The sequence below is a fragment of the Mycolicibacterium tusciae genome (assembly GCF_002086795.1).
In the GTDB taxonomy this organism is placed as follows: Bacteria; Actinomycetota; Actinomycetes; order Mycobacteriales; family Mycobacteriaceae; genus Mycobacterium; species Mycobacterium tusciae.
This window is the reverse complement of record NZ_MVIM01000022.1, coordinates 56,981-98,925: the sequence shown is the minus strand read 5'-3', so window position 1 is coordinate 98,925 and position 41,945 is coordinate 56,981. Positions and strand designations below refer to the sequence as shown.

At 65.2% G+C, this 41,945-nt stretch carries 39 protein-coding genes and 1 tRNA gene (1 of these 40 cut by a window edge); 21 read left to right on the top strand and 19 right to left on the bottom strand.

Features of this window, described 5'->3' with window-relative positions:
• Nucleotides 1–75: 75 nt before the first annotated feature.
• The 5 genes from BST47_RS27390 to BST47_RS27370 form a co-directional block, all read right to left on the bottom strand.
• Nucleotides 76–1,566, bottom strand: a complete 1,491-nt coding sequence (locus BST47_RS27390; RefSeq protein WP_083128970.1) for an ATP-binding cassette domain-containing protein — start codon at nt 1,564–1,566, stop codon at nt 76–78.
• Entirely contained in the window at nt 1,559–3,118 is a 1,560-nt protein-coding gene (gene cydD / locus BST47_RS27385) for a thiol reductant ABC exporter subunit CydD (RefSeq protein ID WP_165799854.1), read from the bottom strand. The genes BST47_RS27390 and cydD overlap by 8 nt, the downstream gene beginning before the upstream one ends.
• Nucleotides 3,119–3,159: 41 nt before the next feature.
• Nucleotides 3,160–4,209 carry a cytochrome d ubiquinol oxidase subunit II gene (cydB, locus tag BST47_RS27380; RefSeq protein ID WP_083128968.1) on the bottom strand — a complete coding sequence of 350 codons (1,050 nt, stop codon included), beginning with the start codon at nt 4,207–4,209 and terminating at the stop codon, nt 3,160–3,162.
• Nucleotides 4,210–4,218: 9 nt separating this feature from the next.
• Nucleotides 4,219–5,679 carry a cytochrome ubiquinol oxidase subunit I gene (locus BST47_RS27375; protein WP_083128967.1) on the bottom strand — a complete coding sequence of 487 codons (1,461 nt, stop codon included), beginning with the start codon at nt 5,677–5,679 and terminating at the stop codon, nt 4,219–4,221.
• A gap of 62 nt (nt 5,680–5,741) precedes the next feature.
• Nucleotides 5,742–6,338: an HdeD family acid-resistance protein gene (locus BST47_RS27370; RefSeq protein WP_083128966.1), complete on the bottom strand. Its 597-nt coding sequence runs from the start codon at nt 6,336–6,338 to the stop codon at nt 5,742–5,744.
• A gap of 187 nt (nt 6,339–6,525) precedes the next feature.
• On the opposite strand from BST47_RS27370, the gene BST47_RS27365 reads away from it, so the two are divergent.
• From BST47_RS27365 to BST47_RS27335, 7 genes are read left to right on the top strand one after another with little or no spacing between them, the layout of a single operon-like run.
• Nucleotides 6,526–7,443 (top strand): ABC transporter substrate-binding protein, encoded by a 918-nt coding sequence (locus BST47_RS27365; RefSeq protein ID WP_083128965.1) that lies wholly within the window; start codon nt 6,526–6,528, stop codon nt 7,441–7,443.
• 9 nt (nt 7,444–7,452) lie between these two features.
• Nucleotides 7,453–8,382: an amino acid ABC transporter permease gene (locus BST47_RS27360; protein WP_083128964.1), complete on the top strand. Its 930-nt coding sequence runs from the start codon at nt 7,453–7,455 to the stop codon at nt 8,380–8,382.
• A gap of 4 nt (nt 8,383–8,386) precedes the next feature.
• Complete coding sequence (locus BST47_RS27355; RefSeq protein WP_083128963.1) at nt 8,387–9,148, top strand: amino acid ABC transporter ATP-binding protein; 762 nt, start codon at nt 8,387–8,389, stop codon at nt 9,146–9,148.
• Nucleotides 9,148–10,278 (top strand): MacS family sensor histidine kinase, encoded by a 1,131-nt coding sequence (macS, locus tag BST47_RS27350; protein WP_083128962.1) that lies wholly within the window; start codon nt 9,148–9,150, stop codon nt 10,276–10,278. The genes BST47_RS27355 and macS overlap by 1 nt, the downstream gene beginning before the upstream one ends.
• Entirely contained in the window at nt 10,251–10,907 is a 657-nt protein-coding gene (locus tag BST47_RS27345) for a response regulator (protein WP_083128980.1), read from the top strand. The genes macS and BST47_RS27345 overlap by 28 nt, the downstream gene beginning before the upstream one ends.
• Before the next feature lie 45 nt (nt 10,908–10,952).
• Nucleotides 10,953–12,755, top strand: a complete 1,803-nt coding sequence (locus BST47_RS27340) for a DUF2339 domain-containing protein (protein WP_083128961.1) — start codon at nt 10,953–10,955, stop codon at nt 12,753–12,755.
• A gap of 55 nt (nt 12,756–12,810) precedes the next feature.
• On the top strand, nt 12,811–13,299 hold the full coding sequence (locus BST47_RS27335) for a Dps family protein (protein ID WP_083128960.1): 489 nt from the start codon (nt 12,811–12,813) through the stop codon (nt 13,297–13,299).
• 25 nt (nt 13,300–13,324) lie between these two features.
• Here BST47_RS27335 and BST47_RS27330 read toward each other — a convergent pair whose 3' ends face one another.
• Nucleotides 13,325–14,614 carry an adenylate/guanylate cyclase domain-containing protein gene (locus BST47_RS27330; protein WP_083128979.1) on the bottom strand — a complete coding sequence of 430 codons (1,290 nt, stop codon included), beginning with the start codon at nt 14,612–14,614 and terminating at the stop codon, nt 13,325–13,327.
• Nucleotides 14,615–15,683: 1,069 nt separating this feature from the next.
• Nucleotides 15,684–15,757, bottom strand: a tRNA-Leu gene (locus BST47_RS27325).
• 88 nt (nt 15,758–15,845) lie between these two features.
• Here BST47_RS27325 and BST47_RS27320 point away from each other — a divergent pair.
• The 3 genes from BST47_RS27320 to BST47_RS27310 all read left to right on the top strand — a co-directional run bounded on the left by BST47_RS27320 (nt 15,846) and on the right by BST47_RS27310 (nt 19,023).
• A complete protein-coding gene (locus tag BST47_RS27320) occupies nt 15,846–16,478 on the top strand; it encodes a two-component system response regulator PdtaR (protein ID WP_107529109.1) in 633 nt (210 codons plus the stop codon).
• A 198-nt stretch (nt 16,479–16,676) separates the two neighbouring features.
• Nucleotides 16,677–17,894 carry a branched-chain amino acid ABC transporter substrate-binding protein gene (locus BST47_RS27315; protein ID WP_083128959.1) on the top strand — a complete coding sequence of 406 codons (1,218 nt, stop codon included), beginning with the start codon at nt 16,677–16,679 and terminating at the stop codon, nt 17,892–17,894.
• Nucleotides 17,895–17,976: 82 nt separating this feature from the next.
• On the top strand, nt 17,977–19,023 hold the full coding sequence (locus BST47_RS27310) for a branched-chain amino acid ABC transporter permease (protein ID WP_083128958.1): 1,047 nt from the start codon (nt 17,977–17,979) through the stop codon (nt 19,021–19,023).
• 44 nt (nt 19,024–19,067) lie between these two features.
• Here BST47_RS27310 and BST47_RS27305 read toward each other — a convergent pair whose 3' ends face one another.
• Complete coding sequence (locus BST47_RS27305) at nt 19,068–20,252, bottom strand: RNA-guided endonuclease InsQ/TnpB family protein (RefSeq protein ID WP_083128957.1); 1,185 nt, start codon at nt 20,250–20,252, stop codon at nt 19,068–19,070.
• A 110-nt stretch (nt 20,253–20,362) separates the two neighbouring features.
• Here BST47_RS27305 and BST47_RS27300 point away from each other — a divergent pair, with 110 nt between their 5' ends.
• Genes BST47_RS27300 through BST47_RS27290 form a run of 3 tightly spaced genes read left to right on the top strand, consistent with a single transcriptional unit; the run spans nt 20,363 to nt 23,083 of the window.
• Nucleotides 20,363–21,532: a branched-chain amino acid ABC transporter permease gene (locus tag BST47_RS27300; protein WP_083128956.1), complete on the top strand. Its 1,170-nt coding sequence runs from the start codon at nt 20,363–20,365 to the stop codon at nt 21,530–21,532.
• A complete protein-coding gene (locus BST47_RS27295; protein ID WP_083128955.1) occupies nt 21,529–22,356 on the top strand; it encodes an ABC transporter ATP-binding protein in 828 nt (275 codons plus the stop codon). The genes BST47_RS27300 and BST47_RS27295 overlap by 4 nt, the downstream gene beginning before the upstream one ends.
• Nucleotides 22,340–23,083 (top strand): ABC transporter ATP-binding protein, encoded by a 744-nt coding sequence (locus BST47_RS27290; protein WP_083128954.1) that lies wholly within the window; start codon nt 22,340–22,342, stop codon nt 23,081–23,083. The genes BST47_RS27295 and BST47_RS27290 overlap by 17 nt, the downstream gene beginning before the upstream one ends.
• Here the strand turns inward: BST47_RS27290 and BST47_RS27285 are convergent.
• Genes BST47_RS27285 through BST47_RS27270 form a run of 4 tightly spaced genes read right to left on the bottom strand, consistent with a single transcriptional unit; the run spans nt 23,080 to nt 25,888 of the window.
• A complete protein-coding gene (locus tag BST47_RS27285) occupies nt 23,080–23,394 on the bottom strand; it encodes a hypothetical protein (protein ID WP_083128953.1) in 315 nt (104 codons plus the stop codon). The genes BST47_RS27290 and BST47_RS27285 overlap by 4 nt on opposite strands.
• Nucleotides 23,395–23,396: 2 nt before the next feature.
• Nucleotides 23,397–24,245 (bottom strand): SMP-30/gluconolactonase/LRE family protein, encoded by an 849-nt coding sequence (locus BST47_RS27280; RefSeq protein WP_083128952.1) that lies wholly within the window; start codon nt 24,243–24,245, stop codon nt 23,397–23,399.
• 9 nt (nt 24,246–24,254) lie between these two features.
• A complete protein-coding gene (locus tag BST47_RS27275) occupies nt 24,255–25,454 on the bottom strand; it encodes a lipid-transfer protein (RefSeq protein WP_083128951.1) in 1,200 nt (399 codons plus the stop codon).
• On the bottom strand, nt 25,451–25,888 hold the full coding sequence (locus BST47_RS27270; RefSeq protein WP_083128950.1) for a Zn-ribbon domain-containing OB-fold protein: 438 nt from the start codon (nt 25,886–25,888) through the stop codon (nt 25,451–25,453). Before BST47_RS27270 ends, BST47_RS27275 begins: the two co-directional genes overlap by 4 nt.
• Nucleotides 25,889–26,052: 164 nt before the next feature.
• Here BST47_RS27270 and BST47_RS27265 point away from each other — a divergent pair, with 164 nt between their 5' ends.
• The 3 genes from BST47_RS27265 (at nt 26,053) to polA (ending at nt 29,704) form a co-directional block, all read left to right on the top strand.
• Entirely contained in the window at nt 26,053–26,439 is a 387-nt protein-coding gene (locus tag BST47_RS27265) for a hypothetical protein (protein ID WP_083128949.1), read from the top strand.
• Between the two features lie 15 nt (nt 26,440–26,454).
• A complete protein-coding gene (locus BST47_RS27260; protein WP_083128948.1) occupies nt 26,455–26,949 on the top strand; it encodes a hypothetical protein in 495 nt (164 codons plus the stop codon).
• Nucleotides 26,950–27,043: 94 nt separating this feature from the next.
• On the top strand, nt 27,044–29,704 hold the full coding sequence (gene polA / locus BST47_RS27255; RefSeq protein WP_083128977.1) for a DNA polymerase I: 2,661 nt from the start codon (nt 27,044–27,046) through the stop codon (nt 29,702–29,704).
• On the opposite strand, the gene BST47_RS27250 is transcribed toward polA, so the two are convergent.
• Together BST47_RS27250 and BST47_RS27245 are read right to left on the bottom strand one after the other, a co-directional pair.
• Nucleotides 29,701–30,345, bottom strand: a complete 645-nt coding sequence (locus tag BST47_RS27250) for a LysE family translocator (RefSeq protein WP_083128947.1) — start codon at nt 30,343–30,345, stop codon at nt 29,701–29,703. The genes polA and BST47_RS27250 overlap by 4 nt on opposite strands.
• A gap of 30 nt (nt 30,346–30,375) precedes the next feature.
• Complete coding sequence (locus tag BST47_RS27245) at nt 30,376–31,545, bottom strand: PrsW family intramembrane metalloprotease (protein WP_083128946.1); 1,170 nt, start codon at nt 31,543–31,545, stop codon at nt 30,376–30,378.
• Nucleotides 31,546–31,742: 197 nt separating this feature from the next.
• Between BST47_RS27245 and rpsA the strand changes: the two genes are divergently transcribed.
• Both rpsA and coaE read left to right on the top strand, forming a co-directional pair.
• The gene (rpsA, locus tag BST47_RS27240) at nt 31,743–33,191 is read left to right on the top strand and encodes a 30S ribosomal protein S1 (RefSeq protein WP_083128945.1); all 1,449 of its coding nucleotides are present in this window, start codon (nt 31,743–31,745) and stop codon (nt 33,189–33,191) included.
• A 74-nt stretch (nt 33,192–33,265) separates the two neighbouring features.
• Nucleotides 33,266–34,477, top strand: a complete 1,212-nt coding sequence (gene coaE, locus BST47_RS27235) for a dephospho-CoA kinase (protein WP_083128944.1) — start codon at nt 33,266–33,268, stop codon at nt 34,475–34,477.
• A 3-nt stretch (nt 34,478–34,480) separates the two neighbouring features.
• Here coaE and BST47_RS27230 read toward each other — a convergent pair whose 3' ends face one another.
• Both BST47_RS27230 and BST47_RS27225 read right to left on the bottom strand, forming a co-directional pair.
• A complete protein-coding gene (locus BST47_RS27230) occupies nt 34,481–35,053 on the bottom strand; it encodes a hypothetical protein (protein ID WP_234809890.1) in 573 nt (190 codons plus the stop codon).
• Between the two features lie 81 nt (nt 35,054–35,134).
• Entirely contained in the window at nt 35,135–35,659 is a 525-nt protein-coding gene (locus BST47_RS27225; protein WP_207568711.1) for a ribonuclease FAU-1 family protein, read from the bottom strand.
• A gap of 68 nt (nt 35,660–35,727) precedes the next feature.
• On the opposite strand from BST47_RS27225, the gene uvrB reads away from it, so the two are divergent.
• Nucleotides 35,728–37,878 (top strand): excinuclease ABC subunit UvrB, encoded by a 2,151-nt coding sequence (gene uvrB, locus BST47_RS27220; protein ID WP_083128941.1) that lies wholly within the window; start codon nt 35,728–35,730, stop codon nt 37,876–37,878.
• 61 nt (nt 37,879–37,939) lie between these two features.
• Nucleotides 37,940–39,340: an MFS transporter gene (locus BST47_RS27215; RefSeq protein WP_083128976.1), complete on the top strand. Its 1,401-nt coding sequence runs from the start codon at nt 37,940–37,942 to the stop codon at nt 39,338–39,340.
• Here BST47_RS27215 and BST47_RS27210 read toward each other — a convergent pair.
• From BST47_RS27210 to BST47_RS27200, 3 genes are read right to left on the bottom strand one after another with little or no spacing between them, the layout of a single operon-like run.
• Nucleotides 39,300–40,019 (bottom strand): hypothetical protein, encoded by a 720-nt coding sequence (locus BST47_RS27210; protein WP_083128940.1) that lies wholly within the window; start codon nt 40,017–40,019, stop codon nt 39,300–39,302. The genes BST47_RS27215 and BST47_RS27210 overlap by 41 nt on opposite strands.
• On the bottom strand, nt 40,016–40,732 hold the full coding sequence (locus tag BST47_RS27205; RefSeq protein ID WP_083128939.1) for a 5'-methylthioadenosine/adenosylhomocysteine nucleosidase: 717 nt from the start codon (nt 40,730–40,732) through the stop codon (nt 40,016–40,018). Before BST47_RS27205 ends, BST47_RS27210 begins: the two co-directional genes overlap by 4 nt.
• An 18-nt stretch (nt 40,733–40,750) precedes the next feature.
• Complete coding sequence (locus BST47_RS27200; RefSeq protein ID WP_083128938.1) at nt 40,751–41,485, bottom strand: MgtC/SapB family protein; 735 nt, start codon at nt 41,483–41,485, stop codon at nt 40,751–40,753.
• 132 nt (nt 41,486–41,617) lie between these two features.
• Between BST47_RS27200 and BST47_RS27195 the strand changes: the two genes are divergently transcribed.
• Nucleotides 41,618–41,945, top strand: partial view of a type II toxin-antitoxin system Rv0910 family toxin gene (locus BST47_RS27195; RefSeq protein WP_083128937.1) — the 5' portion only. The gene runs 104 nt beyond the window's last position; 328 of the gene's 432 nt are visible here — the first part of the coding sequence; its start codon is at nt 41,618–41,620; its stop codon lies off the right edge, out of view.

Here is a 41,945-nt window from a genome sequence, read left to right as displayed (position 1 = left end):
CCGACGGCCTGTCCACCGTCCTCGTCGGCGGGGGTGGCGTTTCGGGTTTGTCCGGCTCGCTCATGGTGTCTGAGGTTACTCGCAGGCTCCGAGATTGAGGGCGGGACTTTCAAAGTCGGCCGGCAGGTGATGGGTGGCGACGACGACCGTGCGCTCGGCGGGGAACAGAGCGCCGGGGGTCAGCATTTCGGCGAGTAGCCGTTCGCCATCGGCGGCGTCGAGGTGTTCGGTGGGTTCGTCGAGCAACAGGATCGGCATCTTGGAAACCAGCGCGCGGGCCAGCAGCAGTCTTCTACGCTGCCCCGCCGAAACGGCCGCGGCCCCGCCGACGAGGACGGTGGACAGGCCGTCGGGCAGCGTGTCGAGCCAATTGGCGAGCCCCACACGATGCAGGGCTGCACGGAGTTCGTCGTCGGTCGCATCGCCACGCGCGACAAGGAGGTTGTCGCGAACGGTCGTCGCGAACAGATGTGCATCCTCGGCAAAGAAGGCGGTTTGCGACGGGATCTCCTCGGGCAGCAGACCCGCGAGGTTCATCAGCAGCGTCGTCTTCCCGGAGCCGCTGGGGCCGGTGACCGCCAGTCTGGCACCGGGTTCGAGGTTGATCTCGGGGACCGTCGGACGGCGCGCGTCGTCGCTGTCCGGGTTGATCAGCACGTGCAGGCGGCGTGCGGCGAGGCGTGAACGCAACAGCTGGACACCGGCGGCGGGCAGCGCTGTTGTCGCCTCAAAAGCGGAGAGCGGCAACAGCATCAGTATCGCGACCGTGGTCGGCGCCACGGTCGGCGCCAGGGCGATTCCGCAAATGACAGCACCCAGCACGCTGGCGCCGATGGCCGCGATGGGAGCGGCCGATGCCAAGGCGGCGGGTGCCGCTGCCCGGTCGATGGCGCGGCCCCAGTCGCGTTGCTGCCGGTCGGCGTCGGCCAGCAGCTCGTCGAGCCGACCGCTCACCCGGAGCTCGGGCGCGTGTTCGAGTGCGATCATGGCTGCTGTATCGCGCTGTGAACGATGTTGTGCCGCAAGCTGTTCAGCGGCCGTCGCGGCACAGGCGGTCAGAACGGGTGCGACGACGCCCGCAAGCAGCAAGCACAACATCAGGACAATGGCGGCCGCGGGGGAGATGACGGCGATGACGACGGTGGCGGCGGTACCGAGGATGGCCGCCACCGATATGGGGACCGCCGCGCGCACGAGCACATCGGAGAGCTCGTCGACCGATGCGCCGATGTCGCTGACCAGTTCACCGGTATGCCGCCGCAGCACCGCGTCGGCGGGTCCTGCGGCGAGCTGTGCGTACAGTCGCTCCCGGACGTCGGCGGCGGCGCGCAGGGCGGTGTCGTGCGACGCCAGCCGTTCGCAGTAGCCCAGCACTCCGCGCGAGATACCCAGTGCGCGCACCGCCACGGCCGCCACCGTCAGGTGCAGCACCGGCGGCATCTGCCAGGCCCTGGTGATCAGCCATGCCGCCACACCCGCCAGGGCGAGCGCACTGCCAAGGGACAGCACTCCGAACAGGATGGCGAGCAGCAGCCGGGGAAGCCGCGGGCGCAGCAACTCAAACATCGACGAGGCTCCCGAGCTGCAGGACGCGCTCGCCGGTGGCGAGCACCGGTGCGCGGTGGCCGACCACGATCACCGTCGCACCGGCGGCGGCGCGTGTGGTGATGGCGTTGAGCACTTTGTCTTCGACCTCGGCGTCGAGGTGAGCGGTCGGTTCGTCGAGAAGCAGGACGGGAGCGGCCGATCCGAGCACCCGGGCCAGTCCGAGTCGTTGGCGCTGACCGAGTGAGAGGCCGACGCCGCCGCTGCCCAGCATGGTGTTCAGGCCATCGGGCAAGTCGGCCAGCACCTCATCGAAACAAGCCATCCGGCAGGCCTTCTCGATATCGTCGAGCGGTCCGAAGAGCTCGAGATTCTGCCGAACGGTACCGGGAATGATCGCGGGGCGATGCGCGAGCCAGGCGACCTGTGCCCACCAGGCGGGCAGGTCCAGATCGGCCACGTCGATGGCGTCGACGCGAATCCGGCCGGACTCCTGCTCGGTGAGACCCAGAATGGCGTGCAGCAGCGTGGTCTTGCCCGCTCCGTTGGGCCCGGCGATGACGGTCACCCGGCCGGGCTCGACGGTGGCGTCGAGAGCCGTGATGTCGATGGTGGCACCCGCGGCCGTCACGTGGCGCGTCCCGCCCACCGAGGACGGCAGCGTGTCGACGAGACGGAAAGCGTTGTCGGCGGCTGTCTTTCCGTCCTGTGCGGCGTGATAGGCCGCACCGACGCGGCGCAGTGGCCAGAACACCTCGGGTGCCAGTAGCAGCGCCGTGAGACCCGCAGTCAACGTCACGTCGCCGTAGACCAGCCGCAGCCCCACGCTCACCGCGACGAGCGCCACACCGAGTGTGGCCAGCAATTCGAGCACCAGCGAAGACAGGAAGGCGATGCGCAACGTCGCCATCGTCGAACGGCGATGTGCGGCACCCAATTCGGCGATCCGCGTCGCAGAGCCTCCCACGCGTCGCAGGGCCCGCAGTGTCGGCAGGCCCGCCACCAGATCCAGCAGGCGCGACTGCAGCGTGGCCATCGCGCGTAACGCCGCAGCAGAGCGCTCGGAGGTGGTGAGGCCGATCAGGATCATGAAAATCGGAATGAGTGGCAGGGCGATCGAGACGATCAATGCGGATCGCCAGTCGTACCAAGCGATCACGGCGACGGTCGCCGGTGTCAGAAGCACGGCGGCGAGCAGCGCGGGTAGATATGCCGTGAAGTAACTGCGCAGGCCGTCGAGGCCCCGGGTGACGAGGATGGCGGCGTCGTCACGGCGCTGCGCGAACTGGCGTGGCGGCAAGGCCGTCGTCGCCGCCAGCACCGACCGGCTGAGGTCGGCAATCACCTCGCTCGCCCCGCGCTGTGCGAGCCGGCCCTGCTGCCAGGTCACCACTGTCCGGAATGTCCACAGCAGCACCAGGATCGACAGCGGCACTGCCAGTCGGCTGAGGCTGCGCGCATCCGGATCGGTGATCACGCGGGCCACGATGTCGGCCAGCACTACCGCGGAGGCGATCGTGGCGCCGGCGATCAGCACGCTGCATGCGGTCGACGACACGAGAAAACGGCGCATCGCTGTCGATGCACGCCACAGGCGCGGGTCGACAGGACCGTTCACGTGCGTTGCCGTGACAATCCGATTGAGGCCGGGATGGCTTCGGCGGTGATCCTGCGGCGGAACACCCAGTACGTCCACCCCTGGTATCCGAGCACCAGCGGCAGCAGCGTCAAGGACGCCCACGACATGATCGCCAGCGTGTACGGCGTCGATGAACCGTTGTAGATCGTCACGTTCCAGTCCGGATTCAGTGTGGACGGCAACAGATTCGGATACATGGTGCCGAACAGCAGCACCACGACCGAGGCGACCACCACCATGGTCGAGGCGAACGCCCAGCCCTCACGGCGGCGGGTCAGCATCAGTGCCACCGCCGTCAACAGCGCGATCACGGCGATTCCCAGCGGCAACCATGTCCATGTCTTGCCGTGCGCCAGTTGCGTCCAGAGTCCGAACCCGCCTGCGAACACGATGGCCGGCAGCGACAACACGCGGGCGAAGCGGAATGCGTCGTCGCGCACTGGACCTGCGGTCTTCAATGCCACGAACACCGCACCGTAGAACGCGAACAGCGACGCCGTCGCGAGGCCGCCGAGAACCGTGTAGCCGTTGAGGACATCGCCGATCGACAGGTGAGCCCGGCCGTTGGCATCGATGGGTAGACCCCGCACCAGGATCGCGAACGCGACGCCCCACAGGATGGCGGGCAACCAGGATCCGGCCGCGATACCGGCGTCGGCCCATGTGCGCCAACGCGGATCGTCGATCTTGCCGCGCCATTCGATACCCACGACGCGCACGATCATTCCGACCAGGATGGCCAGCAGGGGCAGATACAGCGCCGAGAACATCGTGGCGTACCAGTTCGGGAACGCTGCGAACATCGCTGCGCCCGCAGTGATCAACCAGACCTCATTGGCATCCCACACCGGACCGATGGTGTTGAGCGCGGCGCGCCTGCGCTGTTCGGGATCCGCGCCGCTGCTCTTGCCCGCCCGTCCGAATGGGGCCATCAGCATGCCGACCCCGAAGTCGAAGCCCTCGAGCAGGACGAAGCCGCCGAACAGGACGGCAATGATGAAGAACCACAGCTCTTGTAGGCCCATCACACACTCCTAGTACGCGAAGGACAGGGGAGCGACGTCCTCGTCGTCCGGCGCGGGCGGCGGCACGGGCTCGGAGTCGTGCTCCAGCGGACCCTCGATCACATACCGGCGTAGCAACCAGAACCAGATCACGCCGAGCACGCCGTACAGCAGGGTGAAGACGGTGAGTGAGAGCACCACCATGCCCGTCGCATGGCCGGATACGCCCTCTTGCACGGTCATTCGCACCAGTTGATCGCCGGTGGGGTTGGGCACCACCACCCAGGGTTGCCTGCCCATCTCGGTGAAGATCCAGCCCGCCGAGTTGGCCAGGAACGGTGTGGGCAACGTGATCAACGCGAACCGGCTGAACCACCGTTGGTCGGGTATTCGGCCGCGACGCGTCAGCCACAGCGCGGCGAGCGCGAACACGACGGGCACGAGAAGCAGTCCGATCATGGCCCGGAACGCCCAGTAGGTCACGAACAGGTTGGGCCGGTAGTCGCCGGGGCCGAACTTCTGCTGGTATTCCTGCTGCAGATCGTTGACGCCTTCAAGGGTGACGCCGCTGAACCTCGACTCCGCAAGGAAGGGCAGCACGTAGGGCACCTCGATGAGGTGGGTGACGCTGTCGCAGTTGTTGTGGGTGCCGACGGTCAGGATCGAGAAGTCAGGATCGGTTTCGGTGTGGCACAACGACTCTGCCGACGCCATCTTCATGGGCTGTTGGACGAACATCAGCTTGCCCTGGAAGTCTCCGGTGAAGAACAAGCCGCCCGCGGCCACCAGCGCGACCAGGCTGGCCGCGATGGTCGCGGGCCGGTACATGGTGCGTGCCTCTTCGGTTTCGTCCGCACGCTTGGCTGACCGCACCATCAGCCAGGCACTCACCGCGGCGACGAAAACGGCTGCGGTGAGGAATGCTCCGGCCACGGCGTGCAGGAACGCCCAGATCGCCGTGTTGTTGGTCAGCAGGGCGCCGAAGTCGACCAGTTCGGCGCGCCCGGTCTCCGGATTGTATTTGGCGCCAACGGGATGCTGCATGAACGAGTTCGCCGCGATGATGAAGTAGGCCGAGGCGTTGACCCCGAACGCGACGATCCAGATACACGCCAGGTGGACCAGACGCGGTAACCGGGTCCAGCCGAAAATCCACAGGCCGATGAACGTCGATTCGAAGAAGAACGCGATCAGCCCCTCGAACGCCAGGGGCGCGCCGAAGATGTCGCCGACGAAGCGCGAGTATTCACTCCAGTTCATGCCGAACTGGAATTCCTGCACGATGCCGGTTGCGACGCCGAGCGCGAAATTGATCAGGAACAGCTTGCCGAAGAACCGGGTCAGCCGGTACCACGCGGGGTTGCCGGTGATGACCCACGCTGTCTGCATGGCGGCGATGAGCGGAGCCAGCCCGATGGTGAGGGGGACGAGTATGAAGTGGTAGACGGTGGTCGTTCCGAACTGCCACCGCGACACATCGAGTGCGTCCATGTGAACCTCTCCCGTGGCTGTTCCATCAGCCTACGACAGAGCGTAGTAGAAATCAGTGTGCGTTAGCTCACCGGCGCTTCTGTCGAAGGTGCGGGCGCGGTGCCGCCGAGGCCCTTGGAGGCTTTGCGGATGGCGAATGCCGTGCCAATCTCGGCTGCGCCGAGGAAAATCAGGATGATGCCGGTGACCTGGGTGACGGCGACCAGCCCTTCCATGGGCCACGCGAACATGATGATGCCCGCGATCACACCCAGCACGCCGATGAAGATTTCCCAGATGCGTCCCGGCAGGGTGGGGTCCGAGACCGCCGACATCAGCGTCGCGACGCCGCGGAAGATGAACCCGATGCCGATCCAGATGGCCAGCAGCTCGATCGAGTTCGAGAAGTTGATGAAACAGAGGACGGCCAGCACCAGTGCCGCCGCGCCGCCGATGAACAACAGGACTCGGCCGCCGAGGGACGACTTCAGGCTGAACGCCATGACGACTTGCGAGATGCCGGTGACGAGAAGATAAGCACCGAAGAAAATGGCGGTGACGAAGATCGCTGCAGCGGGCCGCCACAGGACCAGAACCCCGAGAATCAGCACCAGGATTCCGGTGGCCAGTGCCGACTTCCAAAGGTGCCGCAGCATGGTTGGTTGAGCAGGACTTTCCATGCGCGAAGTTTCGCACAAAGGCCATACCGAGGCCCGAGTATTCCCCGTTCCGTATGCAAACCGTGTCATTGGAGCGCCGCGGAATTCGTCGGCCGTTCGTGTTCCCCTGCCGCTTTCGTAGCTCTCTATTACTGTTCCCCTACCGGCGCTTGGCGCTGGATCCACGAGGCAGAAAGTAGAGAAAACCGTGCTACGTGAATGTCAAGACCGTCGAGGGAAACTTCTGCGTATCGCGGGTGTGTTTGCTGCGACTGGCGCACTGCTCCTCTCGGGGTGCGCGAGCGGTACCAACACCAGCGAAAGTGAGACCGGCAGCCCGACGGCCGCGGCCGACAAGGTCGAGGAGATCGCGAACACCGTTCCAGAGGCGATCAAAGAGTCCGGCAAGCTGATCGTCGGCGTCAACATTCCCTACGCGCCGAACGAATTCAAGGATCCCAGCGGCAAGATCGTCGGCTTCGACGTCGATCTGATGAATGCGATAGCCGGAACTCTGGGGCTGGAAGCCGAGTACCGCGAATCGGACTTCGCCAAGATCATTCCATCGATTCAGGGCGGCACATACAACGTCGGGATGTCGTCATTCACCGACACCAAAGAGCGCGAGGAATCGGTCGACTTCGTAACCTATTTCAGTGCGGGCATTCTCTGGGCGCAACGGCCCGGCTCGCCGATCGATCCGAACAACGCGTGCGGCAAGAAGGTTGCGGTGCAGGCCACCACGACCGAGGAGACCGAAGAGCTGCCGGCCAAGAGCAAGGCATGCGTCGACGCGGGCAAGCCGCCGATCGAGATCGTGTCGTTCGACGGGCAGGACGCCGCAACCAACGCCGTAGTGCTCGGTCAGGTGGACGCCATGTCCGCCGACTCGCCCGTGACGTCGTACGCGATCAAGCAGAGCAACGGAAAGCTGGAAGCTGCGGGCGAGATCTTCGACTCCGCGCCGTACGGTTGGCCGGTTCAGAAGGGTTCGCCGCTGGCGCAATCCCTGCAGCAGGCGCTCGAGCATCTGATCGAGTCGGGCAAATACGAGGAGATCGCCAAGAACTGGGGCGTCGAGAACGGGATGATCGACAAGCCAGTGATCAACGGCGCCATCAACTAGAGGTCCGAAATGACTGATGTCGACACGTCGCCACCTACCGCTCCGGCCGCAATCGATGCAATTCCCCTGCGTCATCCGTGGCGGTGGGTGGCGGCGGTCGTCATCGTCATCCTCGTCGCCCTGTTCCTGTGGGGTGCGGCCACCAATCCCGCATACCGCTGGAGCGTGTTCTCGCAGTACCTCTTCAACGAGCGGGTACTGACAGTCGGCTTGCTCAACACCCTTCAGCTGACCGTCTACTCGATGGTGCTGGCAATAGTCCTCGGTGTGATATTGGCGGTGATGCGGCTCTCGGCCAACCCCATCTTCAAAGCGGTGTCGTGGGTGTATCTGTGGATCTTCCGTGGCACGCCGATCTACGTGCAGCTTGTCTTCTGGGGCCTGGTCCCGACGATCTACCAGAACATCCGGCTCGGGGTGCCGTTCGGGCCGTCGTTATTCGAATTCAACATCCAGGCCCTGTCCATTCCGTTCCTGTTGGCGATCCTCGGGCTGGCGCTCAACGAGGCCGCGTACATGGCCGAGATCATCCGTGCCGGAATCAGTTCCGTGCCGGAGGGACAGCTCGAAGCATCGACAGCGTTGGGCATGTCGTGGGGAATGGCGATGTGGCGCACGGTCTTACCCCAGGCCATGCGGGTGATCATCCCGCCGACCGGCAATGAAGTCATCAGCATGCTGAAGACCACATCGCTGGTGACCGCCGTGCCATTCACGCTCGACTTGTACGGCATCACGTCCCGAGAGATCGCCGCGCGCGAGTTCGAGCCGGTGCCGCTTCTGCTCGTGGCCGCGTTCTGGTATCTAGTCGTCACCAGCATCCTGATGGTCGGGCAGTACTACCTGGAGAGGTACTTCGCGCGCGGCGCGTCGCGGAAGTTGACGACCAAGCAGCTCGAGGCGTTGGCCAAGGCCCAGATTCAGAACCCAGGGATGTGACCTGATGACACCGATGGTCAAGGCCGAATCGGTCTGCAAAAGCTTCGGCGCCCTGGACGTCCTGAAGGGCATCACGCTGGAAATCGGCAAGGGCGAGGTGCTGGTGATGGTTGGCCCGTCCGGCTCGGGCAAATCGACGTTCCTGCGGTGCATCAATCATCTGGAGCAGGTCAATGCCGGCCGGCTCTATGTCGACGGTGAGTTGATCGGCTACCGCGACAAAGGCTCGAAACTGTACGAAATGTCCCCCCGTGACGCCGCAAAGCAGCGCCGCGACATCGGGATGGTGTTCCAGCACTTCAATCTGTTCCCCCACCGCACGGCACTGGAAAACGTCATCGAGGCGCCGATCCACGTCAAGAAGGTCAAGAAGGCCGAGGCGGTGGCACGGGGCAGAGATCTCCTGCACCAGGTGGGGCTGTCGGAGAAGGCCGAGGCCTACCCGGCTCAACTCTCCGGCGGACAGCAGCAGCGGGTCGCGATTGCGCGCGCCCTGGCGATGAGCCCAAAGCTGATGTTGTTCGACGAGCCGACCTCGGCCCTGGATCCGGAACTGGTGGGTGAGGTCCTCGAGGTGATGAAAAAGCTTGCCGCCGAGGGGATGACGATGGTGGTGGTGACCCACGAAATGGGATTCGCCCGCGAGGTCGCCAACCACCTGGTGTTCATGGACGAGGGAGTGGTGGTGGAAAGCGGGCCGCCACGTGAGGTGCTGAGCAACCCGCAACACGAGCGGACGAAGGCGTTTCTGTCAAAGGTGTTGTAGTGCCTGCGGCGAGCCAACCGGATCCGGCCACGCCGCTATGGCGGGCAGCCCAGGTTTTCCGTCTGCTCAGTTGTATTTACGCACTGGGCTTTCAAATCGCCGTCAACGGCGAACTAGACCGTCCGGCGATCGGCTGGGCGCTGTTCGCGGTGCTGCTCGCATGGAGTGCGTTGTGTGCGTTCGCATATCTGCGTGGCTTCGGCAGGCGCGCGTCCTGGGTGGTGACCGAGATCGTCGTCGTCGTCGCGCTGATCCTGTCCACCGAGTTCGTCGCCTCCGAGCAATGGGCGTTCGCCAACCAGTCGTGGCCGACGACACTGTGGGCGACCAACGCCACGATCTCTGCAGCCATCCTGTCCGGACCAATCGTCGGGATGCTGGCCGGGGTCGCGGTGATGATCGCCAGCACCGTCGTGAAGGGCTTCATCAATTACGACCTGGGTCGCAACGCGACCATCGTGATCGAGCTCGCGGTCGGACTCGCCGTCGGCATGGCGGCACAGACGGCACGGCGTGCGCACGCCGAACTCGAGCAGGCCGCGCGGCTGGCCGCCTCGCACCAGGAACGGGAGAGGTTGTCGCGCCAGGTGCACGACGGTGCCATCCAGGTGCTTGCGCTGGTATCCCGTCGCGGTCGCGAAATCGGCGGAGCCACAGCCGAATTAGCTGAGCTCGCGGGCGAGCAGGAGCGCGCCCTGCGCCGACTCGTCAGCTCGGCCGAGACCGAGACGCCGGCCGGGGAGATGACCGACGTCGGCGCACTGTTGCGTAAGCGGGCCTCGGACGTGGTGTCGGTGAGTGTGCCCGCCGAACCGGTGCTGCTGGATACGGCGACGGCGGGTGAGCTGTACGGCGCCGCCGTGAACGCGTTGGATAACGTGACTGCCCACGCCGGTCCCGACGCCCGCGCCTACGTCCTGCTCGAGGACCTCGGCGACTCGGTCACGGTCAGCATCCGCGACGACGGCATCGGAATCGCGAAGGGCAGGCTGGAGCAAGCGGTCGGAGAGGGCCGCGTCGGGGTGGCCAAATCGATTGTCGGACGAATGAATTGGCTGGGTGGAAGCGCGAAGCTCACCACCTCGCCGGGATGTGGGACGGAATGGGAGCTGACAGTACCCCGACGGTGATGGTGGTCGACGACCATCCGATCTGGCGGGACGCGGTGGCCCGCGATCTCGCCGAGGACGGGTTCACCGTCGTCGCCACCGCCGACGGTGTGGCGGCGGCGCGCCGCCGGGCTGCGGTCGTACTGCCGGATGTCGTCGTGATGGACATGCGACTCTCCGACGGCGACGGGGCGCACGCGACCGCGGAGGTGCTTGCGGTCTCGCCGTCTTCGCGAATCCTGGTGCTCTCGGCGTCCGACGAACGGGAAGACGTGCTGGAAGCGGTAAAAGCCGGTGCAACAGGCTATCTCGTGAAGAGTGCCTCGAAGCAGGAACTCGGTGACGCGGTGCGGGCCACCGCGGAGGGCCGCGCCGTCTTCACTCCGAGACTGGCGGGTTTGGTCCTCGGCGAGTACCGGCGTATCGCGGCGAGCCGGGAAGCAGGGCCAGCCACCCCCAGCCTCACCGAACGGGAGACCGAGATCTTGCGGCACGTCGCGAAGGGACTGACCGCGAAGCAGATCGCCGCCCGGCTCTCGTTGAGCCACCGGACTGTCGAGAACCACGTCCAGGCCACGTTCCGCAAGCTCCAGGTCGCGAATCGAGTCGAATTGGCCCGTTACGCGATCGAACACGGCCTGGACGAGTAGTCCTACTCATCCGAAAGCGGTGATCGGGCTGCCACGATGTCAGCCATGACCGAACAACGCGCCCTCATCGCCCGCGTCTCCGCCGATTTCTCGGCGATATCGCAGTACATGGCGAGGGTATCGGCAGACCTCAGCGCACTGGACCGCCTGCTGTCCGAAGACCCGCAACCGGCTGTGGTCGCGCAACCGGTAGCACAACCGGTCGCCCAACCCCAGCCCTATCCGGTGCCGTACGCGCCGCAATACCAGTACCCGCTGCACGTCCAGACGCCTGCCACGCCACCGGCCTACCCGGCGCCTCCGGCGGCGCAGAAGCCGCCGCGCGATGAGGGGTGGATCGGCAAGCTGCTCGCCGTCGCGGGTGTGGCCGTCACGCTGATCGGCGTGGTGCTGCTGGTCGTGCTCGCCGCACAGGCAGGCATTTTGCGTCCCGAGATCCGGATCGCCGGCGGTGCGTTGCTGGCCGGCGCGCTGGTCGGGGTGGGCGCCTGGCTGTACCGGCGGCCCGGTGGCCGGGTTGGCGCCATCGCCCTGGCCGCGACCGGTGTCGCCGCGGCCTACATCGACGTCATCGCGGTGACGACCATCTACGGCTGGGTGTCGGCGCCCGTCGGTCTCGTCACCGCCGCGATCATCGGTGGCGGTGGGCTGACCTTGGCCCGGCGGTGGGACTCACAGCAGCTCGGCGTGCTGGTACTGGTCCCGCTGATCGTGCTGGCACCCGTGGTGACCGACGGTGTCACCCTGCTGCTCGTTGGCTTCATGCTGGCGCTCGCCGCCGCGTCGCTACCGGTGCAGCTGGGCAAGGATTGGATCTGGCTGCACTGTGCGCGCATCGCTGCCAGCACGTTTCCGCTGCTCATCGCGCTACTGGGCCTGCACTTCGACGATCGGCGCGACCTGTGGCTGGTGGGGGCGTGCGCCATCGCGGCGGGGCTGGCGGTGGTCGCCGCACTGATCCTGTTGCCCCGGACCACCAATCGGGTGTTGATGGCGTTGGTGACCGGCGCGGGTGTACTGCCCGCGCTGTGCGTGGCGCTGGTTGCCGACCGGGTGGTCGCCGCTCTGATGGCGGCCGTCGTGGCGGCGACGTTTTTGGCGATCGTGCTCATCGGTAACCGCGTGACCGGTGTCGACGGCGCCGTGCGACCGATCTGGGCGGCACTGTCGGCGATCTCGGCGACGATCGCGGTGCTGGTCGCGTTCGACGGTTACGTCGCAGGTCCGATCCTGCTGGCCATGGCGATCGTCGTGGCCGTCGCCGCGCGTCATGAGGCGACGGCGCGGTGGGTCGCGCTCGGCCTGGCCGGCGTCGGTGCCGCGTTCTATCTCAGCTACGCACCGCCCAGCTCGCTGATCTACGCCACCGAAACCAGTACCGCGGCAGCGGTGTCCACGCTGATCGCCAGCCTGCTGTTGATCGCGTTCGCCGTCGTGATCGTGTGGACGCTCGACGGTCCCGATTCGGCTATGTGGGCGGGGGCGGCCGTGGTCGCCGCGTATGCGATCACCACCTTCACCGTGACAGCAGGTGTGCTGATCGGTGGCGAGGAGCGCGGTTTCTTCGCCGGGCACATGGCCGCGACGATCTGCTGGATCGTGATGGCGGCCGCACTGCTCATCTACGCCGCACGGTTGCCGCGAGCCACTCGATCGTTGCCGATCGGCGGGGGATTGGCGCTGGTCGGGGCGGCGATGGCCAAGCTGTTCCTGTTCGACCTCGGCACCCTGGACGGCATCTTCCGGGTTGCGGTGTTCATCGTCGTCGGCCTGATACTGCTGGGCATGGGTGCCGGCTACGCTCGGCTGCTCGACAAGCAGGACCTGCAACAAGACAAAACGTTGTGAGCGTAGTCACAGCATAATCTGGAGTCATTCCAGATTGTCGGACGTTGAGCAGAACATGGGTACAAAACGACGCACTGACACAGACGTACACGGATTCCAGGCATCGGCGGAGTTGAGCAAGAACCTCCAGCGGGTCCTGGTCGACCTGATCGAGCTGCACCTGCAGGGCAAGCAGGCACATTGGAACGTCGTCGGTACCAACTTCCGCGACCTCCACCTGCAGCTCGACGAGGTCGTTGACTTCGCGCGCGAGGCCAGCGACACCGTGGCCGAGCGGATGCGGGCGCTGTGGGCCGTGCCGGACGGACGGTCGGATACCGTCACCGCCGGCACCACACTGCCGCAGTTCCCGCCCTACGAACACAGCACCGACGAGGTCGTCGACCTGATCACCGATCGCATCTACGCGGCCGTCGACACCCTGCGCGATGTGCATGACGCGGTGGATGCCGAGGATCCCAGCACCGCCGATATCCTGCACCAGCTCATCGATGGTCTGGAGAAGCTGGCCTGGCTGATCAAGTCGGAGAACCGCAAGGTCTAGGACCCACGCGCGCTCCGCGCTCAGCCTAGGAACGACCCGCGGCCGCGCCCTGTTCTACCGCGTTTCGAACGGCATCGTCGTCACGACGCGCGACCAGGTACCAGGTGTGCATGACGCCCTTGCCCTTGATGTCGACCCCACCGCGCTCTTCGAGTACGAATGCGTGGTTCAGGCGTTCGTACACGTCCTGCGGCACCTGGATCCGGCCCTCGACATCCGTGGTTTCCATGCGTGACGCGACGTTCACGGCGTCACCCCAGACGTCGTAGAAGAACTTGCGCGCGCCCACGACACCCGCCACCACCGGCCCCGCCCCCAGGCCGATTCGTAGCGGCACTGCGTGTCCGTTCGGGTCTTTGAGATCGGCGACGGCCTCGGCCATGTCCAATGCCAGGCATGCCAAAGCCTCAATGTGGTCGGGCCGCGGCTCGGGCACTCCGCTGACCACCATGTACGAGTCGCCGCTGGTCTTGACCTTCTCCAGACCGTGCTTGTCGACCAGGAGGTCGAGGTCGGTGTAGAGCCGGTCCAGAAACCGCACGAGGTCGCTCGGCGTGGTGTCGCTTGCACGTTTGGTGTAGTCGGCGATGTCTGCGAACAGGATCGAGGCGTCGTCGTACTTGTCGGCGATGATGTTTCGCGACGGATCCTTCAGCCGCTCGGCGATGGACGCCGGCAGGATGTTGGTCAGCAGTTGCTCGGATCGCTCGTACTCCGCGTCCATGGCCTCTCGGGTGCGGCGGATCTCGCGCAGTGCGAACCAGATGGTCGCGATGACGAGGATCCACGCCGTGATCACTGTCAGCGTGAACGAGACCTTGAACGCCCATGGAGGCTGGGTCCCGGTGTCGTTGGGCACGAAGAACTCGAGCAGGACCACCGTCGCGGCGCCGATAGCGGCCAGTATGGAGGCCAGGACAATGTGGTCGGGCCCGAGAATCACCAACACGATGGCCGCGGCCACGACGAAATAGAACTGCAGCCCCGAACCCGTGCCTAGATAGACGCACAGCACCGTGATGGTGAGGTACGAGATCACGAAAAACACCACGGGAGCGACGAGTTCGCCCATGCCGCACATGCGCGGGATCATCACGAAGACGGCCGCGCTGCCCAGGTTGATGGCGGTGACCCACCAGTCCTGACCGATGAAGAGCCCCTGGATGCCGAAGAACGCGGAGATCGCCGCACTGATCATCGCGGTCACGTCAAGCACGCGCCGGTGCCGGGCTGCGCGCTCGGAGAGGAGGCGGGTGCGCCCGGGGCCGCGGCGTTCCACGGCCACGTCGGGCACGCACACCGGCCGGCCTCTCATCGCCACCACCCGAGCCTAGCTTCGAAGTGGCAGCTACCTGCGGCTTTCGGGGGTGCAGGAGAGGAGTTGAGGGCCGTTCGTTTTGTGGACTCTTGTTGTTGCTTCGCGGATGCGTTCTGCCATTGCGTCCGAGTCAATTTGTTTGCTTGAGCACAAACTGCTTTCCGAAAGCGTCCCGCCGGCGCACCGCAGGATCGGGCTGCGCGCTGTCTACGAGATCCGTTGCCGACTCAGGCGCTCGGCGCTCCTTGGGCCTCGAACACGCACCGTTTACTGCGACCGGAATGCACACCTATAAGTCGGCTTATCGGTACCCGGCGTGCCGAAAAGGCGGTCAGGTTACATTAAGTTGGTTATCTATGTTGCCAACGACTATCAAGATCGTAAGTTGCAGAGTAGTTATCGGAAGCTGTGCTCTGGGCGGTGCCGAAATATGTTGTACAACATGATACTTCAGCCAAGTGGCATTGTTTTGTCAGTTTGGACGATAGCCATTTAAACGGCTAAATTCTTTGCTAAATCTGAACCAGAATGCATAGTTCGCACGTGGCACAACTGGGCCGAACGTCCGCCCGGCGACGTGTATCCAGTACGGCGCAATAGAATTTCGACTCATCTGTCAATATCCGGTACGCGATTCGAAGCGATACGATAAATTCATCCGCACGTCCCGTGAAGTGCTCGATGTGGGACAGGACGAGGAGTGGTCATGAGGCCCGTCGGGGACCGTAGGCTGGCGCGATGTGACGTCACGCGGGAGGTTGCCGTGGACTCTATGACCGTCCGGAATCGGCACGTCCACAATTTGCTCCTGCTAAGGGATGTGGACGTCGCCGAAGACTTTTGGGCGCGAGGAATCAACATGCCGCGCGTGATGGTTCTGCCCGGCGGGGACGGTTTGGCCGACGGCGGTGGCTACGGGGGAAGCCGCAACGTGTCGCCCGTCTCCGAACCCTTCATCGCAGCATAGAACGAGGGGTACCTGCTGCGGATCACATATGTGGTCCGCAGCAGGTCTGCGCAAATATGGCGACTGGCGTGCCATCCCGAGCGGTTGGGATGTGCTGGGTGCCCTCGGTGAGACTCGAACTCACACTGGACGGGTTTTGAATCCGTTTCCTCTGCCAATTGGGATACGAGGGCGTTCGGCGCGTCGGAACGCAGCGGCCTTCCACCATAGAGGATGCCCCCGAGGTCGCTGATCGCGGCGGCTACCGCCACAATGTCTTCCATGGCAGTTCCTCCTGAGTCACCGGCCGGCATCGAGAAACCACGACGCGTTCTCGTCGCCGAAGACGAAGCGCTCATCCGGATGGACCTGGCCGAGATGCTGCGCGAAGAGGGTTACGAAATCGTCGGCGAGGCCGGCGACGGGCAGGAGGCCGTCGACCTGGCCGAGAGCCTGAAGCCCGACCTGGTGATCATGGACGTGAAGATGCCTCGTCGCGACGGTATCGATGCCGCATCGGAGATCGCGGACAAGCGGATCGCTCCGATCGTCATTCTCACCGCGTTCAGTCAGCGCGAGCTCGTCGAGCGGGCCCGCGACGCCGGCGCCATGGCGTATCTGGTCAAGCCTTTCAACATCAACGACCTCATTCCTGCCATCGAGGTGGCGGTGAGTCGATTCAGTGAAATCGCCGCACTGGAGCATGAAGTCGCCGAACTGTCGGATCGGTTGGAGACCCGAAAATTGGTCGAGCGCGCGAAGGGTTTGCTGCAAGCCAACCAGGGGATGACCGAACCTGAGGCGTTCAAGTGGATTCAGCGCGCCGCGATGGATCGCCGTACCACCATGAAGCGCGTCGCTGAGGTCGTGCTGGAGACCCTCGATACGCCCACCGACGCATCCCCGTCGAACTAGCGATTACCCCGGCCAACCGTTAATTGTTCGTTTCCTACGCTGCGGTTTGGCCCGATTGCCGGGCAGATCGACACGGTCCCTTCGTCAACATCACGCACTGCCGCCATGTGTTGGCTATGGTCGTCCCGAAGCATCGCCGACCGCGCCGACCTGGCAGGGCCGATGATGCCGACGAAAACATAAACCCGGAGGTGAAGCGTGCGCGGTCGCGTGGCACGGAAAGCATTTGCTATCGGTAGCGCAAGTTTGGTCGTGCTCGGCATAGCCGGCTGCCAACAACAATCCGAGCCGAGCGAGGACGGCGCGGCACCCAGTGACCTGAAGATCGTCGAGCAGGTCCAGATCGACGAGAACGGCACTGAGGTCAAGCCACCCGAGGGTGTGACGCCGCTTGATCCCGCCGGTGACGGCAACGCACAGTGCCCGCCGGTGTCCCTGGCTATGGCGGGCGCGCTGAACGGACCGGATGCCGCGCTGGGTATCAACATCAAGAACGGCATCCAGCTCGCCGTCGACCAGCACAACGCCGCCAACAAGGGCTGCCAGGTGCAGTTGAAGACGTTCGACACCGAAGGTGATCCGCAGAAGGCCACCCAGGTCGCACCGCAGATCATCAACGACGCCTTCACCATCGGCCTGATCGGACCGGCCTTCTCCGGCGAGACCAACGCCACCGGCGACGTGTTCAACCAAGCCGGCCTGGTTGCCGCCACGGCGTCGGCCACCAACGTCACGCTCTCGGAGAAGGGATGGAAGACATTCTTCCGCGGGCTGGCCAACGACGGCGTGCAGGGGCCGTCGGTTGCCAACTACTTGAAGAACACACTGGGCCACAAGAAGGTGTGCGTGGTGGACGACAGCACTGACTACGGTCTGGGTCTGGCCCAGGCGGTCCGGGAAACGCTCGGCCCGGTTGCCGATTCGGCGTGCAACATCTCGGTGAAGAAGGGTGACAAGGACTTCTCGGCCGCGGTGACGCAGGTGAAGGGCGCCAGCCCAGACTCGGTGTTCTTCGCCGGGTACTACGCCGAGGCGGCTCCGTTCGTCCAGCAGCTCAAGGACGGCGGCTTTGAGGGCACCTTCGTCAGCGCCGACGGCACCAAGGATCCCGAGTTCGTCAAGCAGGCGGGTGAGGCGTCCAGCGGCGCCATCCTGGCCTGCCCCTGCGGCCCCGCCACCGGCACCTTCGCCGAGGACTACAAGAAGGCGTTCAACCAGGAGCCGGGGACCTACAGCGTCGAGGGTTACGATCTGGGCGCGATCATGCTGAAGGGCATCGACTCCGGCAAGATCACGCGGCCAGACCTGCTGGAGTTCGTGCGTACCTACGACGGCCAGGGCGTCGGCCGTAAGTACCAGTGGACCCCGACGGGCGAGCTGACCACGACATTGATCTGGATCTACGAAGTTCAGTAGGAAGCTGCTCGAGACGCGTCCGAGACCAGAGGGCTCGGGCGCGTTCTCGTTCGCACAGTGATTTTGCAAGGAGCCGCCGCCGGTGATTTCCCAGTGCGTGGATCACGGAGCCCAGTACGCCTGTCTGGCCGCGAACATCACCTTCAATCTCGATGGCCTGCGAAATGGCTTCTGGCAGTTGACGATCGACGGCCTGTCCTGGGGCGCGATCTACGCGCTGGTGGCGGTCGGCTACACACTGGTGTTCGGTGTGCTCCGTCTGATCAACTTCGCGCATTCCGAGATCTTCATGCTCGGTATGTTCGGCGCCTATTTCTGCCTCGACATCATCCTGGGTTTCACGCCGAGCGGTAACGACTACGAGAAAGGCGTAGCGCTCACGGTGCTGTATCTCGGCGTCGCAATGCTTTTCGCGATGCTGGTTTCGGGTTCGGCGGCGGTCGGCCTGGAGTTCATCGCGTACCGGCCGCTGCGAAAACGCGGGGCGCGATCCTTGACGTTCTTGATCACGGCGATCGGTATGTCGTTCGTGCTGCAGGAGTTCGTGCACTTCGTGCTGCCCAAGCTGCTCCCGGGTTACGGCGGTAGCAACGCTCAGCAGCCGATCATCTTGATGCAGCCAAAGACTCAGTTCACGATCTTCGGTGCGACCGTCTCCAACGTCACGTTGGTGATCGTCGCCTCCGCGCTGATCTTCGCACTGCTGACCGATATGGCGATCAATCGAACGAAGTTCGGCCGGGGCATCCGCGCCGTCGCCCAGGACCCCACCACGGCGACCCTGATGGGTGTCTCGCGTGAACGCATCATCATGACGACGTTTCTGCTCGGTGGTCTGCTCGCCGGGGCGGCCGCGCTGCTGTACACGTTGAAGGTGCCGCAGGGGATCATTTACTCCGGCGGATTCCTGCTCGGCATCAAGGCCTTCTCCGCCGCCGTCCTCGGTGGTATCGGCAACCTGCGGGGCGCGCTGTTGGGTGGCCTGCTGCTCGGGATCATGGAGAACTACGGGCAGGCGGTGTTCGGTACGCAGTGGCGCGACGTGGTGGCGTTCGTCCTCCTGGTTCTGGTGCTGCTGATCCGGCCGACCGGAATACTCGGTGAAAGCCTCGGGAAGGCAAGAGCTTGACGTCCTCCCAGACTTCCGTCGGGGATTTCAACCCATCCCACTACCTACGGGGCAGGAGTAGCGAGTTGCGGTTCACGGTTCGCAGACCGCCTATCGGCGAGGTCTCCCCGTGCTGTCACCGCCCGTCCGGCGGCGATGTTGCGTGCTGCGTTGACATCGGCGTTGCACCGCCCGGCGTTGCAGGCTTGGCACTCGAAGATCGCTTGGCTCTCACGATTTCCGGGTGCGACGTGCCCGCACGCGGAGCAACGTTGCGACGTGTACGCAGCGGGCACTTGCTCGACCCGGCCGCAAGCCTTCTGCTGCAAGCGGGTGACCAGCAGCCCCCAACCGCTGCGGCTGATCGCACGGTTGAGCCCACGCTTTTGAGCGACGTGCACTCCCGGTTGCTCGATGGTTCCGCGCGCGGAGCGTGTCATCGACCGCACGTCGAGGGCCTCGACCCTGATCACGTCAAAGCGGCGGGCGAGATCCGTGGTCGTCTTCTCTACCCAGTCCTTGCGCCGATCCTTTTCACCGCCTTTCAACTTCGCGATGGCGCGTTTCGTATCGTCACGGCGATTCGAGCCGTGCTTGGTGCGAGCGAGCCGTTGCTGCAACACCCTCAACCGTTTCGACTCACCCTTTGTCAGACCGGGGACGTGCAAGAGTTCACCGGTAGAAAGTGCGGCTGCGACAGCCACGCCGCGGTCAATTCCGACCAGGCTGCCGTCGCCTCGACCGCTGATCGGGTCGGGTATGTGAGCGAACGCGACATGCCACCGGCCAGCCCGATCACGGGTAACCCGATAGGACTTGACTCCTGCTGGGACCGGTCGCGAAAGGCGAAATTGCACCCAACCGACCTTGGGCACCCACACACGACCGATGCGGCGATTCAGCTTCTCGACGTGATGTGCTTTCACCGCTACCTGTCGAAACCCCTCATGCACACCCGCTTTGCGCCATTTCGGACGTCTATGGGTGCCTGCGAAGAAATGCCGCATGGCTTGTGCAAAATCCCGCAGCGCCTGCTGCTGCACCGTCTGACTGCCGGCCCTAAGCCATTCGTACGCGGCGCGCGCATCCGTCAACTGGGCGCATTGCTCCACATATCCGGGCGCCTTGCGGCCCGGTTGCCAGCACTGTTGCTGCTCCACCGCCAGATTCCACACACACCGCGCATCCCGACAATGCGCCAACAACCTCGCCTGCTGCTCAGGGGTCGGCGACAGTCGATACCGCGACATAGCCGCACCCTAATGATCACCACTGACATCCGCCTTCTCGGCATTCCCGCACCCCTCAATACCGGCCTCCTTCCCGCTACCAAGATCCCCGACTTTGAGTGGAGAGGCAGATGAGTCTGTCCGACAGGTTGATGGCGCCCGGCGACGGGCTGCGTCAGTGGTGGGATCGGCTGTCCCGGGTACAGAAATGGGGTTTCGGCGTCATCGGCTTCGGTCTGCTGGCGCTGCTGCCGCTGTTCCCTCCGCCGTTCCTGAACACGCCGAACATCAGCTTCGGCGGCACGATGGCGCAGTTCGCGATGGTGGCGATCATCGCGATCGGCCTCAACGTCGTGGTGGGCCAGACCGGTCTGCTCGACCTCGGATACGTCGGCTTCTACGCTGTCGGCGCCTACACCGTCGCGCTGCTGACCAGTCCGAACAGCCCCTGGAACCAGACCGGTCCGGATGGTTGGTTCAACGAGAGTTGGGCGTGGCTCGCGTGTGTCCCGCTGGCGATGGCGATCACCGCCTTGAGCGGACTGATCCTCGGCTCGCCGACGCTGCGACTCCGCGGTGACTACCTGGCCATCGTCACGCTCGGGTTCGGCGAGATCATCCGGCTGCTGGCCGACAACCTTTCCGACGTCACCAACGGTCCCCGCGGCCTCAACGAGGTGGCCTATCCGCGGGTGGGCCAAACCGACGCGTTGCCCGACGGAGTGTTCTCCAGCGGAAACTCGACGGGCGACGCGAATTACGGCACCTGGTGGTTCTGGCTGGGCATCGTGATGATCGTCATCATTCTTCTGCTCGTCGGAAACCTGGAGCGCAGCCGGGTCGGACGGGCCTGGGTAGCCATCCGCGAAGACGAGGACGCCGCGGAAGTCATGGGCGTCAACGCGTTCAAGTTCAAGTTGTGGGCGTTCGTGATCGGCGCAGCCATCGGCGGGCTGTCCGGAGCGCTCTACGCCGGCCAAGTGCAGTACGTGGCACCGCCGACGTTCAACATCATCAACTCGATGCTGTTTCTGTGTGCGGTGGTGCTCGGCGGGCAGGGCAACAAATTAGGCGTGGTGTTCGGCGCGTTCATCATCGTCTATCTGCCGAACCGCCTACTGGGCGTGGAATTCCTCGGCATCAATCTCGGCGACCTCAAGTACCTGTTCTTCGGGATGGCGCTCGTCGCGCTGATGATCTTCCGGCCTCAGGGCCTGTTCCCGGCGCGTCAGCAACTACTCGCCTACGGCAAGGCTGCGCGTGAGTTCCTGCGGTCGCCGGAGAAGGAGTCGGCGAAATGAGTATCGAGGAACTGGCAGGCGTCCACCGTGAGATCGAGGCGGCCGAGGGCGAAACACTGCTGCAGACAAAGGATTTGACGGTCAAGTTCGGCGGTCTGACCGCGCTGGACTCGGTCACCTTCGATATCCGGCGCGGCGAGATCCTCGGAATGATCGGTCCGAACGGCGCGGGTAAGACGACGTGCTTCAACGCCATCACCGGGGTGTACCGGCCTACGTCCGGCACGGTGACATTCGACGGCGCCCCATTGGGTCGCATCAAACGCCACCAGATCACCCGTCGCGGTATTGCCCGTACCTTCCAGAACATCCGGCTGTGGGGCGAGATGACCGCGCTGGAGAACGTCATGGTCGGCACGGACGCACGGCACTTCACGTCGGTGCCGGGTGCGCTCGTGCGTACTTCGCGCCATCGCCGGGAGGAGCACTCGGCGATCGAGCGTTCGGCGGCCCTGCTGCATTTCGTCGGGATCGCTCATCGCGGCGAGGAGAAGGCGAAGAACCTGCCCTACGGCGATCAACGACGGTTGGAGATCGCCCGCGCGCTGGCCACCGAACCGAAGCTGCTGTGCCTCGACGAGCCTGCCGCGGGATTCAATCCACGCGAGAAGGCCGCGTTGATCGAGCTGATTCAGAAGATCCGAGACGACGGCTACACCGTGCTGCTCATCGAGCACGACATGCGGCTGGTCATGGGCGTGACGGACCGCATCGTCGTACTGGAGTTCGGCCGCAAGATCGCCGACGGCCTGCCGGCCGAGATCCGCGAGGACCCCAAGGTCATCGCGGCGTATTTGGGAGTGCCAGATGACGACATCGAATGACGACAGGCCGATCTTGCTCGAGGTGCGCGACCTGGTCGTGCAGTACGGCCGGATCCGTGCGCTGCACGGCATTTCGCTGCAGGTCCGGGAGGGCGAACTGGTGACCCTGCTCGGCTCCAACGGGGCGGGCAAGACGACGACGATGCGCGCGATCTCCGGCCTGCTGCCGTTGACGTCGGGGTCGGTGTGGTTCGAAGGTGCCGACATCTCCAGGGTAAAAGCTCATCACCGGGCGGTTCGAGGTTTGGTGCAGGCACCGGAGGGCCGCGGAGTGTTTCCGGGTATGACGGTGATCGAGAACCTTGAAATGGGTTGCTACGGAAGAAAGTTCGAGTCCAAAGCCGAGCATCGGGAACGCCTGGACTGGATATTGGAGACGTTTCCCCGGCTGGCGGAACGCCGGAGCCAGGTCGGCGGAACCCTCTCGGGTGGCGAACAGCAGATGCTCGCGATCGGCCGTGCGCTGATGGCCCGGCCAAGAGTGCTGTTACTCGACGAGCCGTCCATGGGCTTGGCGCCGATGGTGATATCGCAGATCTTCAAGATCATCGCCGAAATCAACGCCAGCGGCACCACGGTGCTGCTGGTGGAACAGAACGCCCAGCAGGCGCTGAGCCGATCCGACCGCGCCTATATTCTGGAGACCGGCGAGGTGACCCGCACCGGTGTTGCACGGGAACTGTTGGCGGACGACAGCATTCGCGCCGCCTACCTCGGTGTCGCTTAGCTCGAAACGCGGGTCTCGATGGCGTCGAGGACTACAACCTGACTCGTCGGAACGCAGATGTGCATGACGAGATGGTCGTCGGCGACCTCGAACGTGAATGTGAAGAAGGAGCAGCATTCACTCTCGCGTCCAGCGAGATCGCGCGCAGCCGACTCGATGTCGGACGGCAGCACCAGGTCCAGTCGCGTGGTCTCGGAACGGGTCCAGCGCAGCACATGGCCGAAGAGGTCGCTGAATGCGGCTATCCGCAGTGGGCGCTCAGAAGTCGGCAGCGTGCATGCGTCCGGTGCCCAATCGTCTTGAGTCGTCATATCTAGGGCGATCCCGCACCGGGCACGTCGACCCGTGCTTGCATGATCCATCCCGTCGACTCGCCGGCCATGAGACCTTCCACGGTGGTTTCGTCGATCACCATGTACAGGGTACGGCCGTCAGCGCCGCCGAGTGCTGGCGCGATCGCCCATCCTCGGTCGATCTCGACGCGATGGGTGATGGTGCCGCCTCGGATGATTCGGAGGAACTCGCCGGTGTCGTAGCAGCCGACCCAGATCCCGCCTTCCATGTCGACGCAGAGGCCGTCGGGATGACGTTCGGGTCCGAGGTCGGCGAACACGCTTGGCGCGCCCAGGCTGCCATCGTGTTCGACCGGAAACGCCAGGATTCGCGACCCGTTCGTCTCGGCGACGATGATGGTCGACTCGCCGGGCAGGGAGGCCATGCAGTTCGGGACGTCGAGTCCGCTGGCGACGATGCGCACCACACCGGTGGTGTCGACGAGGCCGATGTGTCCCGTCAGCCCGGAATCGTCCACCTGATACATGTCGACATAGGCGCGCCCGTCGGGGGTGACCAGCAGGTCGTTCGTGGACCAGGCGAAGTCGCTGAGATCGAATGTTGCCACCACGTCGCCGTGTGCACCGACGTGGTGGATGTGCGCGTCCATCAGGCCGGATACCACGAGCGTGCCATCGGGAAGCCAGCCGAGCCCGGAGGCGTGTGGAACCTCGGCCTCGACAGCGAGGTCGCCGGTCTCGCCGACGGAGTACACCTTGCCCGCGGGTCCGTCGCTGAACCATAACCGGCCGTGGTGCCACCGTGGCCCTTCGCCGTAGACGATGCCTTCGATGAAAGGAAGCGGCTCAACGGATTCGATCGTGCTCACCGCGCGAATCTATCGCGCGACGACCACCGACGAGCCGTGTCCGAACAATCCCTGATTCGCGGTGACGCCCACCTTGGCTCCTTCGACCTGACGGCCAGTCGCCTGTCCCTTGAGCTGCCAGGTCAGCTCGCAGACCTGCGCGATCGCCTGGGCCGGAATGGCCTCACCGAAGCAGGCCAGACCACCCGATGCGTTGACCGGGATCTTGCCGCCTATGGTCGTCGCGCCGCTGCGCAGCAGCTTCTCGGCCTCGCCCTTGGGGCACAGACCGAGGTGCTCGTACCAGTCGAGCTCCAGCGCGGTGGACAGGTCGTACACCTCGGCGAGGCTGAGGTCTTCCGGTCCGATGCCTGCCTCGGCATAGGCGGCGTCGAGGATCTGATCTTTGAACACCCGATTGGGCGCGGGCACAGCCGCGGTGGAATCCGTTGCGATGTCCGGCAATTCGGGAAGGTGCTGCGGGTACTGCGGCGTCTGGAGGCTCACCGCACGCACCGAAGGCACACCTTCGAGCGACCCGAGATGCTTCTCGGCGAACGACTTGCTGGCCACGATCAACGCGGCCGCTCCGTCGGAAGTGGCACAAATGTCAAGCAGGCGAAGCGGATCGGAGACCACCGGGCTGGCCAGCACGTCTTCGACCGAGCTTTCCTTGCGGTACCGCGCGTTCGGATTGTCCAGCCCGTGCTTGGCGTTCTTGACCTTCACCTGGGCGAAGTCCTCGAGCGTCGCGCCGTAGAGGTCCATGCGACGGCGCGCCAGCAGCGCGAAGTACACGGTGTTCGTCGCACCGATGAGATGGAAACGCTGCCAGTCGGGGTCGTTCTTGCGTTCACCGCCGACCGGGGCGAAGAAGCCCTTGGGGGTGGTGTCCGCACCGATCACCAGCGCGACGTCGCAGAAGCCCGCCAGGATCTGGGCCCGCGCGCTCTGCAGCGCCTGCGAGCCGCTGGCGCATGCCGCGTAGCTCGAGGTGACAGGAACGCCGTTCCAGCCCAGCTTCTGCGCGAACGTGGCGCCCGCGACGAACCCCGGATATCCGTTGCGAATCGTGTCGGCACCCGCGACGAGCTGGATCTGGCGCCAATCCAGGCCGGCTTCGGCGAGCGCGGCTCGGGCGGCGACGACGCCGTACTCGGTGAAGTCACGGCCCCACTTGCCCCATGGATGCATACCGGCACCCAGGATGTACACCGGTTCTGGACTCATGACGCGATCCTCCAGGCGTGTACGACGCGCTCGACGCCGTCGTCGTCGACAAACAGTGGCATGGTGGTCAGTTCCATCTCGATGCCGACCTTCAGGTCAGCCGCAAGGGTCCCCTCGACAACCTTGCCCAACACGATGATGCCCTCGTCGGCCAGCGCAACGGCGGCCACGGCGAACGGCTCGAACGGATCCGGCGACGGATACGGAGGCGGTGGGGCATAACGGTTTTCGGTGTAGCTCCACAGCGTCCCCCGCCGGGACAGCGGGACCTGGGCCAACTCGTCGCCGTCACAGCCCGGATTGGGACAATTGTTGGCACGCGGGGGGAACACGAACGTCCCGCACAGATGGCACTTGCTGCCGATCAGATACGCGGCGCCCGATTCGTCGGTGGCGAACCACCCGTCGACCGCGGGCTGAGTAGATGCTGACACGCGGTCAGCCTAACGAACCGGCCCCTGGAACTGAAACGTGTTCCAGTTTGGCCGGCTCTTCAGGGAAGGATCTGTGGAATTGGGATCGGTAGCCGCGGCGACCATCTCTACTGAGTGCACCGGCGTCGCCAACGAGGCGCGCCCACGGAGATTGGAAGACACCAATGGGATTCTTCGACAAGGCGAAGCAGGCGGCGCAGCAGGCCAGTCAGGCATTCGCGCAGCAGGCCGGCCAGCAACAGGGCGGCATGGTGCACGTGCAGGGCGCCGGACCCATCGATCCGGCCATCATGGGCGGCCCGTCGACCCGCTCGGTGTCAGCCGACGATCCGATCTGGCAGCCCATCAACGGCATCTCGCTGCAGGACTACGCCGAGCTGGCTCGCGACGCGCAGGCCCGTGGCATCAACGACGAGGCGGGCATGATCACTCTCGCCCAGGAGCGCGGCTGGGATCCGGCGGACACGAAGGCCGCGCTCGACGGCTGGGTGCAGCGGATGGGCCAGTCGATGGCCGTCGGCCAGCAGTTCCGCAAGTTCCTCGGCTACTGATCGGGGTTGGTCAACATGCCCAACCCGTTCAAGGACTGGGCGCGAATGTACGGCGCCAACAAGCAGTACCTGGAATCACAGGGTCGCCCGTCGTCGTTCTTCGGCCAGATCGGGGACGTCCCCAACCGCATTCACGAGGCCGCCGATGCCACCGAGATCGGCGTGAAGATGATGCGTCATTCGCAGCTGATGAACGGTGGCGGCATACCGGCCACGGTCAGTGTCGAAGGTGTCTGGCAGGTCGGGTCCTACCTGAACACGTCGCCGGTCCTGCGGATCCAGGGGCAGGTCGTGCGCGACGACGGAACCGCGCCGTACGGCGCGGTCTTCGACGAGGTCGTCGCGCAGATGCATGTCGCGCGTGCGCAGCCGGGCATGACGCTTGCGGTGTTCGTCGACCCGCAGAATCCGACGGACATGGCGATCGACTGGATTCGCACCGGCCAACTGGGTCCGCCGCCACCGGGCACCACGCCAGGGCCCGGAGCGCCGGGGGCGCGGCAGATTTAGTCCTCGGCGGCTACAGCGTGTCGGCGGCCGTGCATAGAGTAGGGCCGTGACCGCGAGCGCAACGACCGAGAAGGCCACCGAAAAGCCGACATTGATGCTGCTGGACGGCAATTCGTTGGCGTTCCGGGCGTTTTACGCGCTGCCCGCCGAGAACTTCAAGACCCAGGGCGGCCTGACCACCAACGCGGTGTACGGCTTCACCGCAATGCTGATCAACCTGCTGCGCGACGAGCAGCCCACCCATATCGCCGCAGCGTTCGACGTGTCGCGGCAGACGTTCCGCCTGGAGAAGTACCCCGAGTACAAGGCGGGGCGGTCGGCCACCCCCGATGAGTTCCGGGGCCAGATCGACATCACCAAGGAGGTGCTCGGCGCGCTCGGCATCACGGTGCTGGCCGAGCCGGGCTTCGAGGCCGACGACGTGATCGCCACCCTGGCAACGCAGGCCGAGGACGCGGGCTATCGGGTGTTGGTGGTGACGGGCGACCGTGACTCGCTGCAGCTGGTCAGTGACGACGTGACGGTGCTGTACCCGCGCAAAGGCGTCAGCGAGCTGACTCGGTTCACCCCGGACGCCGTGCTGGAGAAGTACGGGCTGACCCCGCAGCAGTATCCCGACTTCGCGGCCCTGCGCGGCGACCCGAGCGACAACCTGCCCGGCATCCCGGGTGTGGGGGAGAAGACCGCCACGAAGTGGATCGCCGAATACGGGTCGCTGCAGACGCTGGTCGACCAGGTGGACACCGTCAAGGGCAAGGTCGGCGATGCCCTGCGGGCGAATCTGTCGTCCGTCGTGCTCAACCGGGAACTCACCGACCTGGTCAAGGACGTCCCGCTGGCCCAGACGCCCGACACGTTACGGATGCAGCCGTGGGATCGCGACCAGATCCATCGCCTGTTCGACGATCTCGAATTCCGGGTACTGCGCGACAGGTTGTTCGACACGCTGGCCTCAGCGGATCCCGAAGTCGATCAGGGCTTCGACGTGCGCGGCGGCGCCCTCGAGTCCGGCGAGTTGGCGGCCTGGCTGGCCGAACACGGATCCGGCAAGCGGTTCGGGATGGCCGTTGTCGGTACGCATTTGGCATTCGACGCCGACGCCACCGCGTTGGCGATCGTCGCAGCCGACGGTGACGGTCGCTACCTCGACACCGCGACGCTGCAGTCCGACGACGAGGCCGCGCTCGCGTCGTGGCTGGCCGATCCGAGCCAACCGAAGGCACTGCATGAGGCCAAACTGGCGATGCACGACCTCGAGGGTCGCGGCTGGAAGCTCGCCGGCGTCACGTCCGACACCGCGCTGGCCGCCTATCTGGTGCGCCCGGGTCAACGCAGTTTCGCGCTCGACGACCTGTCGCTGCGGTACCTGAAACGTGAACTCCGTGCGGATAACCCTGAGCAGCAACAGCTTTCGCTGCTCGATGACACCGAAGGCGTTGATGAGCAGGCCGTCCAGACGGTGATCCTGCGAGCGAGCGCGGTGATGGACCTCGCCGACGCTCTGGACGAGGAACTGGCGCGCATCGACTCGTCGGCGCTGCTGGGCAACATGGAGCTGCCGGTGCAGCGTGCGCTCGCGGAGATGGAGTCCGCGGGCATCGCCGTGGACCTGAAGCAACTCGCCGAACTGCAAAGCGAGTTCGCTGATCAGATCCGCGATGCCGCAGAAGCGGCGTACGCGGTGATCGGCAAGCAGATCAATCTCGGCTCACCGAAACAGCTCCAGGTCGTGCTGTTCGACGAGTTGGAGATGCCGAAGACCAAACGGACCAAGACCGGCTACACCACCGACGCGGATGCGCTGCAGAGTCTCTTCGACAAAACCGGACATCCGTTCCTGCAGCATCTGCTGGCGCACCGCGACGCAACCCGGCTCAAGGTCACGGTCGACGGGCTGCTGGCAGCTGTGGCCGCAGACGGGCGGATTCATACGACGTTCAACCAGACGATCGCCGCCACGGGCCGGCTCTCGTCGACCGAGCCGAACCTGCAGAACATTCCGATCCGCACCGAAGCGGGCCGCCGTATCCGGGACGCATTCGTCGTCGGCAAGGGTTACGCCGAGCTCATGACGGCGGACTACAGCCAGATCGAGATGCGCATCATGGCGCACCTCTCCAAGGACGACGGTCTGATCGAGGCCTTCAACACCGGCGAGGACCTGCATTCGTTCGTCGCATCACGGGCGTTCGGCGTGCCGATCGACGAGGTGACCTCGGAGCTGCGGCGCCGGGTGAAGGCGATGTCGTACGGGCTCGCCTACGGTCTGAGCGCATACGGCCTGGCCGCGCAGCTGAAGATCAGCACCGAGGAAGCCAAAGAGCAGATGGAGCAGTACTTCGACCGGTTCGGTGGCATCCGCGATTACCTGCGTGACGTCGTCGATCAGGCACGCAAGGACGGCTACACGTCGACGGTGTTCGGGCGCCGCCGCTACTTGCCGGAGCTGGACAGCAGCAACCGCAACGTACGCGAGGCCGCCGAACGCGCCGCGCTCAACGCACCGATCCAGGGCAGCGCCGCCGACATCATCAAGGTCGCGATGATCAACGTCGAGACCGCCCTCAAGGACGCCGAGCTGAAGTCGCGCATGCTGCTACAGGTGCACGACGAGCTGCTGTTCGAGATCGCCGACGGTGAGCGCGATGCGGTCGAGAAGCTGGTCCGCAAGCAGATGGGTTCCGCCTATCCGCTCGACGTGCCGCTGGAGGTGTCCGTCGGGTACGGCCGAAGCTGGGACGCCGCGGCCCACTAGCGGGCGTCGGCCGCCAGTCCCAGGCCCAACGCCACCAGCGCCGCACCCATGACGCGTTCGATACGGCGGCGAATATGGGCTCGGCTCAATACGTTTCGAGCACGATCGGCGGCGAGGACCACGCCCGCGCACCACGTGGTGTCCAGCACGAGCTGGATCACGGCCAACACGAGCAGCGTCGGCAGCACCGACCCGCTGGACGGCAGGAACTGCGGTACCACGGCTATCCCGAACGCGGCCGCCTTCGGGTTGGCGGCGATCGAGATCAACGACGCCCGGAACGCCGAGGCGGGCGTGCGGCCCCGGGGCGGCACCGGTATCGCGAGGGCCGCATCCGCGGGCCTGTTCGCCTGGCGCCATGCGCTGACCCCCAGCCAAATCAGGATCACCGCACCGATGACGTGCAACGCCAACGACAGGGCTCGGTTGGCGGTCAGCAACACCGACAGTCCGGCGCCCCCGGCGATCGTCCAGCCGAAGATGCCGATCTCATTGCCGACGACGGCCGCCAGCCCGGCCGCCCGGCCGTCCCGAACGGAGCGGTGCAGGAACAGCGCCGTCGCCGGGCCTGGGAGTGCGGCGAGTATCACGCACGCGAGCAGGAACGCGGGCATGACGTCGATCAGATGCTGCACCTGCATGTCAGCAGTATCGCCGAGGCGGCAAGCGGTTTAGCGCACCGGCGGAGCGTGAAACCCGGCGAGTCCCGCCAAGGCGGGCGTCTGCATGCGCGCGACGTGCACCGCGTTGGCCTCCTCGGTCTGCATCGCGTACACCCGCGCGTCGCCGAATCCGCGGTCGATGCGGTCGCGCACAAACGCCAGTTCCACGACCTGGGCGGCGAAAGCCTTGACCGCTTTACCGGCCGGCTTACCTCCGGACCGGCGTGCGTGGGCGATCGCCAACTTGCGGTTCTTGATCGAGTTCAGCCATGTCGCCTCGCTCGGGGTGACGAGCTGGGCGGCCACCATGCCCGGCAGTTTCTCGGCGACGACCCGCTGCTCCTTCTTGCGGCTGCGAACCCCCAGCACGATCGCGAACACGAAGACCGGCACCATCCAAAAGACATAGACCGCCAAATAGGTTTCCGGTCCGATCACCGACGAGCCGTTCCACAGACCGTGCATGATCACCGCCCCGGCGTACCCGAGCAGGATGTAGAGGGTCTTCATCGCGGGGCTGCGGTTATGCAGCGCGAACCAGACACCGAGCGCGAACATGGTGGTGAACAGCGAATGTGCGAACGGCCCCATGACCAGCCGGACGCTCGGCGTCAGCAGCGAGTCGCCCAGAGTCTCGCCGCCCGCGATGTACAGGATGTCCTCCAGCCAGGCGAAACCGGCGCCGACGAGGCCCGCGTACACCAAGCAATCGGTCAGGGAATTGAGTTCATTGCGCCGTCGCCCCGTCATCATGAGCAGCAGAAATGCGCCTTTGGCCGCTTCTTCGATGACCGGTGCGCCAATCGCTATGGACACCCAGCTGCTGTCCTCGGACCCGCCCTGTTGGATCAGCGCGTCCAGGAAGAGACCGATGACCACCGACAGGATCACGGCGACCGACGCACCCCACAGAAATGCGAAAATCAGCAGCCGGGGCGGTTCCGGTTCCCACCGATCGAGCCAGATGTAGGCGAAGACGACCACGCCGATCGCCACCCCGGACAGCACGAAGCCGACCGATGCGCCGACCGGGTTCAGCGCGGTCAGACCGATGACGATCAGCCCGGCGAGGATGCCGAGCAGGATGAGCACGCCCAACGGTGCGCCGACTTGCCGGATCTTGCGCTCGAAGGGCGGTCGCGTCGGCCATGACTGCTGGGGAGCACCGGCATATGCCACGTAGGCAGGTTAATCAAGGATGAGATCGTTTGCGGGCTTCCCGGACCGGGTTTGTCCAGCATGGACCGAGTCGAGTAACCTCTACGCGTACCTGTCTGTGCTTTTTCGTGGGCTCGAGTCGACTCGAGTTCCTCGAGGACGGGTAACACCAATAACAACTGTCCCTACGACCAAACCTGTCCGGAGCAACCCACCACATGCCAAGTCCCTCCGTCACCTCGCCACAAGTAGCCGTCAACGACATCGGCTCGGCCGAGGACTTTCTCGCCGCCATCGACAAAACCATCAAATACTTCAACGATGGCGACATCGTCGAGGGGACCATCGTCAAGGTTGACCGTGACGAAGTCCTGCTCGACATCGGTTACAAGACCGAAGGCGTCATCCCTTCCCGTGAGCTCTCCATCAAGCACGACGTCGACCCCAACGAGGTCGTTTCCGTCGGCGATGAGGTTGAAGCCCTGGTCCTCACCAAGGAGGACAAGGAAGGTCGCCTGATCCTGTCCAAGAAGCGCGCTCAGTACGAGCGCGCCTGGGGCACCATCGAAGAGCTCAAGGAAAAGGACGAGGCCGTCAAGGGCACCGTCATCGAGGTCGTCAAGGGTGGCCTCATCCTCGACATCGGCCTGCGCGGCTTCCTGCCCGCGTCGCTGGTCGAGATGCGTCGTGTCCGCGATCTGCAGCCGTACATCGGCAAGGAGATCGAGGCCAAGATCATCGAGCTCGACAAGAACCGCAACAACGTGGTGCTGAGCCGCCGCGCCTGGCTGGAGCAGACCCAGTCCGAGGTGCGCAGCGAGTTCCTCAACCAGCTGCAGAAGGGCGCCATCCGCAAGGGTGTCGTGTCCTCGATCGTCAACTTCGGCGCCTTCGTCGATCTCGGCGGTGTCGACGGCCTGGTGCACGTTTCCGAGCTGTCCTGGAAGCACATCGACCATCCGTCCGAGGTCGTGCAGGTCGGTGACGAGGTCACTGTCGAGGTGCTCGACGTCGACATGGACCGCGAGCGGGTGTCGTTGTCGCTCAAGGCGACTCAGGAAGATCCGTGGCGCCACTTCGCCCGGACCCACGCCATCGGTCAGATCGTGCCGGGCAAGGTCACCAAGCTGGTGCCATTCGGTGCGTTCGTCCGCGTCGAGGAGGGCATCGAGGGTCTCGTCCACATCTCGGAGCTGTCCGAGCGCCACGTCGAGGTCCCGGATCAGGTGGTTCAGGTCGGCGACGACGCGATGGTCAAGGTCATCGACATCGACCTGGAGCGTCGCCGCATCTCGCTGAGCCTCAAGCAGGCCAACGAGGACTACACCGAGGAGTTCGACCCGTCGAAGTACGGCATGGCCGACAGCTACGACGACGCGGGCAACTACATCTTCCCCGAGGGCTTCGACGCCGAGACCAACGAATGGCTCGAGGGCTTCGAGAAGCAGCGTGAGGAGTGGGAGTCGCGCTACGCCGAGGCGGAGCGTCGCCACAAGATGCACACCGCGCAGATGGAGAAGTTCGCCGCGGCCGAGGCTGCAGCTGCCACCGAGGCTCCGCGGTCGTCCAACGGTTCGTCGAGTTCCGGCGAGCCCGCCGCCGGCGGTTCGCTTGCCAGCGACGCCCAGTTGGCGGCTCTGCGCGAGAAGCTCGCAGGCAACGCGTAATTCTTCGTACACAACGTGTGCCCCGGCTCTGAGTCGGGGCACACGTTGTTTTCGGGTGCTGACAGACTGGGGCGGTGCTGCGCATTGGTCTGTCCGGCGGTATCGGCGCCGGAAAGTCGACGGTGTCCTCGACGTTCAGTGAACTCGGCGGAATCGTCGTCGACGGCGACGTGATCGCCCGCGAGGTGGTGGAACCGGGGACCGAGGGGCTGGGCAAGCTCGTCGACGCGTTCGGTGCGGACATCCTGCAGGAAGACGGTTCGTTGAACCGGCCTGCCCTGGCAGCGATCGCCTTCAGCGACGACGAGAAGCGGCAGACGCTGAACGGGATCGTGCATCCGCTGGTGGCGCATCGTCGTTCGGAGTTGATTGCCGCAGCAGCCGAAGACGCCGTGATCGTCGAGGACATCCCGCTGCTCGTGGAGTCCGGCATGGCGCCGATGTTCCCGTTGGTGGTGATCGTGCACGCGGACGTGGAAACAAGGGTCAAACGGCTGATCGAGCACCGCGGCTTCACCGAGGAGGATGCCCGCGCGCGGATCGCGGCGCAGGCCACCGAGGAACAGCGGCGCGCCGTCGCCGATGTGTGGCTCGACAACTCCGGCAGCGCAGGCGAATTGGTGGAGCAGGCGCGGGCGCTGTGGCATGAGCGGATCCTGCCGTTCGCCCACAACCTCGACCACGGCCGGCCCGCGCGCTCGGGACCGGTCCTCGTGCCCAGCGACCCGTCGTGGCCGGATCAGGGGCGTCGTATCGCGGCTCGGCTCAACACCGCATGCGGACACCGGTCGGTGCGCATCGACCACGTCGGGTCGACGGCCGTCCCCGGGGTGGATGCCAAGGACGTGATCGACATGCAGGTGACGGTCGCCTCTCTCGAGGCGGCCGACGAACTGGCCGACGCGTTGACGACCGCCGGCTACGTGCGCAGCCCGACCACCGCCGACGTCGGCAAGCCCGACGCCCGCAGTACGGTCGCGGCGTTCGATCACACGAACGAAGAATCGTTGTGGCACAAGCGACTTCACTGCTCAGCCGATCCGGGCCGGCCGACCAATGTCCACATCAGGGTCGACGGTTGGCCAGGTCAGCAGTTCGCGCTGCTGTTCGTCGACTGGTTGCGGGACAACCCTTCCGTCCAGGCCGACTACGTCGCGCTCAAGCGGAAGGTGGCGGCCCAGGCGCACGCCGACAACGGCGCGTACGCCGACGCGAAGGAGCCGTGGTTTCTCGACGCCTACCGACGGGCCTGGGAATGGGCGGACACCACGGGCTGGCGGCCGTAAAGGTCAGGCGGCAGGCGGGGACGGCGCCGCGTTCGGATCCGCCGGTGCGGCGGCCGGATCGACGGGTGCGTCGACTGGGTCGGGGACCCCGACGACCGGGATATCCAACGGAGCGCCGCACTGCAGCGTCCCGTACAGCGGATCGTCCTTGACGCGGAAGAACCTCGGTGCGATGAACTGGTCCGCCTGCGCGACGATCTGGTCGTCGACCAGGATCTCGCAGTGCAGGTTCGATCCGTACGGCCATCCGATGGACAGCGTCATGCCTGCCTTCGCGGGATCGTCGAGCACCGTGTTCACCTCGAAGGTCTGGCCGGGCAGCATCGTCGGGGTGGCGCTGTTGACGTTCGCGTCGTCCTGTTTGTACGCCACTACGGCGTCGCGGGACGTGCCATCGGCCCGGGCACGGTAGACCACGTTGTGGAGTACCTCGGGGACGGCCGCGTCAGGCGCCGGCTGCGGTTCGGCGGGCTCGGTGCCGGGCTGGGCGAGCGCGGTCGCAGGCGACGACAGCATGCCCGTGCCGATGGCGGCGACAGCGACGACTGCCTGCCATCGGCGCGTGGTGGAACTCATGACAGCTGACTTTACCGGCTCTGCGCTCGTCGGAGCCACGCCGTTGACCTGCGCTGTTGTCGTCATCACACGGGAAATCGATCAAGATCGTTCAGGTGTTACGCGGGATCGCCAGGTCAGGGTGATCCCGTGAGCCGCGAGCCAGCGGTCCAGGTCGTAATCGTTTCTGGAGAGCCCGTCCATGGTCGACACCGCCGTCTGAATTGCCTGTTCAGCGGCCTCGGGCGACAGCAGGCGGTGTCTGACCGCGGTGAGCAGCTCGTCGACGTCGGCCAGGTCGAACCCGATGCCGGTGCGCACCATCAGATCCAGATAGTGGTCCTCGGCCTGCCAGACCGTCTCACTCGGCGTGAAGAGCCCGATATCGAGGTAGTAGTCCTGATCGCGCTCATAACCGGGGTTGAAATGAAAGACCGTGGCGCGCAGCCCCAGCGCCGGAAGCAGCCACGACTCCAGATAGTGGAATTGTGCGCGGCCCGGCGCGGGGCGGGCCATGTACAGACCCCACGGCTCGACGGTGTACGTATCGACGGCCCGCACGATGCCTTTCGGATCGGTGTTGGTGCGAGCCAGCAGGTCGAACGTCTCGTGTTTGGGAGGATGGATGCGACCAGCCTACGTCGGCCAGGGCTGCGGAACAGAACATGTCGGTGCGGGGTTCTACCCTGGTGAATATGGCTTTCGCTACTGAACACCCGGTGCTGGCGGTCTCGGAGTACCGTCCTGTCGACTCGATCGTGCGCGCCGGCGGCCGGTTCGAGGTCGTCAGCGAGCACCAGCCCGCGGGCGATCAGCCGGCGGCGATCCAGGAGCTCGAGCGCCGGATCGAGGCGGGCGAGCGCGACGTCGTGTTGCTCGGCGCCACCGGTACCGGTAAGTCGGCGACGACGGCGTGGCTCATCGAGCGTCTTCAGCGGCCCACCTTGGTGATGGCACCCAACAAGACACTGGCCGCCCAGCTGGCGAACGAGTTGCGGGAAATGTTGCCGCACAACGCTGTTGAGTATTTCGTTTCGTACTACGACTACTACCAGCCCGAGGCGTACATCGCGCAGACAGACACTTACATCGAGAAGGACAGCTCGATCAACGACGACGTGGAGCGATTGCGGCACTCGGCGACGTCGAGTCTGCTGTCGCGTCGTGACGTGGTTGTGGTCGCGTCGGTGTCGTGCATCTACGGTCTTGGCACTCCGCAGTCCTACCTGGACCGGTCGGTGGAACTGCAGGTCGGCCAAGAAGTTCCCCGTGACGCGTTGCTGCGGTTGCTGGTCGACGTCCAGTACACCCGCAACGACATGGCGTTCACCCGCGGCTCGTTCCGCGTCAGGGGCGACACGGTCGAGATCATCCCGTCGTACGAGGAGCTGGCGGTGCGCATCGAGTTCTTCGGCGACGAGGTCGAGGCGTTGTACTACATGCACCCGCTGACCGGCGACGTCGTGCGCCAGGTCGACTCGCTGCGCGTCTTTCCGGCCACCCACTACGTGGCGGGCCCCGAACGCATGGCGCATGCGATCTCCACGATCGAGCAGGAACTCGAGGAGCGGCTGGCCGAACTGGAAGGCCAGGGCAAGCTGCTCGAGGCCCAACGGCTGCGGATGCGCACCAACTACGACGTCGAGATGATGCGCCAGGTCGGCTTCTGTTCGGGCATCGAGAACTACTCGCGCCACATCGACGCCCGGCCGGCGGGTTCGGCGCCTGCGACGCTCCTGGATTACTTCCCAGAGGACTTCCTGCTGGTCATCGACGAGTCGCACGTGACCGTGCCCCAGATCGGCGGGATGTACGAGGGCGACATGTCGCGCAAGCGCAATCTCGTCGACTTCGGGTTCCGGCTGCCCTCGGCCGTGGACAACAGGCCGCTCACGTGGGAGGAGTTCGCGGACCGGATCGGGCAGACGGTGTATCTGTCGGCGACACCCGGACCGTACGAGCTGAGCCAGAGCGGTGGCGAGTTCGTCGAACAGGTAATTCGGCCGACGGGCCTGGTCGATCCCCAGGTGGTGCTGAAACCGACCAAAGGTCAGATCGACGACCTGATCGGCGAGATCCGCAAGCGCACCGAACGTGACGAGCGGGTGCTCGTCACCACACTGACCAAGAAGATGGCCGAGGACCTGACCGACTATCTGCTCGAGATGGGCATCCGGGTGCGCTACCTGCACTCAGAGGTCGACACACTGCGTCGTGTCGAGCTGTTGCGCCAGCTGCGGCTCGGCGACTACGACGTCCTCGTGGGCATCAATCTGCTCCGAGAGGGTCTCGACCTGCCGGAGGTGTCGTTGGTGTCGATCCTCGACGCCGACAAGGAAGGCTTTTTGCGGTCGACCCGCAGCCTGATCCAGACCATCGGTCGCGCGGCGCGCAACGTGTCGGGCGAAGTGCACATGTACGCCGACAAGATCACCGACTCGATGCGCGAGGCGATCGACGAGACCGATCGGCGCCGGGCCAAACAGGTCGCCTACAACGAAGAACACGGCATCGATCCAAAGCCGTTGCGTAAGAAGATCGCCGACATCCTCGACCAGGTTTACCGTGAGGCCGACGATGTCGAGATCGGTGGCTCCGGCCGCAACTCGTCACGCGGCCGTCGCGCGCAGGGTGAGCCGGGCCGCGCCGTCAGCGCAGGCATCATCGAGGGGCGCGACACCACCAATATGCCGCGCGCCGAGCTGGCAGACCTGATCAAGGATCTGACCGAGCAGATGATGGCCGCCGCGCGCGATCTGCAGTTCGAGTTGGCGGCCCGAATCCGCGACGAGATTCACGATCTGAAGAAGGAATTGCGCGGTATGGATGCCGCGGGTTTGAAGTAGTCGGCAGTGCGCGTTCGAAATACTTGACCTCAACGACGGTTGAGCTCTTAGCGTGAGCGGCGTGACTGTGACCGCGGCGACTGCTACCGGCGGCTGGCGTGAGCTGTTGGGCCCGAAGAATCTCGGGGCCTCGACGGTGTTGGCCGGCGGCGTCGCGCTGTACGCCACCAACGAGTTCCTCACCATCAGCCTGCTGCCCAGCACGGTCGCCGACATCGGCGGCCAGCGGCTCTACGTCTGGGTCACCACCGTGTACTTGGTCGCCTCGGTCGTGGCGGCGACCACCGTCAGCGCTGTGCTCGCGCGGGTGGGTCCGCGGTGGGCCTACCTTTGCGGCCTCGCGGTGTTCGCGCTGGGCAGCCTGTTCTGCGCGTTGGCGCCCACAATGGAGCTGCTGCTCGTCGGCCGAGTAATTCAGGGCGCCGCGGGCGGCCTGCTCGCAGGGCTCGGCTACGCGGTGATCAATTCGACGCTGCCACAAGCATTGTGGACCAAGGCGTCGGCCCTGGTGTCGGCGATGTGGGGTGTCGGTACCCTGCTCGGCCCTGCGGCCGGCGGCCTGTTCGCACAATACGGTTCGTGGCGTTGGGCTTTCGGCGTGCTCGTCGTGCTGGCCGTCGGGATCGCTGTGCTGGTGCCGTTCGCGCTGCCCGCCCGGACGGATGTCCCGGTACGCGACCGGATTCCGGTGTGGTCGCTACTGCTGCTCGGTTCGGCGGCCCTGGCGATCAGCGTGGCCGGGGTTCCGCGGAACGTGTCCTGGACCGTCGCTCTGGTCGTGCTGGGCGCGGTGCTGGTCGCGGTGTTCCTGATCGTCGATCGTCGTGCGAGCGCGGCAGTGCTGCCGCCCACGGCTTTTCGGCCCGGCCCGCTCAAGTGGATCTATCTCACCCTCGGCATGTTGATGTCCGCGACGATGGTCGACCTGTACGTGCCGTTCTTCGGTCAGCGGCTGGCGCACCTGGCACCCGTCGCGGCGGGATTCCTCGGTGTGGCGCTGGCGGTCGGGTGGACGATGAGCGAGATCGCCAGCGCGTCGGTGACCAGGACGAAGATCGTGGTGCGCATCGTCGCGGTCGCGCCGCTGGTGATGGCGACCGGACTGGCGCTGGCCGCGGTGAGTCAGGTCCAGGACGCATCGGCAGGCGTGATCGCGGTCTGGGTGGCCGCGCTGTCGCTGACGGGCATGGGGGTCGGGATGGCGTGGCCGCATCTGTCGGCGTGGGCGATGGGCAGTGTTGACGACGCGAGTGAGGGCGGCCGCGCCGCGGCGGCGATCAACACCGTGCAGCTGATCTTCGGAGCGTTCGGCGCCGGAGTGGCGGGCATCGTGGTCAACGCCACCGATCACGGGGATGCGACGGCGGCGCGCTGGCTATTCGTCACGTTTGCCGTGCTGGCCGCGGTCGGCGTTCTCGCGTCTACGAGAAGTGGTAGTCGGACAGGTCGATCGACACCATGAGTTGGTCGAACATCGGCCGGCCATCGTCGCCGCAGAGGTAGGCGCGTCGCTTGGTCGGCATCATGACACCGTCGGCTTCGACGTAGTCCGAGATGTACTGAATCGCCGAGAAACTGCCGGCGATTTCGACGCGGTAGTCGTGGCGCGCCAGCAAAAGGTCGGGTCCGAAGTAGAACTCCTGAAGCGTGCTGTGACTGACGAAACCGGCCGGGAATGTCACCTGCAGGCCGGTCAGTGCTCGGCCGTCATCGTCGATCGGGTCGAGTTCGCGCACGGTGTACCCCGGCAGCGCCAAGAGAAACGGACTCGTCAGGTACGTCCACAGTGCGTAGCCGTTGAAGTAGGCCCGCTGCAACGGATTCCACGGTGTGTGGAGGTCGTCGCCTTCGAATGACGCCTCGGGGTTCATCAGTTCGGCCACCACCGCGCCGTCGAGTCTCTCGATCGCTATCCGCTCGGGTGTGAAATCGGTTTTCTGGTCGTCCGCACCGAAGGGTTGCACCGAGGCCCATTCATGTTGCAGCGCCGCGGTCATTCGGCGAGGTGTCGGGTCCTGGGGTTGGCCTTTCATCTCGAACATCAGTCCGCCGCTGACGATCGTGGCCTCGACGCGACTGAACCGCCGCCACACGTCCAGTCCGCCGTGCGCGTCGAGCACTCTGGCCAACAGACTCGTCATAGGACCGGCAACAGCTGCCGCAGGATCGTGGCCGATGTCGCCGAAGCCTGGTCGACGAATGCGGTGAAGTCGAAAAGCGCATTCCCGCCGGCGAGGTCGGATAGCGCGCGGATGACCAACCAGGGAAGTCCGAACGCCTCGCAGACTTGCGCGACCGCTCCGCCCTCCATTTCGATCGCCCTGCCTCCGAACTCGGCGAGCAGCCACTCCCGCGTCGAATCGCAATTCAGATACTGGTCACCGGTAAGGACTGTGCCGTAGACGATTTGACCGGGGACCGACATGCCGGCGAGGCGGTCCTTGACCCTGCCGAGCAAGTCGGGATCCACCGGATAGCCGAGGCGATCGGTCTCGTTGATGATCGGCGCGTGGCCCGGTTGATAGGGGCGGATCTTCTCGTTCTCGAGGACACCGGCGTCGTGCTGGACGATGCGGTCGGCCACGACGACGTCACCGATCGACAGCGCCGGGTCGAGCCCGCCAGCAACACCGGAGAAAACGACTGTGCGGCAACCGAACCGGTCGGCCAGCAGCGTGGTGACGATCGCTGCGTTGACCTTGCCCATCCCGGACCCAGCCAACACGACGTCGTGGCCGTCGAGGACGCCGGTGACGAACCGGGTGTGCGCCCTGGCCTCGGAGTGGGTTTCCGCCAGATCGCCGCGCAGCGCGTCGAGTTCCTGCGGGACGGCGCAGATGAGTCCGATGGTCACAGTGCATTCTGACGCGGTCTAATCGGGGTCGTCGTCGAACTGGTGGATTCCGATGACACCGTCGATTCCGGCCAGGACCATCGGCGCGTTCACGATCCCTCGGCCCGAGAGCGTCATCAAGACGCCGCCGTGTCCTGGGTCAGCCGACAGTTCCGCGCTGTCGGCTGCGAGGTCAGTGAGCTGCCATTGCCGTCGCTCGCACGCCTGTAGAAGGCGACTCATCACACCTTGGCCCTCCCGGTAGCTGACGTGCATGGTCACCGATCCGCTCAGCCGGGAGGTGAGCCAGCGGGCCAGCGGCAGGAAGCCGACGACGACGAGGAAATGCATGGCTGTCACGGTGACCGCAAGCAGAAGCAGACCGGACCCGGCCGCCATGCCGATCGCCGCGGACTCCCAGACTGCCGCCGCGGTGGTCAGCCCGTGTACCGAGCCTCGGCGGAAGATGATGATGCCGGCGCCGAGAAAGCCGATGCCCGAGACGATCTGGGCGGCGACACGGGACGGGTCGACGACGACGAGTCCGTCCTGCAGAACGTCCTGGAAGCCGTACTTGCTGACCAGCAGGATCAGGGCCGAGGCGGTGCCAACGATCGTCTGTGTGCGCACGCCGGCGCTCTTGCCCTGGAGTTCGCGTTCGAGACCGATCAGCGCCGTGAGCCCGAACGCGACGAACAACTCGACGATCTGGCGGGTGCCCTGCCCGGGACCGCCGAAGAACGGTGGATCGGCGGCGGCCAACAAGACATCCATCCGCACAAATTAACCCCGGGACCAGCGCGCTGACGGTCGGCGCGCCGTCGGTTCGCATCATCGCGATTGCAACGGTGCGCGTGGGTTCGAATCCCGTCACTCGCTCCAGGGAATCATGGTTAACATCTGAGCGTGGCCAAACTTGAGCTGTCGCGAGACCTGTCGTTGAGCCCCGATGACGCGTGGGTACATGTATCGGACCTCTCGACGCTCGGCGACTGGCTGTCGATGCACGAGGGCTGGCGTGGTGAGCTGCCGTCGGAGCTAGAGGTGGGCACGACGATTGTCGGGGTCGCCGGCGCGAAAGGCATGCGCAACCGCGTCAAGTGGACCATCCGTGAACTGGATCCGCCGCGACTCATCGCCATCACCGGGGACGGCGTCGGCGGAACGAAGTACGCACTGAAGATGACGGTGAAGCCGACGAACCAGGGGTGTTCGTTCACGATGAAGATGGAAC

Excerpts from the sequence above, each read along its gene's own strand:
- BST47_RS27320 (WP_107529109.1), top strand. The coding sequence starts at position 15,846 with ATGGCAGTTCCTCCTGAGTCACCGGCCGGCATCGAGAAACCACGACGC.
- polA (WP_083128977.1), top strand. The coding sequence starts at position 27,044 with ATGCTGCTGGACGGCAATTCGTTGGCGTTCCGGGCGTTTTACGCGCTG.
- BST47_RS27300 (WP_083128956.1), top strand. The coding sequence starts at position 20,363 with ATGAGTCTGTCCGACAGGTTGATGGCGCCCGGCGACGGGCTGCGTCAG.
- cydD (WP_165799854.1), bottom strand. The coding sequence starts at position 3,118 with ATGCGCCGTTTTCTCGTGTCGTCGACCGCATGCAGCGTGCTGATCGCC.
- BST47_RS27360 (WP_083128964.1), top strand. The coding sequence starts at position 7,453 with ATGACTGATGTCGACACGTCGCCACCTACCGCTCCGGCCGCAATCGAT.
- BST47_RS27330 (WP_083128979.1), bottom strand. The coding sequence starts at position 14,614 with ATGAGAGGCCGGCCGGTGTGCGTGCCCGACGTGGCCGTGGAACGCCGC.
- BST47_RS27375 (WP_083128967.1), bottom strand. The coding sequence starts at position 5,679 with ATGGACGCACTCGATGTGTCGCGGTGGCAGTTCGGAACGACCACCGTC.
- BST47_RS27265 (WP_083128949.1), top strand. The coding sequence starts at position 26,053 with ATGGGATTCTTCGACAAGGCGAAGCAGGCGGCGCAGCAGGCCAGTCAG.
- cydB (WP_083128968.1), bottom strand. The coding sequence starts at position 4,209 with ATGGGCCTACAAGAGCTGTGGTTCTTCATCATTGCCGTCCTGTTCGGC.
- BST47_RS27305 (WP_083128957.1), bottom strand. The coding sequence starts at position 20,252 with ATGTCGCGGTATCGACTGTCGCCGACCCCTGAGCAGCAGGCGAGGTTG.
- BST47_RS27370 (WP_083128966.1), bottom strand. The coding sequence starts at position 6,338 with ATGGAAAGTCCTGCTCAACCAACCATGCTGCGGCACCTTTGGAAGTCG.
- BST47_RS27390 (WP_083128970.1), bottom strand. The coding sequence starts at position 1,566 with ATGTTTGAGTTGCTGCGCCCGCGGCTTCCCCGGCTGCTGCTCGCCATC.
- BST47_RS27290 (WP_083128954.1), top strand. The coding sequence starts at position 22,340 with ATGACGACATCGAATGACGACAGGCCGATCTTGCTCGAGGTGCGCGAC.
- BST47_RS27260 (WP_083128948.1), top strand. The coding sequence starts at position 26,455 with ATGCCCAACCCGTTCAAGGACTGGGCGCGAATGTACGGCGCCAACAAG.
- uvrB (WP_083128941.1), top strand. The coding sequence starts at position 35,728 with ATGGCTTTCGCTACTGAACACCCGGTGCTGGCGGTCTCGGAGTACCGT.
- BST47_RS27345 (WP_083128980.1), top strand. The coding sequence starts at position 10,251 with ATGGGAGCTGACAGTACCCCGACGGTGATGGTGGTCGACGACCATCCG.
- BST47_RS27210 (WP_083128940.1), bottom strand. The coding sequence starts at position 40,019 with ATGACGAGTCTGTTGGCCAGAGTGCTCGACGCGCACGGCGGACTGGAC.
- BST47_RS27295 (WP_083128955.1), top strand. The coding sequence starts at position 21,529 with ATGAGTATCGAGGAACTGGCAGGCGTCCACCGTGAGATCGAGGCGGCC.
- BST47_RS27335 (WP_083128960.1), top strand. The coding sequence starts at position 12,811 with ATGGGTACAAAACGACGCACTGACACAGACGTACACGGATTCCAGGCA.
- BST47_RS27275 (WP_083128951.1), bottom strand. The coding sequence starts at position 25,454 with ATGAGTCCAGAACCGGTGTACATCCTGGGTGCCGGTATGCATCCATGG.
- BST47_RS27250 (WP_083128947.1), bottom strand. The coding sequence starts at position 30,345 with ATGCAGGTGCAGCATCTGATCGACGTCATGCCCGCGTTCCTGCTCGCG.
- BST47_RS27230 (WP_234809890.1), bottom strand. The coding sequence starts at position 35,053 with ATGAGTTCCACCACGCGCCGATGGCAGGCAGTCGTCGCTGTCGCCGCC.
- BST47_RS27355 (WP_083128963.1), top strand. The coding sequence starts at position 8,387 with ATGACACCGATGGTCAAGGCCGAATCGGTCTGCAAAAGCTTCGGCGCC.
- BST47_RS27340 (WP_083128961.1), top strand. The coding sequence starts at position 10,953 with ATGACCGAACAACGCGCCCTCATCGCCCGCGTCTCCGCCGATTTCTCG.
- BST47_RS27285 (WP_083128953.1), bottom strand. The coding sequence starts at position 23,394 with ATGACGACTCAAGACGATTGGGCACCGGACGCATGCACGCTGCCGACT.
- rpsA (WP_083128945.1), top strand. The coding sequence starts at position 31,743 with ATGCCAAGTCCCTCCGTCACCTCGCCACAAGTAGCCGTCAACGACATC.
- BST47_RS27200 (WP_083128938.1), bottom strand. The coding sequence starts at position 41,485 with ATGGATGTCTTGTTGGCCGCCGCCGATCCACCGTTCTTCGGCGGTCCC.